This is a genomic window from Luteibacter rhizovicinus, from assembly GCF_004342265.1.
Classification (GTDB): Bacteria; Pseudomonadota; Gammaproteobacteria; order Xanthomonadales; family Rhodanobacteraceae; genus Luteibacter; species Luteibacter rhizovicinus_B.
Genome location: NZ_SMCS01000005.1, coordinates 1 through 56,856, shown reverse-complemented (window position 1 = coordinate 56,856; position 56,856 = coordinate 1). Strand labels below are relative to the sequence as shown.

The window sequence follows — 56,856 nt, the reverse complement described above, 5'->3', positions numbered from 1 at the left end:
GGGCTGCGGCGCCGTCAAGGAGCTCGACCCCATCCATGCGGAAATCAAGTCGATGCGCACCGCACCGCGACATCTTCGCAAGGGCGTCGCTGCATTTCTCATGCAACATATTCTCGACGAAGCCGCGCGTCGCAACTATCGACGACTGAGTCTGGAAACAGGCTCCGCCGAAGCGTTCGTCCCGGCCCATCGTCTGTACGCCAGTTACGGATTCGAACCCTGCGGTCCGTTCGCGGATTATGTGGAAGATCCGTATAGCGTATTCATGTCGAAAACACTCTAGCCGCCAGTCGCACCTCCTGTAGGAGCCCGCTTGCGGGCGAAGGCCAACGGAGCGGCGAAGATGTGGTTTGCATCCGCAGCCAGACCATCGGGCTCGCGGATGTGAGCATCCGTCTTCCTCGCCCTGTTGGCTTTCGCCCGCAAGCGGGCTCCTACAGGACAGAGCGGCATCGGCATTTTATTGCGAGAAAGGTACAGGAAAGGCGCCGGGCTCAACGTTGCCTCCGATCGGCGCGCCAGTGGCCCGCCTGCCATGCCAGCGGTATCCTGATCCCCCCCGGTTCTGGCCGCCCATCGCGCCACGACCTGCCCCATGGCCCGATCCCCCCGCCCTGGCGCGATACGAACTGATAACGGTGCCTGAGATGTTCGAGTTGTGGTCCCACATGATCGGCTGGCTAAGCAGCCATGGCGTGATCCCGCTGTTGACGCTGCTGCACCTGAACGGCCTGGCCGGCGACCCGAACGAGATCTCCGAGGCCGTACTGATCTCGGTACTCCAGGTATCCATCATCGCGTTCGTCTTCCGTCCGCTGGAGACGCTGATCCCTGCGGAAAAATGGACCGATCGCCGCCTCACCCGTGTCGACTACCAGTACACCTTGCTGATGCTGCTCGGCATCTTCCCGATGTTCACCTATCTGGTGCTGACGCCGTTCAACAATTATTTCGGCGGTGGCGACAGCGGCGGCGGTGACGACTCGCTGCTGAGCATCACCCGCTGGGTGCCCGCGCTGAACGACCATCCGCTCGTACTGTTCCTGGTCTATTACGTCATCTACGACCTGGTCTATTACTGGATGCACCGGCTGCAACACGCGCTGCCCTGGTGGTGGGCGCTGCACAGCATGCATCACAGCCAGCGCCAGATGAGTTGCTGGACGAACGACCGCGGCAGTCTGGTGGATGGGTTCCTGCAGTCGATGGTACTGGCCGTGGTCGGCCTGCTTATCGGCGTGGCGCCAAGCGAGTTCGCCTGGCTGATGCTGCTTGGCGAACTGGTGCAGAACTTCTCGCATGCCAACGTGCGCATCGGATTCGGCCCCGTGTTCGACCGCATCTTCGTCGCCCCGAAATTCCATCGGCTGCATCACATGCTCGTCGATCCCACCCGGCCGAACCTGCATAACTGCAACTTCGGCCAGGTCTTCTCCGTGTGGGATGTGCTCTTCCGCACCTCGCTATACGGCGAACCGCCGCGCCAGACCGGCGTCGGCGACCCCATGGTCGACATCGACAACGAGTACGGCCTGATCGGACTGCACTGGTCCGCGTTCAAGCGCTTCTGGGGTGCCGTGCGCACGCCCGCCGGCTGGAAACTGGGCGAAGTCGCCTTCGGGCCGAACTACAAGCCGATTCCCGTCGACCAGTTGGACATGCATGCGCTGGGGCATCACGTGCTGCAGCCGGGTGGTAGCCAAGCGCATCAGGCCGAGGGCGGTATCGAGAACGCTATCGGCGAGAACGCTGCAGAAGCTGCGAAGGTTCCCGCAGGGTAAGCGCCCCTCCCGTCCCGCAGCGTCTCCTTGTTCGGCGTACGGGATTCTTCCAACGCATGCGGATCAGCGCACGAACATAACGACCTTGCCGATCGCGGACCGGCTTTCGATGAACACGTGCCCCTTCGCTCCTTCGCTGAGCGGAAACCTGGCGGCAATCGTCGGCACGACCACACCGCTTCGGATCTGCGCAAAGAGTTCGTCCGCACGCGAACGGCGCACCTGTGCGTCGGTCAGCACGTTCCACAGGTCGCCGCCGGTAAGCGTGAGCGAACGGTCCATCAGAAGGCGTGGATCCACCGGATCGGGGTCGCCGGCCGCCATACCGTAGAAAACGACGGTACCGCCCGTACGGGTCGCCGCGAGGCTTTCCCCCAGCGTCCGGCCGACCGAATCGTAAGTCACGTCGACACCGGCGCCATGGGTCGCTTCGCTGACGCGATCCACGAGCCCTTCGTAACCGACCGCAACCGCCGCGCCCGCATGGCGGGCAGCGTCGCGCTTGGTCTCGGAAGACGCGATGCCGATCACACGAACGCCCTTGGCCACGAGCATCTGAACCAGCAGCAATCCGACGCCACCTGCCGCGGCGTGAACCAGCGCGACCTGCCCCGGCCTCGGATGAAAACTGTCGGTCACCAGGTATTGCGCGGTTAGCCCCTGAAGAAGCACGGCAGCGGCCGTCTCGCACGAGATATCGTCGGGAAGCGGAATGAGCTTGTCGGCATCCACGGCAACGAGTTCGGCGTTCGCGAACGGCATATCGGCAAACCCTATCCGGGTTCCGATGGGATAAGGCCCACCGCTCGACGCGACAACGCCAGCCCCTTCATAACCCAATATCCAGGGAGCCGGACCCGCGAGGTGGTACATGCCGTTACGCCGATAAACGTCGGCGAAATTGAGACCGACGGCTTCCATGCGGACCAGAACCTGTCCCGGGCCGGGCACCGGATCGGCCACGGCGTCCCATCTAAGTACGTCGGCGGTACCGAACCTGTCGAAAATAAGCGCGTGCATGGATGAGCCCGTGGAAGTCGATAGCTACATCTTATGGCACGTGTCGCCCCTAGGGTTGCGCATTCGAAGTCGACCAGATCGGCTTGAGGCTTGCGGCCAAGCTCGGCTTGCCGAAGGTCGACGCGGTCGACTGGAACGAGAACGCGCCGGGCGACGAGAAGAGCTACGACTTTTCAGCCTGGGCCGACGCACACGGGCGTGGCGACGAACTGAAGGCGTTGATAGCGAAAGGTCAGGCGGCGGCGAATGCAGAAGCGGCACGCAAACGATGCCTGCCTGTCGCCGCCTGGATGAGCGAGATCAACTCCCCGGCGTCGCTCGCCGAGTTCGCCGCCTGAAGTTATCGCCGAACGATCGCGCCTTCGTCGTTTACGGCGCGGGGCATGCGCCGCTGCTGCGCAGCTATGCGACGGAATCGGGCGCCTTCACGCTGGTGGACCCGCTGCCGGTTCTCGGGCCGGTTCCGGCGCCATCCTGCCCCGTGTAAATCGCCCGGTCCCGGCGTATAACGCAACAGACCTCGCTGCTGCGCCCAAGGTCCTCATGAACGTCAAAGCCCTGCTCCTGATTGCCCTCATAGTCACGGTTCCCGCGACGGGGATCGCTCAATCCAAGACGGAGACATCTCCCATGCACGCCACCGGCACGTTCGAAGTAAAGGTTGCACCGCAAACGGCCGACAACGCGCCGGCGAAAGCATCGGGACTCGGGCGGCTGTCGCTTGATAAACAATTCCACGGCGAACTGGAAGGCATCGGCCAGGGAGAAATGCTTGCCGCGGGCGGCGGGCAATCCGGCGCTTATGTCGCGCTGGAGAAGGTCACCGGCACGCTGAAGGGGCACAAGGGAAGTTTCATCCTCGTGCATCGTTCGCTGATGGAAAACGGGGCGCCGAAAGAGTGGACCGTCGTGGTAGTTCCGGATTCCGGCACGGAGGGTCTGGCGGGTCTTAGCGGATCGATGAAGATCACCATTACCGGCGGAAAACATTTCTACGATCTCAGTTATACGTTGCCCGAACCCAAGTGACGGTCCCGCTTCAAATATAGCGGTCAGCCGGCTGTGGACTTATTCCTGCTCGAAGCGGGCGATATCGTCGAGCATGCCCTGCACCTTGTTGATGCTGCTGCCTACGCCGCTGTTGCCGAGCGCGCGCTTGAAGCGCTCATGTCCCGGCCGGCGCGACCACCACACGAGGCCATACAGCGCGACGAGCGGGACCATGCTGCTGGCGATCATCCACCACACCACCGACGGCGCGTTCAGCCACAGATCGGCACCCAGCCCCTTGAACAGCACCAGCACGAAGGGAATCCAGACGAGGCACCCGGTGATGCCCATCAGCAGCGCTTCCTTCAGCCGCCATGCGCGCAGGTCCGCCAGACGCTTCTGAATATCGATCACCGGCGCGGCGTAGTCGATGCGGCCCAGCAGATAGAAGTTGCGCGCGGCGGAAAGCACGTACATCAATCCATAGGCATGCAGCAGAAGGCCACACAGCATCAGGTGAAAACTGTTGCGATGCGTGACCCAGAATGGCGCGAACAACAACATCATGCAGGCGCCGAAGACAATCTGGAGAACCAGCCCCCAACGTAGCGGCCGCAGACCGCGCTGTACCTTGTCCAGCCGTTCGCCGCGAAAGATCCGCAGGTTCAGTGCGTGCTGTCGATCGAGCCGGCGGTCAAGCGCCTGCCAGGCGAGTTTCATGTCATCGAGTTCCATGCTCACGCTCCCGCTGCGGTGGTCATCTGCCCGCGCAGATTCTGTTTGATGCGGCTGATCTTGGTCGCTACATTCGTCTCGCTGATGCCGAGGATGTCTGCGATTTCGGTGTAGCTTCGGTCTTCCAGGTACAGCAAGATCAACGCGCGATTGAGCGGATCGAGCTTGCCGATGAAGGCGTATAGCGCGGTGAGCCGCTCGTCGTGTTCGGCGATCGGCTCACCGCCGTCGATGGTGTCCAGGTGATGTTCGTCCAGCGGCTCGAAACGCCCAACGTGTCCTTGCTCCCGTCGTACATGAGAGATGCCGACGTTCAGCGCAATGCGGTACATCCACGTACTGAACTTCGCGCGGCGTTCGTCGTAGCTGGAAAACGAGCGCCATAGCTGCGCGCCGATCTCTTGAGCCAGATCATCGCGATCCGCCGCGTTATGCGCGTAAATGCCAGCAACCTTGAACACGATCTTCTGGTGTTCGCGCAGCTGCTGCTCAAAGCGTTGTTGAAGATTCCGGTCGGCCATCGCGATTCCCACTGTCACTCCATGATTCGCACGGCCGCGGGAAAAATCACAGCGTCTGCCAAAACACGTGGTTCCGGACTCCGTCACGGATGGCCTGATGGGTTTTAGCGGGGCGATGTCGAACTCAAAGCTCCGGCACGTCGCCTATCGACAGCAAAACGACCGGATCGCCCCATTCCCCGGCTTCCGGGTCCGCCGATTGCTCGAAGGCGATGACGCCAAGGCAGGTCTCGGCCAGGCGCTCGGCGCGGCGGCATGCCTCTTCGGCTGTCTTGTAAGCCACGGCGGGCATCGCCACGACCTTGCCGCGCTTTCCCGTTTCGAACCCCTGAACGATGTATTGCGTTTCCATAATGACTCCTTCGTCGCCCCATAGCTTGGCACATCGACGAAGGCATTCTCAGATCAGTTCGTCCTTGACACACTGCACTAATGAAGCGGGAACGTCGCATTCGGGCACATCGATAACTTCTTCCCTACCGACCAGCGTGCGCGAAATGCGATACCTGAAGGTGTCGCGAACTGGCGAGTCATCGCCCTTCGACTGTGGCCCTTTATAGGCATCGAACAGCGCCTCGATCGCTTTTTGATCGTGGGCCGCCAGATCGTTCAGCCCGATCTGTCCCCGGCTCACGATCCGCGAACCAGGTGTCCCGAAGCCCGCCAGGCCTCCGACGCGTTCGACTTTCAGCACGGTCATCAGATTTTCATCCGCTAGAGCCCGACATCCAACCAGGCCTTGTCTACCGCGTTATAGACCGTCACGTCGGCCGGGAAAAGCTTCTTGGCCTGCTCCCGGGTCCTGTTGGCGAAAACTTTCATCTTCATCCGTGGACTTGGCGCGTACGCGGTTAACACCTGGTACCAGATACGACCGGCTTTCTCCCAGCTCTTTCCGCCTATAGCCATGGCCGCCTTGTAAAAGGCGAAGTTCGGGATACCGCTGCTGTAGTGCGGGTCCATGCCAGGCTTGTATGCCGAGTAGTGAGCGGGCTGCGGCGAGAGACAGTGTTTGGCGCCGGGGTCCGACATATCGCGAAGACAAGTAATTCCTTTGGCTATGGCGCCGGGGCCCATGACTGCCTTGCCAATCAGCCAGTCGGCACGTCCCACGGTTTGCGTGCCGCTCCACTGACGGAACATCGAGCCGAACACATCGGACACGCTTTCGTTCAGCCCGCCCGCCTCGTCCGTATAGGACAAATGGGAACTGAATTGCGTCACGCCGTGAGTCAGCTCGTGACAAATAACGTCGTTGCTTTTCGTAAAGTCGAGAAAAATATTGCCGTCGCCGTCGCCATAGACCATCTGCGTGCCATTCCAGAACGCATTGGCGTACTTCACGCCAAAATGGACGGACGATTGCAAGGTCATCCCGAGGCCATCCACCGAATTGCGCCCGAAAACACTCTTGTAGAAATCGGCCACCGCCGTGGTCTGCACGAAAGCGCGCTTCGCGCTTGCATCGGCGGAAGAACCGGGGCTGAGTACCGGCGCACCCGGCAGGCTGGTTCCATTCGCACAATCGAAGACCGTGACCGATGGCGTGGCGGCGACGGTCGCGTTGGCCGACAGCGAGCGGGCCGCCAACGCATTCGCGGTGCACAGAAGAGAACGCACTTTGCGCCAATGGGGCTCGAACTCAGCCGTACTGGAGAAAGTCCGCCGTTCGACGACAGACAGGCTTCTGTCTTTCGAAAGACGTTCGAGAATGTCGCGAGGAACAATGAAGCATTGGCACGTCATAAGACCTCCAAGCTATCCACACCAGGGCATGCCGCTACGGTAACTTTTCCACGAACTTCGCGGTGACGGCGGCGAATCCCTTCTTCGTCGGATGGAGTTCGTTGGCCCACATATCCTTGTAGTCGGTATCGCTAAGCGTAGTTCGCAGATCCACGTGTTCCACATGGCCGAAAGACGTGTCCTTCGTGAGCTGGATCAACATCGTATTGAACCGGTCGATCAACTCGTTGACGAGTGGCTGCCGCTCGCTCATTTTCGCGTAACCCTTCTGACGAAAGCCCGGCTCGAGCCACGGTCCCGGTAAGAGCCAGAAGCCGCCGAGAAATCCTCGTCCATCGGGGACGGCATAACCGTAACCGTGGACGAGAATCGGAATCACCTGTCCCGTAAGTTCGCGGCAGACCTTCGACACCGACGCCAGAATAGTGGCGTAAGCGTTGAACAGGCGCTGGTCGATAATGCCGCTGACCACCGACTCGTTCAGTCCTCTGATGCTCGACGCAGCATGATTCAGGAGCATGGCGAACTCGTCGCCGGCGATATCGTTGCCGCCACCGGATAACAGAATCGCCTTAGGCACGTCGCCACGTGCGACTACCTTCTGAATCCGCCGCGTGAAATCGTCCAGCTGACCGTCGGAATACGCCATGTCTTCGACACGATCGCCGCGTCGCGCTACCGACTCGACATCGTATCCGTACGAATCTTCCAGATCGCTCAACACGTCATGCAACGGATAGTCGAACCACGAATCGCCTTCCGCGACGATGACGCCGACGCTCTGGCCCCCGGCTACCGTCGCGGATCGTTCAACTCCCGCGCTCGCATGGTGCCTTGCAATGACCTTGGCGCGGCTGGCCGCCAGCTTCTTGCGTCGCGCCAAGGTCGTATCCGCCATCGACTCGCCGACTTCGAAGGCTGCCGTGAGGACTCGTTTTGTTGCCATCGGGCTCTCCTTACTCAACGGATGGGCAAATCATAAGCCCGACGGCAATGTCGCGTGGTTAAGATTTCGCCCGGCTTACGGTTTCGGACGCGCCACCCCATACATCTCCCATGCGATCTTCTTCTGCAATGCGTTGCGATCGTCGCCTTCGACGGACAGGTCGAAATGCGTCTTCCCTTCCAGATAGCGGAAGTCGCTCTTCGCATGCAGTCCGTCCAGAACGGCCTGGAACTTGTGCGCCGCACCGTCAAGATAGAACGTATCCGCCGTACCGACGATAAGATGAATCTTGCCGTCCAGATCCTTCTTCAACGACGGCCAGTTCTTCTGCAAGCGCGCCGCTATGTCGTAGTTGTCGTGCCAGTAAGCGACCACCGCGGGATTCACGTTGCCCGTATCGCGGTCGAACATCGGTTCGGGCCGGCCATCCGCGCCACGCGGCGAGAACACCCACTCGAACGAAGCCAGCTGACCGCCATACGGACCGATCACGCGTTCCAGCTTCGCGAATGTTTCGAATGTGGCGATGACCTTGCCCTTATCGCGGATAAGCGGCACGGCGCTACCGTCGGCGCGATGGAACATGTTGGCATTCGGCGCGTACAGATCGACGCCGGTGAAATCGTGGAAGTCGCTCGGATCGGGCGATGTCGACCATGTCCCTCCGAACACGGCGGGATAGCGCGTCTGCAACCACAGCATCGCCCAGCCTCCCGACGAGTGCCCGGTGAGGAACCGCCCGCTCGCCTTGCCGTCCATGCGATAGCGTTTCTCCAGCGTCGGAATCAGCTCTTCGGTAAATGCCTTGCCCCAGGGGCCGTTGTTCACCGAATCGGCGAATTCGTTCGTGCCGGTGGGACTGGACTGATCGACGAAAACCCAGATCATCGGTGGCATCTGCTTCTTGACCATCGCCGCCCAGATCGTCGCCATGTTCACGCCGAACCGGTTGAAGTTGCCGGTATAGCCATGGGTGAAATAAACGACGGGATAGCGTGTCGCAGCCTTCGGGTCGTAGCCCGGCGGTGTGAGTACGCGGGCGCGGATCGACACGGGCCGACCCCAGAACGCACTGAGCGACGGACTGACCAGCGACTCGTCGGCGGCGTGTTTCTGGGCCTCCGGCACGGCGTCGCGGACCTCCTGTGTCGCCCACGCCGGCATCACCCACGGGCCGGTCTTGTCCGGTACCGCTTTCGTCAGTTTCAACGTGGGAATGGCCCCGCCCGGAACGACATGCACGGGCACGACTTCGCTGATGAGATCGCCAGCCTGACGGCCTGTGTAGTTGTAACTGTGATCGACGTCGAGCACCGCCTGGAACAGATAGTCGCCCGCCGGAAGCGTTGAAAACGCACCGGGAAAAGCCACGCCATCCGCATCGACGTCCACGCTCGCGCCCGGCGCAATCTGTGTGATCTCGCGTGCTGCGATGGACACCGACGAAGGCATGAACGGATTCATGTCGACTTCCGTCACGTTACCGTCCTTAGCGCCCTCCTTCGCGGTCGAGGCAAGCGTGGCGAACACCAGAAGGCGACCTGAAGTCGCATGATCCGATGCGCCATCGAGGGTGACGTGAACGATACGGTGCGCGATCGGTGCCTCGTCGGCACGCAACAATGGCGCGCACGTGAGGGTCGTGGCCAGTGCCAGCGCGGGCACGAGCGAACGTAGCTTCATGGATATCCCCTTCGTTGAAGTTTTGTGCCGCATAACGGCACCGCATCGTCCGTGCATTTCCCGTCACGAACGCCTTCCGTCAGACGTAACGTACCGTAGCGGACTCTACGACGATTTTGCTACGGCGACGTACGGCCCGCTGTAGGAGCCCGCTTGCGGGCGAAAGCCAACGGAGCGGTGATGCTGTACGTGACATCCGCAGCCCGTAGATCGGGCTTGCGGAGGAGAGCATCCGTCCTCCTCGCCCTGTTGGCTTTCGCCCGCAAGCGGGCTCCTACAAAAAGCCACGCGGCGCTCGGCGAAACAAAACGGACCTGTACGGAAGCTATCGGCTTTATGAATCGTAGCCATCGGACATCGGCTTCCCGGGTCAACACACCCCCATACGGGCCGTTTTCGGTCCTACCTCGACCGGGAGTGCCTGTTATGAAAAAGCTGATGCTCGCAGCCAGTGTCCTGATGCTTTCCGTCGTGCTCTCCGGCTGCGTGGTCGTCGCACCGCGCGGTGGGTACTACCATCACGGCTACTGGGACCATGGGTACGGCTGGCGTCGTTGATACCGTCGTTGCCCGGCAGGGCTCGCAACGGGAATATGGATGAGTCGTACATTGCTCGCGCTGCTGATACCCGAAGCGGAACCGCTCGTGGATGAGCTGCGTCAGCGTTACGATCCCGCGGCCAGACGGGGCCTCGGCGCGCATGTCACCCTCGTATATCCCTTCCTCGACAGCGAGGCCATTACGGCGGATGTGATGGCCTCGCTGCGACATGTCGTGGCGGGGTACGAAGCACTACGCTTTCGCCTCGAGCGGGTGCGCACCTTTCCTTCGACCATATGGCTCGCACCGACACCCGCCGAACCGATACAGGCGCTCGCGGCATCCATCGAAGAGGCGTTTCCCGTGCGCCCCAGCGCGAGACAATCGTTTCCCGAGTTCGTCCCGCACATCACCGCGGCACGAAATGTCTCCCGCGAGCTTTCCTCTATAACCGGAGTGCTGCAGGAACGACTCGACCGGCTAGGCCCCGTTGCCTGCCACTGCTCGGCTGTGGCATTGATGGAAAGCCGGGATCGTCGCTGGCATCAGATGACGACGCTGGCGCTAAGTTGAACAATAGGCCTTTGTAGGAGCGCGCTTGAGCGGTCTTTTATCCTCCAAGCCCGTGGCGAGCGATACTCGAAACGACGGTCAACACGAAGATCGCGAAAAGCAACGCCGCCACGAATCCTATTTTTACAAGCACGCTAAGTGTCGACGACGATCCAAGTATCGAAACGAATACCCGTAGTACGCCGGTTATCGCGAGAGCCTGCAAAAAAATCGCGCCCAACAGAAACCCACCGTCGGCAGAGTTACGCGCCTCCAACCCAAAGCTGGCGAGCAATATAAGAGAAACGACGAACACACCCAGCCATACCAGCCAGGACCCACTGCGCGCGACGCCGGTGCCGAGGGTGTCGTGGCTAGCTGGAAGCGGTGGCGGCACCTGACCCGTCTCGCCATGCATAGAAGAATCCGCATCGGCCATCGCTTCGGCTCGTTTTCTTGCATCGAGCTCAGGTGCAGGCTCGAGGGTAAGTTCGGCATGAGCCGACAATCCTGGACTGTCGCCTTCGTCCGGCAAAGGGATGCCCCGGCGGCTAAGTTCCGCGCGCGCCAGCGTGACGGCATCGGTATTCAGCTTTCCCGAAGCAAGTCTTGCCAGAATGATTTCACTGGAAGTGTCGCGGAAATACTTGAACAGCGCTTCGTCGATCGGTAATTCCGTGTCCATGCCAGCCCCCTCGCTCGCAATCGATCCGCAGGTCACCCTCATCCCGCGGCGATCATAGTGAACAGGTTCCCGGCCAAAATCCACTGCGCTGAGTTACGACGCGAAGCCTCCTTCCTGTAGGAGCGCGCTCTTACACGAACGATGGCGGACGGTCCGACAGGGCTTTGCCGAAGGCCTCGTTGGGCTTGTCGCCCATCATGAAGGAGAGCGCGTCTCCCCTTGTACGGAATCCAGCTTTTCGTCCACGGCTGCCCGTTCCACGTGACCGACTGGATGTACGGGCGGTCTTCGCCGTTTTCCAACACTGGGGGGCAGAGTATGGCGACTCCCTATGCTGCACTGCCGTTCTTGAGTACTAATCAACATTGGGGAGAACTGAGGCATACCTCTCGAGACGGTACAGAGCGCATATCCCATACCCGCCTGGGCTGACTACTACGCCTTTGCAGGGATAGTGCGTATCGTTGCGCTCAGGGACCGCGAAGCCGCCGTCAACGAATATCCGTTCGACTTGGAGCAACTGATGAAGGGAATACTTAAAGGCTTATAGTTTCAATTGCGCTGTTCTCTCTTTGGGGTATAGCTAACGCCCAATCGGAGAAGGTCACCTACTACACGGATCCGCAAGGTACAGTCCTTGCGAAGACCGACGGCGCTGGCAATATCACTGCTAACGCCGACTATCGGCCATTAATTCATCGCAACAGTGGCAAGAGCAAGGACCAACAAGCACAAGCCAATCGGATCACAGCGGCACCGGCGACGCCGCGCCGGCACTCCCGACTGGACTAGTTGGCGATGCGCCTCGTGCTACGGGTAAGAACGGTGGCGCAGCAGTAGGCACCTCGCTACCCGCGGGCAAGTTCGCCGATACAGTCAAAGATCTTACTGGCGGCTCACTAGGGCAACCTGATAGTCGGGGACGAAGTACAGCACCAAATGGTGTATCCGTGCGTACTGGTGGCACTAGTGGTCCAAGAATCGACGTTCCGGCGGTCGGAACCAAGCCTCCCGAAGTCATTCACTTCCCCCAGGACACCCCCATCCCGGACAATCTGAAGCCCATACCATGAGAAACTGGAAAACATTCATTCCTCAGCGCCAAGACCTCGAAACTTTGGCGAAGCTTCCTCCTGGAAAATTGTTCATCAGCTCCCAAAACAAACCGGCATGGAACAAAGTTTATATTCAAGTTACGGAAGGCAAATGGCTGTCCCTGTCCTGGGATTACGTCGATGTGGAGTTCAAGTTTGAGATCTACTGCCTTTCAATCGCACAACACGCCACGCCTTCTGCCGACGACTTTATTCAGGCTGGCGAAATACCCGATTTTTCGTCTATCAGGTTTCTACTGAAATCAGAGTGGGTACGCCCCGCCAGCTCGAACGAAGTGCCCGATAATTTTGAACAGGTCATAGAAGAGAGCGGCTTGGCAGCGGATGTACCAAGATCGGCATCTGCAGTTGGGACATCACTCCACGGCATTGTCTTCATCAGGCATGACGGCAAGCCGTGTCTCTTGGTCGAAATCGACGAAAGTCAGAGCTATAGCATCCGCACCGTCGAAAACTGCGAAGCTATTGCTGCACTGACAAGTAAGTACGATTCGCTATCCTTTTCAGAAGTACTGGCATGGCACCCACAAAGCGGCGAAGCGTCATGATCTCTGCGTACCGAACTATCGCAGTTACGCACTGCTCGATGAGCAGGCCGTAAAAAAATGATTGCCGCCGCCTGTGGCGCATTGGCCGCTCGACTTTTACAACAGACATACCTTCCCTCAATAGCGACCCGCCCTACAGGAGTGCGCTCAAGCGCGCTCACACGAACGACGGCGGGCGGTCCGACGGAGCTTTGCCGAAGGCCTCGTTGGGCTTGTCGCCCATCACGAAGGAGAGCGTGCCTCCTGCCGTTAGCTCCTTGTGCGGAATCCAGCTCTTCGTCCACGGCTTGCCGTTCCACGTGACCGACTGGATGTACGGGCGGCCTTCGCCGTTTTCCGTCGTTTCGATGACCAGCGTGCGGCCACCACCGACCTGGACCTCGGCGCGATCGAGCAGCGGGCTGCCGAATACGTAGTTGGTGCTGACCGGGTCGACCGCGTAGAGGCCCATCGCGCTCATCACGTACCACGCGCTCATCTGGCCGCAATCCTCGTTGCCGGGCAGACCATCGGGCTCGGGCAGATACATCGTTTCCAGCAGCATGCGCACGCGGGCCTGCGTCTTGTGATGCGCGCCGGCGTACGCGTAGAGATAAGGCATATGGTGCCCCGGTTCATTGCCGAAAGCGTACTGGCCGACCATGCCGGCGATGTCGGGTGGCGCATTTTTCGGCAGGCGCGGGTCGGCGTTGAACAGTCCGTCGAGCTTTTCCTCGAATGCCTGCTCGCCGCCGAACAGTGTCATGTAATTATAAACGTCGTGCTGATTGAGGAAGGTCGCCTGCCACGCGTTCGATTCGGTGAAATCGCGCCAGCGGTCCGAATGGCCGATGGCCACGGGATCGAACGGTTCCAGCCAGGTACCGTCTTCCGCGCGAGGGCGGACGAAGTTCGTCTTGTTATCGAATACGTTGCGGTAGTTCTGCGAACGTTTGCGCAGCAACGCGGCATCGTCGCCATGGCCGAGGGCTTCGGCCATATGCGCCACGGCCCAGTCGTCATAGGCGTATTCAAGCGTCTTGCTTGCCGCCTCGCCTTCCTTGTCGCTGGGGATGAAGCCGAGCTTGCGGTAGTACGGCAGACCGAAATAATCGTCCTGCGTGGCACGGCGACGGAATACCGGCCATGCCTTCGCATAGTCGATGCCGGTGAAGCCCTTTGCCTGCGCTTCGGCTACGACAACGGCGGAGTGGTAACCGATCATGCAGACCGTCTCGACGCCCTGCAACGGCCACACGGGCGCGCCGCTCGGGCTTTCCACCGCCAGGCGGACGAGGCCGTCGACCAGATCCGGCACGCGCTCTGACTGGTAGAGCGTGAACAACGGATGCTCCGCGCGGTAGGTATCCCACAGCGAATAGGTGCTGTAGTTATGCCGCCCTTCGGGCAACGTGTGTACCGCCCTGTCCATGCCACGGTAACGGCCGTCGATATCGCTGAAGACGGTCGGTGCGAGCATCGTGTGGTAGAGCGAACTGTAGAACGTGCGCTTGATCTTGTCCGACGACGAGGCAATCTGGATGCGCGAGAGTTCCCTCTCCCACTCGGCCTCGGCATCCGCGCGAACACCGTCGAAATCCCAGCCGGGAATCTCGCCGTCGAGATTGCGCATCGCACCTTCGATGTCGACGCCGGAGATTCCCACCTTGACCAGCAACGGCTCGCTCGACGCCTTGTCGAAATGCAGCGCGGCCTTGAGATGATCGCCCTTGGCCGAGCGCGTGCCCTTCGCCAGCGCCTTGTCGTTCTCGTACAGCGTCGCGCTGGCAATGGGCCGCGAGACCTTCATCGCGAAATAGATGACGCGCCCGCTCGCCCACTGGTAAACGCGACGGCCACCAACCAGCGTGTCGTTGCCGACCAGCTTCAGTTCGACATCGCTGACCTTGGTCGGCGTCTCCATGTCGTCCTGAAAGCCGTGCGTCATGTCGATCAATAAATGCGCGTCGCCGTCTTTCGCGAAGGTGTAACGGTGAATGCCCGCGCGCAGCGTTGCCGTCAGCTCGGCCAGGATGTCGTGCGCCGTGAGCTGGGCGCGGTAGTAACCCGGCTGCGCATGCTCGCCCGTGTAATGCGAACGGTAGCCCTTGATCCCCGTCTTGAAGCCCTTCGGCTGCTCGCCAGCCCCAGGCCGTGCGCCATCGAAACGAGACACGTAATTCACGCCGTCGAAGTCGCGATCGCCCGGTTGCAGACGCACCGGACCCATCGACGGCATCACCAGCACGTCAAGCATGTCGCTCGCGCCGGTACCGGACAGATGCGTATGCGAGAAGCCCATGATCGAGCCGTCGCCCTGGTGGTAACCCGACGAACCATCCCATTGCGCGTTGTACGTATCGGGGCTCAGCTGGACCATGCCGAAGGGCCGCGTCGCACCCGGATAGGTATGGCCGTGGCCACCGGTGCCGACGAAGACGTTCACGTAACGGGCAAGGCCATCGGCCGTCGTGTCCAGTCCCGAGGCGGGCGCGGTCAGGCCGCGCTGCACGCCGGCGGCCAGCGCGGTGAGGGAGCCGAGCTGACCGACCGCCGTGAAGGCGGCCATCCCTTGCAGAAAACGTCGACGGGTAACCATGATTCGCTCCAGACAGGCGACGCGTCAGACGCGCCGCAGGGTATCGGGGTGTTTGTCGGCGAGGTGCACGACGAGTTCGCCAAACAGCGTATTGGCCCACGCGAACCACACGCGGGTGAATTGTTTCGGGTCGTCCTGGTCGAACGCCTCGTGCATGAAGCCTGTGTCGGCGTGCGTCGTTTTCAGCCAGTGCAGGCACTGGCGCTGCTCGGCCGCGTCGTCGGTAGTGAAGGCTTTCATCATGATCGACATCGGCCAGATCATGCGCAGGCCTTCGTGCGGACCGCCGATGCCTTCGCCGGCGGAGCCCTTGAAGAAGTACGGGTTCCGCGCGCTCCAGACCCGCTCGCGCGTGCGCTTGTAGCGTGCGTCGTAGGCGCTGCTTTCCAGATACGGCAGTGCGAGCAGGCTCGGCACATTCGCATCGTCCATGAACAACTGGTTGCCGTAGCCGTCGACCTCGTACGCCCAATAGTCGCCCTGCCCGTCTTTCACCACGCCGTACTGTTCGGCGGCGGCGGCGATCTCATCGGCCAGTGTCTGGCATTCATGCGCGAAGGACATGTCGCCAAAGAACGTGCCGTGCATCTGGGCCAGCCGACGCAGCGTAACCACGGCGAACAGGTTGCCCGGGATATTGAACGGATACAGCGTCGCGTCGTCCGAGGGGCGGAACATCGCATGGATCAAACCAACCGGGCGGGTCGGGTTGCCGTAGCCGTGCAGGAACTGGCTCTCGGTAGGATTCGGCGACTGGCGCTGGAAATGATACGGGCCGGGACCATCCTTGCGCTGCTGTTCGCGAAAGGTCCGCACGATCAGTCGCGTCGCCGAGCGCCAGTCGTCGTCGAACGGCTCGCGATCGCCGGTCCGCTGCCAGTATCCATGGGCAAGCCGCACGGGATAGCACAGCGAGTCGATCTCCCATTTGCGCTCGGCCACGCCGGGACGCATATCGGTCACGTCGTTCTGTGCCCATTCGAGTTTCGACTTGCCATGCGGATCGGGCAGGAAGGCATTCGCATACGGGTCGATGGCGATGCAACGCGCCTGACGTCGAATCAGGCCGCGGAACATGTGCCGCAGTGCCTCGTCCTTCGCTGCCAGCTGCACGTACGGCCACACCTGTGCCGAGGAATCGCGCAGCCACATCGCGTCGATGTCGCCGGTGATCACGAACGTATCGGCGCGACCGTCGAGCGTGCCTACCTCTACCGTCGTGTCCAGCGTGTTCGGAAAACAGTTCTCGAACAGCCAGGAGAGTTCCGGATCGCCGATTTTCGCCTTCGTGCGGGCGATCAGCTGCTCCACGGCGGGACTCGTGAACTTACGCCTGGCCAGCGGTGGCCGGCGGCTGACGAAGCCACCCGTCCGTGCGGCCAGCCCGGCAGGCGCGGCCATCGTGAGTCCCCCAAGCATCGTCGCCGCTGGCGCCATGGCCAACCATTTGATGATGTCGCGACGACTGCTGTTCATGGGGTGTCTTTCCTTGTTGTTTCCACAGTGATGGGCTGCGTGGCATCGACAAGCGAACGCACGGTCAGCGCGCGGCGCAGGCTGCCGAGGTCGGCGTTGCCTTCGACTTTCAGTTCCACACGCTCGCCCGGAAGCAGGTCGAACGCGTTATCGGACAAGCGACCATCCAGTTTGCCGAAGTCGATCCATACCGCGCGCGCCAGATGTTTCGCATATACGCTGACCACGATACCGTGACCGTTGTAGCTTACTTGCGCATCGAGTTCCGGCTGGGGAAGCGCCAGCGTGCGCGCCGCGCCGAAGTACAACAGGTGACGACTCACCGGCGCGCCGTTTTCCAGCAGCTCGAAGACGACGACCGTATGTTTCGGGTCGGCGCCCTTCAGAAGCTGCGCGTCGGTAAACGTCGCCGCCGACGTGCTGGCAAGCGCAGCGGCGTTAAGCGCGCGACTCTCTTCGTGCAGCACCTTGCCCTGCATGTCCAGCACGCGGGTACGCAACTGCGCCTTGAACGGCACGGTGCGATCCGAAACCGCGAAGACTTCCGTGCGCCCGTCGCGACGGATCGGCACCACGTCCACCGGCGCGTAGAAACGCTTCGCGTGATACTGCAATGCCTTCCAGCGGCCGTAATAGTCGACGCTGGACCACGACGGGCCAGGCCACACATCGTTGAGCTGCCAGTACAGCGAGCCCATGCTTTGCGGCCGTGCGCTGCGCAGGTGTTCCGCCGCCAGCTCGATGCCTTCGGCCTGCATCACCTGGCTGAGATAGACGAACGAGGGAAAGTCCTTCGGCTCGCCGTATTCCTGGCGGATATAGAGCAGCAGCCGCTGGTTGCCGTCGCCGTTGGCAAACTTCTGGTGCGCACGCATCACCTTCGATTCGGCGGACATGTCCTCGGGTTTCGTCACCGTTTCCAGCGTCGCGATGGATGGGAACGATTGCAGGCCGTATTCGGACTGGAAGCGTGGCGTCGTGTCCAGATAGTGCGAGATAGGCTCCGAGCCCGACCAGACTTTCCAGTAGTGGAAGTCGCCATCGTTCTCGACGTTGGCCGGACCGTCGAAGTCGGTACTCGGCGAACTGGCCCAGTACGGCACTTCGGGCGAGAGATCGTTGGCGATCTTGCGCAGCGTATGGCCGAACAACTCGCGCATGCCGTCCTCGATGCGCTTGACCTCGGCGGCATCGATGGACTGACGGAAGGTTTCGCGGTCGGGCCAGGACTCCCAGCCGGTCTGCACTTCATTGTTACCCGACCACAGCACGATGCTCGGATGGTCGCGCAGACGCAGCACCTGCTCGGTCGCCTCGATGCGGACGTTCTCGCGGAAAGCATCGTCATAGGGCGTGATCGCACCGCCAAACATGAAGTCCTGCCAGATCATCAGGCCCATGCGGTCGGCTATCGCATAGAACGCGTCGTCCTGATATGTACCGCCGCCCCACATGCGCAGCATGTTCATATTGGCGTCGCGTGCGGAACGCAGGATCGACTCCATCCGCTGCGGCGTGGCGCGCTCGGGGAAACTGTCGAACGGGATCAGGTTCGCGCCTTTGGCGAACACCGGCACGCCGTTGACCACGAAGGCGAAACCGCGGCCCCAGCGATCCTTGTCGCGGCGCAGTTCGACACTGCGCAGGCCGATGTCGCGCTCGGCGCTGGCCAGCGCGTCGCCGCCGGCCTGCACGCTTGCGCGCACGTGGTAGAGATTCGGATCGCCGTAGCCGGCCGGCCACCAGCGCTGTGGATGCTCGATGCGCACGGGAACGACGACGTGGTTCTCGCCCGCCGTCAGTTCGGCATGCTGCGTCTGGCTACCCTTCGTACCGTCCGGAGCGGTCCAGTCCACCTGCACGTCGACCGCTTGCGCACGGTCGACGCGAAGATCGAGCTGCGCCTGCAACTGCGCGACGTCGGCATCGACCTTCGGCTGCGCGACGTGGAAGTCCGCCAGCCGCAGGTTGTCCCAGCTTTCCAGCCGTACCGGCTGCCAGATGCCCAGGGTCACGTAACGCGGACCCCAGTCCCAGCCGTACTGATAGTTGGCCTTGCGGACGTAATTGGATGTCTGCTTGCCCTTGGGCTCGTCGCCGAAGGCGGAGTCGAACTCGCCCGGTAACGCATAAGGCTGCTTCAGCAACCATGGCTGCAGGCGCGCGATCGGCGAATGCAGGTGCACCAGCAGCGTATTGCTGCCCGGATGAAGCTGCTCTTTCACCGGAATGCGCCAGCGGCGGAACATGTTGTCGGCCGAGAGCAGGTGCTTGCCGTTGAGCGACACATCGGCAAACGTGTCCAGCCCGTCGAAGACCAGCTCGACATGGCCGCGTTTCAGGCTGGCCGCATCGACATCGAACGATAACTGGTAGTCCCAATCGGCGAGGCCAACCCATTGCAGGCTGGCCTCGTTATCGCGATAGAACGGATCGGCGATGGTGCCGGCCGCGAGCAGGTCTGTCTGCGCGCTACCGGGCACCCGCGCCGCTTGCCAGCGTGCCGCCGCGGGATGCGCGGCGGCAGCGGACGACGATGGCGCGAGGCGAAACTGCCACCCCTGCAGGAGCGGCCGCTCCGCCAGTGCCTGCGCACTGGCGGAACTTGCGACGAAACATGCCGACAGCGCGAGCAGCGCACGCCAGCGTGCGATCACAGCTTGAAGCCCAGGTTCAGCGTGTAGGTGCGGCCATTCTTGTACGCATTGAGCGGCTGGCTCGGGGTGTTGTTGTAAACGAAATAGGTCTCGTCCAGCAGGTTCGTGGCATCCAGCGAAACGCGGATGTGGTCGTTGATCTGGTAACCGACCGACGCGTCCAGCTCGCGGAAGATGCCCGTGATCTGCGCCGACTGCAGCTGCGCGATCTGCGTGAAGTACGCCGAACGCCAGCTATAGGTGATGCGGGCGTTCCACGGACCCTGCTCGTAGTACGGGCTCAGGTTGAACGAGTTCTTCGAGTTGTACGGCAGCGGGAAGCTGTTGCTGGTATCCGCATGCGAGTACGTGTAGTTCGCCAACATGCCGAAACCATAACCGAAGTTACCCTGGTAGGTCAGCGACAGGCCCTTCACCTTGGCGACGCCTGCATTGATCGGCTTCTCCATGGAGTAGACCGCGTCCTGAAGCGTCGTCAGGTTGAAGTGCGTTTCCTCGACATTGGTGTTGAGGATGTAACCCGAGATGCGGCGGTAGAAGGCCTCGGCGGACAACACGCTGTTTTCCGAGAAGTACCATTCCAGCGATGCGTCGTAGTTGGTCGACTTATACGGCTTCAGGTCGGTATTGCCTTCCGAGCCCGTGAGCGTGCGGTCGTCCAGCGCGACGTACGGCGTCATCTGCTGATAACGCGGACGTGCGATGGCCTTCGCCGCGGCGAAGCGCAGCACCAGATCGTCGCGCAGGTCATAGGCGATATTGAACGACGGCAACCAGTCGTGATAGCTGCTGCGCTTGTTCACCGGCGCGTACTGATTGGTGCCGATGCTGTTGTAACCGTCGACCGTGTCGCGGGTACGGTAGTAGCGCATGCCGAGGTTGCCGCGATAGCTGTCGCCGGCGAAGTCGCCCTGGATGTAGAACGCGCGGTTCTGTTCCTGAATGGAATAGGTCGCCTTCGGATCCAGCGGCACGCTGGTCACCAGGCTCTGCACGTAGTCTTTCAGGCCACCACGGCTGATCGTCGTCCAGTTGGCCATGCTGCCGGTGCCATTCAGACCGCCGAGATAGCCGTCCGGGGTCATGCCGCCCTGAAGATCGGCGAGCGAGACGCCACTGCCATCCGGCGACGGAATCTGCGCGGCGTAACCGTCCTGACCGTTGTAGTGATTGGTGGCCTTGATACCGACCTCGATCTGATTCAGCGGACCCCAAGAGACATCGTGCGCGAAGTCGGCCTGGAAGTAACGCTCGCGGTCGTAGCTGGGCGCGTAGCTGTAGCCGGCACCGTGCGCGAGCATCTGCGACGGGTTGTCCGGGCTGTTGTAGTTGATCTGCGGATGCTGGCCCGCCAGGTTCCAGTTGTAACCGCCGTAGCCCTGGAACTGCGCGCTGTAGATGCCGTTCGACCCACCGGTGGAACCGGTGTAACCGACCTGGCTCGACGCGGTCCAGCCATCGCCGTACCAGTCGGCGCGCAACTGCGCGGTACCGGTGTTGACCTTCGAGAAACGCTCGTAGCCATCCAGATAGCTCGGTGCACCCGCGCCGTACGAGCCGTTCGTGGCGACGCCATTGTTGAAGCCCAGCGAATTCGCGGAGGCCGCGCTACCCGACCAGTCGCCATAACGGCTCTGGTTGAAGTTGTTGAACTTCTCGGTCACGTACAGGCCCGTGAAGTTCAGTTCGAAACCGTCGTTCGGCTTCCACTGCAGACCGGTGGACACGCCGTCGCGCTTGCGTTCCTGCTGGAACCACGCCGTGTTGATCGCGGTCGGATAAACGCCCTGCGCGTTCGGCGCCACGACGCCCGGGGCGAACTGGTGGCTGGGGTTCGTATCGGTGGGATCGTTGACGCGCTGGTAACCGAAAATCTCGGTGCCCTGGCGATCGATGACGCGATCCGAATGCATGACGGAACCGAGCACGCCGAAGGTATTGGCGTCGTTCTTCCAGCTATAGAACAGCGAAGCATTCGGCTTGCCCTTGTCCGCGCGGTCGTTATAACCGTAGCTGACATTGCCGGTCAGCGTATTCGCCTTCAGGTCCAGCGGACGACGCGTGTTGACCACCACCGTACCGCCGATGCTGCCTTCGTCGATCTTCGCCTGCGGGGTCTTGTAGACCTGGGCGTTGCCGATGATTTCGGACGTGAGCAGGCTGTAATCGAACGAGCGGCTGTCCGGGTTGTTCGGATCGGACGTCCAGTTGGTCGACGCAAGCGTCTGGCCGTTGAGCAGCAGACGGTTCAGCGCCGGGTCGGTGCCCAGGATGCTGACCTTGTCGCCTTCGCCGAAGTTACGGTCGACGCTGATGCCCGGCAGGTGCGAGAGCGATTCGGCGACATTGGTGTCCGGAAACTTGCCCACGTCCTCGGCCGAAATCGCATCGACGATCGAGTCGGCATTGCGCTTCAGATCGAGAGACTTCTGCAAGCTCGCGCGGATACCCGTGACGGTCACGCCTTCGAGGTTCGAAGCAGCCTGCGGATTCGCGGCATCGGGAGTGGCAGGGGTGTTCTTCTTCGCCGTCTTGGCGGGCGGCGTGGGGGTCGTCGCGCCCGAGTCCTGCGCCATGGCGCTGCCCGTTGCGAACAGCCCAGCCAGAATGGCCATCGAAAGTGCGCTGATCCGGTGGTTCACATCGATTTCCTTGGAAGATGGCGCGAGACCCGGACAGACGTGCCTTCGCATCGTCCCTTCCCTTCCCGCGTAATTTTTAGGCCGAACGCGCCCGCGCGAGCATTCGCCCACGTTGTTCGCGTTCGTCCTTGTGGATTCGTTCTTGCCCTGCGCCCATGCGCGGTGGCGATGGTCCGCCCGTACGTTCGATACCGCGTCGTCGTCACTGTTGCAGCGGTGTTACGGATCGAATTTTTAGGGGTAGCTGACAACGTTGTCAACCGATTTTTTAACTCGATCTAAAGTCCGCAGCAATCAATCAACTCGCTGTTTTTAATTGATTTATTCGAACGCATGAAATACTGCATTGCGGAATTTCTCATTCAGAATTTGGATCGATCCATGTCCCGGTCAACCGTTGGCTCTATGCCGCTAGGTCACTATTTCCAAAGCAGTTTTTTCAGCCGGGCACGGCTTTGGGGGAAAACGGTCCCGATGGGGTGCATCCATGCTGCGGCGCAACCAAAAATAGCCGACCGAAAGCATCGTTCCATCCAAAAAACTGACAACCCAAACAACAAAGCGAACTGCAGGAGCGCGCTCAAGCGCGATAGCCAACGAAGCGAAGAAACAGAAACCATCCACCGCACTCAAGCGCGCCACATCCACTTAGGCAGCTAACTCACGCTCCCCGCGCAACCCACTAGCCACCCGATACAACCCAGCGATCTCATCGATGAGATGACGCAACGTATAGGCCACCTGCGCAACTGTCCCCGGCTCGATATCGATCGACGGGACATCGATCAACAAATCGGTGACTCCACGCAGCCCCGCCAATCGATCGAACAGCAACGCATCAACGTCACGCAACGACAACGACAACGACAACGACGTGTGAGCTTTGCATGTGGGACAGGGAATGGTCGTGTCTTCGCCAGAGGCGGCGATGGCGATACCGGACGCGTCTACTACTACGTCATTCTTCTTGGTCATGCAGCATCCTCTTCCATGGATGTCCGCCACCCGCGGAAATGCGGGTGGCGGGCGTGCCAGGTTCGAAGCCGTGATTTGGTACGGTCGGGACAAGCCCGCCCGGCACGCCCGCCGTAAACGTCGGGACGTGAGCATATTCAACGCTGAAAGGAGTCGCTTGAGACGACGCCTTCCCGCGCCAAATCTCGGGCTTCGAGACCCGATCGCCGAAGTGCGGCGACGCGATGAGGATCGCGGCGATGACGCGAAGCGTCAACCCGTTTGGATAAAAGAGACCGAATTTTCAGATTAGTCTGAGTGGAACCAGCCGCATGAAAATCACGCTGACCTGGACTACCTGTCCTTGTCCCCTACCGAATCATTTCGCGCACATGTATTGCGCGCTCTACTGGTACATGCGCGGTCCACGTCCCTGGCCCTGGACGAAGAGATTCGGAGATCAAACGCGTTCTCCCGATCTTCACGCGAGCCGTTCGGCTTAGCCGTCTCCGTCCCCAATTGGGACACCAAAACGACCAAGCATGAAATCGATAACGCTACGTAGCTTTGCCGTCGGGCGGCGATCCTGCGCGTAAATCAGATACATGGGAGAAGGCATGAGTGCCCAGGCCGGTAATACGGGTAGCAAACAGCCGGTGGCAAAATCGTCGGCGAGCAGTGCTTCCGGCAGCAACACAATGCCTGCGCCATGTGTGGCAGCCATGCGCAACGCATCACCCTGGTTCGCGGTAAACCGGCCTTGAACGGCGACATCGCAAATGCCGCCGCCGGGTCCCAGCAGACGCCACGCTCACATCGGAATGATGGGCCACGTAGTCGGTCAGCGCCGGCACCAGGCAATGGCTACCGAAACTGACGGGCGCAATCATCCTCAGCTCACCGCGCGGACTGGCGGCAACTCGATGAGCGCTGACTGATCCGCACCAGCCAGCGCTAGGGATTAACCACCCCTACCCCGATTCCAGACGCTCAGCGCGCCCCCGACGTCACTCGCCAGACGGTGTCGCCGACATCGTCCGCGATCAATAGCGATCCGTCCTTGTCCTGCGCCAGGCCGACCGGTGCGCCGTACAACTGCGACTCGTCGGCCGAGTAAAAACCGGTGACGACGGGCTCGGGAATGCCAACCGGCTGGCCCTGCTTGAAAGCGACAAACGTGACGCGGTAGCCGCTGAGTGGCGTGCGGTCCCAACTCCCGTGCTCGCTGATAAACGCACCGCCGTGGTACTTATCCGGCAGCGCGTTGCTGTCGGAGAACAACAGTCCCAGTGGGGCGACATGCGATCCCAGGGCGTAATCCGGCTTAATCGCTTTTTTGACCAGGTCCGGCCGCTGCGGCATAACGCGACTGTCCACGTGCTCGCCGAAATAACTGTAAGGCCATCCGTAGAAACCGCCTTCCTGTACGGAGGTCAGGTAGTCCGGCACCAGGTCCGCGCCGATCTCGTCGCGTTCGTTGACGATGGCCCAGAGCTTGCCCGTCTGCGGTTCCCATTGAAGCCCTGTCGGATTGCGCAGGCCCGATGCGTAGATACGGCTAGCGCCGGTGGCGACATCAACTTCAAGCACGTCCGCACGCCGGTATTCCACGGCCAGCCCGTTCTCGGTGATGTTGCTGTTGGACCCGACACCGACATACAACTTGCTGCCGTCCGGACTCGCCAGCAGTGCCTTCGTCCAATGGTGGTTGATGGTGCCCGGCAGGTCCGCGAACGCCACGCCGGGCGCCGTGATCTGCGTTTCCCCCGCGGTGTAGGGAAACTTCACGATGCCATCGGTATTGGCAACATAAAGGGAATCGCCGATCAGCTGCACGCCGAAGGGCGAATGCAGGTTCTCGATGAACACATGCTTTTCCCATCCGCCGTTGGCGTCGCTCGTTTTGCGCAGCAGCGTGATCCGGTTGCCGCCCTTGCCACCTTTGCCCGATTTGTTCTTGACCATGCCAGCGATCAACTGCTTGGGCGTCGTCACCGGTTCCGTGCCGGGGCCATTGGATTCCACCACCAGGATGTCGTCGTTGGGAAGAACGTAAAGCTGGCGAGGATGCATCAGGCCACTGGCGATCGCTTCGATCTTCAGTCCCTCCGCTACCTTGGGTGTTTGACCTTGCTTCCAGCCGGCCTTGTCCGGTACCTGCATGGGCGGCACCAGGAAGTTCTGGGCCTTGGGCAGTGTCGGGTTGTTGCCCGACTGCTGAGCGGGTTCAAACGACGCTTTTTCGCTGCAAGCACCCAGGATGGCCGCGCATGCCAGCGCCAGCGCGCTTCGGTAGAGGATCTTATTCATGGATAAAGTCTCCCGATGCGGAGCGCTTCACCGCAACAACAATGTGGCCAATGGACAGAAGGACGACCGTGCAGGCCGAAAGCCAGACGCCCGCAGGAACTATCGAATAGGCATCGCGACTGTGCACGAACGCATTGACGATCGCCGCGACGACGGCGAACAGATTCAGCCAGAAGTCGAGCTTGTCGGCTCCCGTGACGGTTCGTCGGAAGGTGATCCAGACCTGCACCAGGTTGATCAGACGCGGGATCACCGCAACCAGCAGGCCGATGGCGATGAGCCAGGCGGCGCCTTTCACCCACAGTATCTCCGCGCTGCGGGCATAGACGATGTCGAAGATCAGCGCGGCGACAAAGAAGCCGAACGGGATGGGGTTTAGAAGTCCGTAGATGGCTCTGGCCAGTACGGAACTACGCGGTGCGGTGCGGTAGCTCATGGGGTGCTGTCTCGATGAGGGTGGCGGGATATGGCGGACCTGGGCGTTCTTGCGTGCGCCTCCCAAGGTTGCCGGCTTGAGGGCTGACGGAGGCTAGCCTGCCCGGTGTCTAGGGTATGTCTGGATGTCGGGAGTGTCTTGGATTTACCTGCGCTCGCGGAAAGCGAAACGGAGGCAATCGTGAGCTCAATCCCTCTGGAGTCGGACCGTCAGGCTAGTATCATCCGTTCACAGGGGCGGGTTCCTCCCCCAACGGGCCCACCGATGTATCGGGCCGCCACGGCAAATGTTCCAAAGCATATTGAGCAACGCATGACGTCATCGACCGATTATTCTTTCCGCAAATTCCAGGAAGAGCTACGTGCTCTCGATGGCAATGCACCGACACGCGTTGAACCAACACGCATTGAACCAACACCTGTTGAAACAAAAAAACTCAGCAAGAAAGAGCTGGAAGCGCAGCGATTAGCAAAAGAAAAAGCGGAATTTTCGGCACTACGTGAAAAATACCAATGGAGCGTCGCAGACGTGGTGTCATTCTTTCCCGAAGAGGAAGGCATCGGTTATTTGCAAGCATTACTGCAAGCCCCGCCTCAGAAGAAGCGGGGACGGAAACCTAAAGCCGATATGTAGCCATGCAAACAGCGGAAGGATAATGTCCGTTGTCCTGCCGGAATCCGCTATCGGGTGGTGCAAAACCATGATAGGTTCGAAAATGCCGCCATCTCGCGGCATTTTTACTCAATGGAGTGCATTCATGGAACAGCTAAACGTTGTTTTGCACGAAGATAGGGTGAACGGGTTTAATCCTTTCGGAATTCAGGTCGAAGGGCCGTTACAGAATCAGGCGACAGTGGGGAAGCGCGAGCCCAAATACCAGGGCAGCACTGATGTCAGCGGTTTCGGTTCCCGTACCGGCGGCGGCGACTTCGGCTAACCGAAGTTAAGCGCCATAGCTTCAGAATTATTCGCAGATGATATGAAGCCGTCTCTTTATCAAGAGGCGGCTTTTTTATGGATGGAGGTTAATCATGTTCGCGGGTATTGTTGAAGGCACGGAGATAATAAGCGGGCTTAACCGCATCCGTGCCAGCATCCCGTCATTGGCCCACCGGTTTTGCGAGAGTTGCCAACAAGGCTTTGTCCAGGCTTGCAGCCACACCTAACATGTGCCGCACCGGCACGTTGTAGTTGGCCAGGGCCGGGGTGGAATTCAGGGGTGAAGCCAGACCTTTTTCCAGGTCCAGCTTCCAGCGGACGGGTTTGCCGAGATCCTGTGCCTTACCCGCCAGGGGCTGGCCCAGCGCGCGGCCAACGACACCGTCGAGGCTACGCCCGCGAAAGCAGCCACGGGAAGATATAGAGCGAGCAAGGCGATACGAAGGAACAAGGCGGCTCGTCGAGCAGGGCGGTTGCTCAGCGCAACGGCGAGAAAGCTGTCACCACATGTGGCTGAAGGCCCAGAAGTCCGGATAAAGAACAAAGCGGAAACCGGAGCGTCAACTAATCCATCCCGGTTTCCACACGCAGAGAAAACGGCAACAGCGCGCCCTACCCGTCCGCGTTGCCAGCTCGCGCAATCAAGCGCACTACATGAGTCTACCCAGCCAACTCATGCCCACGCATACCTCCACTCATCGCCCGATACAACTCAGTGATTTCATCGATGAGATGTCGAAGCGTATATGCCACCTGTGCAACCGTGCCCGGTTCGATATCGATCGACGGAACATCGATCAGCAAGTCAGTCACACCGCGAAGCCCCGCCAGCCGATCGGACAGCAACGCATCGACGTCACGCAATGACAACGATGCGTGGGCTTTGCATGTGGGACAGGGAACGGTTGGGTTGTCGCCAGAAGTGGCGATTGCGATATCGGACGCGTCTACTACATCGTTCTTCTTGGTCATGCGGCATCCTCTTCCATGGATGTCCGCCACCCGCGGGAATGCGGGTGGCGGGCGTGCCAGGTTCGAAGCCGTGTATTGAACGGTCGGGACAAGCCCGCCCAGCACGCCCGCCGTAAACGTCAGGGGCGCAAGCATAAGCAACGCTGAAAGGGGTCGCTTGAGACGACACCTTTCCGCGCAACACACGGGCTTCGACACCCGGTCGCCGATGTGCGGCGACGCGGTGAGGATCGCGGCGATGGTGCGTAGCGTCAACCCGTTTGGATAAAAGAGACCGAATTTTCAGATTAGTCTGAGTGGGCGACGCTATCCGGCTAGACCGCTCTACCTGAAACCCCCCGACTATTTATCGCGCGTTTTCCAACCGGGAGGCCACAGAAGCTTGTTGATCTCAACATCAAGGCTCGCAACCGAACTGTCGCCGCCACGAGATATCGCCGCTCCCGGAGGAAACATCCGGGCGACTCCTCCGTCGACAAGAAGTCCACATGATCCGTCGGCTACTTGCACGGGCACCGACAGATTGCCGTGCATTGCATGCTTCACCAAGGCATCGAGCTTTGCGCGTTGACTTGCAGACACAATCGACTGTCTGGCCAGCGATTCGTCGTCGAAGGCGATCATGCGTTTCCCATCCTTGCCGGTACCGATGACGACAACCGAACTCGATTGAGCCCCGTAACCTGCCGTCCACAGCACGGTGAATGGTTGTTCGTAGTCGATTGCAATGCGCGACAGGCTTTGACGAGCGTCGTTGATCGAGTCGGTAAAGCTTGCCTTGCATCGAGCCGACACATCACTTCCAGCGACGGGCTCTACTCCCAAAGCACCGGCATCGATCTATTTCTTAAGCACCGCGCTGTCAGGCACCGAAACTGATGCCGACTGCACAGTAGTAACAGTCATGGTCAGAGCCACACCCAATAAGCGGTAAAAAAGCGCTCTGGCCTTTTTGTTGAACCTGCAAGCGATGCTCAATCCTTGGCACCAGCCACCGTGAGTGCCTCGATCAAATCCTGATTGTCGGTATCCCGGGCGATCGAAAGCGCGGTTTCGCCATCATTGTCTCTAGCGTTGGGATTGGCGCCCATCGTGAGAAGGGCAACGACAACATCAATTCCATCCTCTTGATTGTTTGTCTGCTCGATAAGAGGTGTGCGGCCGCTCGCATCCCGCGCCTCGATATCGGCTCCCCTGTTCACGATCACTGCAACCGCTTCCGGATCGGTGACGATATGGAGGAGCGTGATCCCGTCGTCGTTTCTGGCATTGATATCGGCGCCGTTCGCCAGGAGGAGGTTCAAGATTTCCTCTTCGAAATACATGTCGAGGAGGTGGATCGGTTGAAACTCGTATTCGTCGACGGACGTAGCGAGCGTTGCGTCTTTGGCGAGCATCGTTCTGACCGTTTCGATATCGCCGACATGTACCGCATTGTGGAACGTCTTGATTGACTCGATATCCATTGGCGATGTCTTTCCCCTGTAAAGGCGCAGGATAGTCAAAAGCTGCGCCAGCAGTCGAGATATGGAGTGGCCTACAGCTTCAGCGAAAACCGAGATAGCGGCCAAAGGAGGCACCTCAGAGTATGCTGCCCCTGGTTCGACGAACATCATTAAAAGGGGGAGCCAATGTGAAAACGGCCGCTGCTTCACCAGTCTGCATGGTGACCTCGGTGATTCTTCGGGGCTTCATTCTTTTTTTTGCCTTAGTAGGACAGTCTGCCTTTGCTGCTGAGACCGTCACCTACTACTACACCAGTCCGCAAGGCACAGTTCTCGCCACCACAAATGCTGCGGGAAGTGCTGTATCGACCTCCGATTATCGGCCCTATGGAAGCCAGGCGCTTGGTGTGTCCGAAGCAGGTCCAGGTTACACAGGGCATGTAAACGACCCCGATTCGGGGCTGACCTACATGCAGGCGCGGTACTACGACCCGGTAACGGGTTTTTAAGTATCGACCCGATCGGGAGCCGACCAGCAGATCTTTTTACCTTTGGGCGCTATACGTACGTGGCTAACAATCCCGCCACCAATACGGACCCAGATGGAAAGCAGTTGGCACCTGGCGATGACGGCCCTATTGCCATGTCCATCCGTATGCAAGATTCAGCAGTCATAGCCGGCGAATTGCAGGCATCGAGGCAGGCGCTGGATATGGCCCCTGGGTTCATTCCCATCGTCGGCAGCATCGAAGGCATCGTCGATGCGGCTCACGAGCCGACCCCGTTTAACATCACGATGGCGGTGATTGGTGCATTGCCGGAAGGTGGTAGTGCAGCAGCCAAGGTTATCAAGGGAGTGGAGAACTCAGCGAAAGAGGTCTCGGCCACATCGAAAACGTTCAGCAGCGAGAAAAAGGCACTCGTTGATATGGCCAAAGCAGACAAGAGGACTGGAATAACAAGCGCAGACATGCAGGCTTACAAGGATCTCAATCGAGACCTTCCAGATCCGTTCCCCTCGAATAAAGTTCGAGGCCCGGAGGCCCACAGCAGCGGTGCCCCAACTTCCCAGCAGCCGCACGGACATGTCGGTCCGGTGGATCACATTCCAATACAGGACCCGTAGAAGTGACCAGAATGATCTATTGGCTCGTCGAGGCATGCCGTGAGCTGGAGCTACACATTGACACTGATCCCATCATCGACCTGCCAAGTGGGCTGAAAATAAATCCTGCAGCACGGATCCGTGACCTAGGCGGTGTTGAGGGCATGCTGATTGTCGACAATTACGACCAAGTCGAACCGCATACAGATGAAATTGTCCGCGCCGGATACGGATTCAGTGTTCTGGATGAGCCCCATCAAGGAGAGACATTCGATCTTTCTAACTATATGGACATGTTCCGGGATTGGGGATGGACAGGGTCGGCAGCCAGCCAACCGAAGTGGATTGATATCCATAACTGATTGCCAAACCCGGACGCTTTGTTGCTATGAAGTTGATGCAGCCCACCATCGCAATATTCCTCGTCTGTCTTGGTTTCTGCTGGAGTGTTGATCTCGATGCCAACTCAACATCGGGGCCCACACCAACAACTGTGTGTCAGCTGTTTGCCGCGCCGGGCACCACAGCCATTCGCGTGCGAGTTAGCGCCGTAGCGATCCGTGGGCCGCGGCACGGTTCCTATCTGGTCGATTCAAACTGCCGCGGTGAGAGGATTGGATTTCGGTTCTCGGACAAGCTGCCACCTTCATCCGTCGCCCAGAAATTCATGAACGCTTTGATGGCTGACCCCAGGAATCTTGCGATGCGGATTTTTACGGTGCAGGTGTCTGGCACCTTCGATCCGAAGGCAGGTGACGATCAGCACGGGCTCATCCTGATCGATCACGTGACAAGCTTTGAGAAGCAAGCTAAATGGCCAAGAGCTTGGGTCCCGAAGATGGGATACCGCTCGATCCTTGATCAACCGGTCATTGGATCAAAGAGATCCGGAAACCCAGACGGAGACAATAAATGGGTTTAACGACCTCCGCCCCGGTTTTCGGTTCCGGTTTTCGATTCCACGGGAACAAGCCTGGCCGCAGTTGACATGCAATAGAATCATTGCATATCGTGCGATATGGATATTGCGCCGCATGAATGATGAGCAGCTTGACCAAATTTTCAAGGCACTCGCCGACCCCACCCGTCGCAGGATCATAGATCGGCTGCGCAAGCAGCCCAACCAGTCGCTTTTTCAAATTTGTGCCCTGTCAGTCGCGGAGGGCGAAAAAGCCGTCTCCCGGCAGGCGATCACCCAACATCTCGACATGCTGGAGAAAGCCGGACTGGTTCACGTTTCCTGGTCAGGCCGAACCAAAATCCACGCTCTCGATCTCAAGCCGTTGCGAAAGGCGGCGGACATCTGGCTTCACAGACATCTTCAAGAGGGGAAAGACCGATGAGAATCTATGTCACAAGCGTCTTCGTCGATGACCAGTCCACGGCGTTGGAGTTCTACACCAAAGTCCTTGGCTTCATCGTGAAAAATGACGTGCCTTTGGGCGAAAATCGCTGGCTCACGGTCGTATCGAGTGAAGAACCTGCTGGAACGGAGCTACTGTTGGAGCCCAGCGGGCATCCTGCGGTAAAGCCCTATAAGGATGCTCTAGTCGAGGATGGCATACCCGCAGCCTCGTTTCAGGTTGATGACCTGAGCAGTGAATATGAGAGGCTGCGCGCGCTTGAAGTCAAGTTCACTGTAGAACCGATGGACGCGGGTACGGTTCGCATGGCTGTCTTCGACGATACCTGCGGAAATCTGATTCAGCTTATCGAGATGAAAGACAAGTAACGCGCCTGCTTCTTTGACCTTCGCGCTTTTCCGGCATGCTTGGCTTTTCTTTCTTCCAGGGGAGGATTACCGGTGACGATTGGCTCAGCGTCCACGCTGCATCGCCCAACAGCCACGCGTTACTGCGTGGATTGACGTGCGGCCAGCGCGGCACGATCAAGGGCATCCGACACGTCACGCTGTGCCTTTGCGTCGAACTGGGAGAGGAAAAGCTCAGTCACGGTGGCCTCGTAGATCTTCCACATACGTGCGCGCAACGCTCGCCCCGCATCCGTGATCGTGACATAGGCCGCGCGCCCATCGTCGGGAGACCGCGCACGCGTGACGAAGCCTTCCTGCTCCAGGCGATCCACCAGGCGAGTGAGGCTGTAACGTTCGATCACGAGCGCGTCGGCCAGCTCGTGCATGCGCCGCGTGCCGTCCTTGCCGCTTTCCACGCCCCACAGTGCGTCATACCAGGCATAAGCAGGCAACCCAGCGTTGGACAGTCGACGCTCAATCTCCCGAATCAGTGCGCGATGCGAGCGCACAAAAGAGAACCAGAGATCCGGCTCCTTGTTCACCATATGCAGCGCCTCCCGTACCCGATGAGTTGCAATCGCAATTATATCGCGGCATGATCGGCTGGTATCAATTGCAATTGCAATCGTATGTTGACGCCTCCCGGGGCGTCTCCTTTCCAGTCCATGCCGTCGCTCCGTGCGATCAGCTCTATCCCATCTAATCGGAGGTCCCCATGAATCATCCTTTCGTGCAGCCCGACATCGATCCTGCGGAAACTCGCGAATGGGTCGAAGCATTCGAGGCGGTGACGAAAGCAGATGGGCGCGCTCGCGCGCATTACTTGATGGACCAGTTAAGCGACTTTGATGTCAGCCGCCATGGCGATCTTCATGGCAGGGTAACGACGGCATACGTGAATACGATTGCGCGGGAGCGGCAACCGGACTATCCAGGTGACCTCGCCATCGAGCGCCGACTGAATGCCTACATCCGCTGGAATGCGATGGTGATGGTGCTTCGGGCAGGCAAGCATTCCAACGTCGGCGGCCACATCGCCACCTATCAATCGGCCGCCGTGCTTTACGACGTGGGATTCGATCATTTCTTCCGCGGACGCACCGATACGTTTGACGGCGACATGGTGTACATCCAGGGCCACTCGGCACCTGGCATCTATGGCCGAGCGTTTGTCGAGGGCCGCATTAGCGACGCGCTGATGGACAACTTTCGACGCGAATCGGCGGTCGCGGGATTGTCCTCCTATCCGCACCCCCGCCTGATGCCCGACTTCTGGCAATTCCCCACCGTGTCCATGGGGCTGGGACCGCTGACCGCCGCTTACCAGGCCCGCTACATGCGCTACCTGGAGTATCGCGGCCTGAAGGAGCACCAGGGGCGCAAGGTCTGGGCCTTCCTCGGCGATGGCGAAATGGATCAGCCCGAATCCCTTGCGGCAATCTCCGTGGCCGGCCGCGAACGACTCGACAACCTGATCTTCGTCGTTAATTGCAATTTGCAGCGCCTTGACGGCCCGGTGCGCGGCAACGGCAAGGTGATCCAGGAGTTGGAGGGAACCTTCCATGCCGCCGGCTGGAACGTCATCAAGGTCATCTGGGGCGACGGATGGGATGCCCTCCTGGCGAAGGACACGAGCGGCCTTCTTCGCCAACGCATGATGGAATGTGTCGACGGCGACTATCAGACGTTCAAGTCGCAGAATGGCGCCTATGTCCGCGAGCATTTTTTCGGCAAGCACCCTGAATTGCTGACGTTGGTCGCCGACATGTCCGACGATGACATCTGGAAGCTCACGCGCGGCGGCCACGACCCCGAGAAGGTTTATGCCGCCTACTCGCAAGCAGCCAGCACCAGCGGGCGCCCCACGGTCATCCTGGCCAAGACCGTCAAGGGCTTTGGCATGGGTGAGGCGGGCGAAGGCCAGAACATCAATCACCAGCTGAAGAAGATGAGTGTGGACGCGGTACGCGCGTTCCGTGACCGCTTTGCCCTTCCCGTCAGCGATGCGCAACTGGAAGAGATGCCATATCTACGGCCTGCGCCGGACAGCGAAGAAGCGCGCTACTTCGCTGAGCGTCGCAGCGCCCTTGGTGGCCAGCTGCCCGCACGCCTCCATCAGACGCCGCCGCTGCCCATTCCGGCGCTATCGACCTTCGCCAGCCTCTTACAGGGAAGCGGCGAGCGCGGGCAGTCCACCACCATGGCGTTCGTGCGCATCCTGAGTACGCTGCTGAAAGACCCTAATCTCGGCAAGCTCGTTATCCCTATCGTTCCGGATGAATCACGCACGTTCGGCATGGAAGGATTGTTCCGCCAGATCGGCATCCACTCCTATCTTGGGCAGCTTTACACCCCGCAGGACGCAGGACAGCTGAGCTATTACAAGGAAGCCAAGGACGGGCAGATTCTGCAGGAAGGCATCAACGAATCGGGCGCCATTTCGTCGTGGATCGCAGCAGGCACGTCCTACAGCAACCATGCGTTGACCACGATCCCGTTCTACATCTTCTATTCGATGTTTGGATTGCAACGCGTGGGCGATCTGGCATGGGCGGCGGCCGATGCAAGGACACGCGGCTTCCTGCTGGGTGCGACGTCTGGGCGAACCACTCTGATGGGTGAGGGCTTGCAGCATGACGACGGCCATAGCCACGTGCTGTCGTCCGTCATTCCCAGCTGCATCTCGTACGACCCGACATTTGCCTACGAGCTTGCCGTCATCGTGCAGGATGGCATGCGCCGCATGTTCGTGGAACAGGAAGACATCTACTACTACATCACGATTCTCAACGAGAACTACCCTCATCCCGCCATGCCGGATGGTGCGGAAGAAGGCATTCTCAAGGGACTCTATCTGCTGCGCGAAGGCAGCAAGGCATCGAAGAAAACCCCGCGAGTGCAGCTGATGGGTAGCGGCGCCATCCTCAACGAGGTGTTGGCGGCAGCCGATCTCCTTGAGAAGAACTACGGGGTTCTCAGTGATATCTGGAGTGCGACCAGCCTCACCGAGGTCCGTCGCAATGGCTTGGCCGCAGAGCGCTGGAACATGCTCCACCCGGAAGCCGAGCCACGCGCTCCCTACGTGCAAACGTGCCTTGCCGGCCGCCATGGGCCCGTGGTTGTCGCTACCGACTACATGAAGATTGTGAGTGACCAGATCCGCCCTTTCATCCATGGCCGTCGCTTCGTCGCGCTGGGTACGGATGGCTTCGGCCGCTCTGATACGCGGGCGTCGCTGCGAACCTTCTTTGAAGTAGATCGGCACTTCGTAGCCTTGGCAGCGCTAAAGGCTCTCGCGGATGATGGACAGGTGCCACGCTCCCTCGTTGTCCATGCGATCCAGGCTTTCGGCATCGATCCCGAAAAGGCCGATCCAGCGGCGGTGTGACGCGAGTTGCCGTAGCGATCCGACACAGGCGCCAATGCATGGCGCGCGATCCCAGAGACACGTATGGACAACCTCAAAGAAGTGCGCGTGCCGGACCTTGGCGGCGCCCACGACGTCCCCGTCATCGAGTGGCTCGTCAAAGTCGGCGATCGCGTCGCGGTTAATCAGGGCATCATCACACTCGAGTCGGACAAGGCCACCATGGAGGTACCCTCGTCCATGGCCGGTATCGTCAGGGAATTGAAGGCGCACCTCGGCGACATTCTTTCCGAAGGTAACGTGATCGCGCTGATCGAAGTGAGCGACGCCACTGTGGACATCGCAACATCGGTCGCTGATGCAAGGCCTCCCCACGAAGCCGATGCGGCACCCTTGGTGAGGCGGGTTGCAATCGCCGCTACCGAGCCAGCCGAAAAGCCGCGCATCGAGAATAGTCAGGCAAGCGCGAGATGGGATGCATCTTTCGTCGTGCCCGGCGACGCTCCATATGCAAGTCCCACCGTGCGCCAGTTGGCCCGCGAACTGGGCGTGGAGTTGGCCCAAGTCACAGGCACCGGGCGCAACGGTCGCATGCTGCGCGGCGACGTGGAGACCTACGTACGAACCGCGTTGTCCGTTGATAGCAGACGCATCGAGACTACGGCTTCACAAGCACTTGGCGGAGGGCTGAATCTCCAGCCTTGGCCAAACATCGACTTCGCCAAATTCGGCGCTATCGAAACGCAGTCACTCAGCCGTATCCAGAAAGTATCTGGGGCTAATCTTTCCCGAAGCTGGGTGGTCGTGCCGCATGTCACCCAGCACGACCATGCTGACGTCACGGACCTCGAAGCATTCCGCGTACAACTCAATCGGGAGACGGAGAAGGATGGCACCAAAGTCACCATGCTGGCCTTCCTGATCAAGGCATCCGTCGTCCTTCTCAAGCGCTTTCCACACGTCAATGCCTCCCTCGACGAGAGCGGCGACACATTGATCCTGAAGAAGTACTACCACGTTGGCTTTGCGGCCGACACGCCACGGGGCTTGGTCATGCCGGTGCTACGTGATGCTGATAAAAAGGGTATCCGCGAGATTGCGCGGGAAACGGCGTCGCTCGCTACCAACGCGCGCGATAGCAAGCTCGGTCCCGCCGACATGCAGGGTGGCTGCTTCTCGATCAGCTCGCTGGGTGGCATCGGCGGCACCGCCTTCACACCCATCGTGAATGCTCCGGAGGTAGCCATCCTCGGCGTTTCCAAGTCGTCCATCCAGCCGGTGTGGGACGGCACCGCGTTTCGCCCGCGCCTTCTGCTTCCTCTCTCACTGTCCTACGACCATCGCGTCATCGATGGCGCAGCTGCGGCACGCTTCACCGCTGAACTTGCCCAGCTACTCGGCGACTTTCGCCGCGCGTTGCTGTGAATGACGCCCGGCTCGCGTCATTCCCGACGGAAAGGTATTTCCCCAAACCCCGCAGAAAGGACCAGCCCAGTGACCATCCAGCTCTATGGCTTCTGGCGTTCGAATGCAGCCTATCTCCTCTTTATACAGAGATAGGATCCATCGTTTTTATCGGTACATCCAGCCACGCTTCACGAGGAGTTGCCCATGATCATCGCCGTGTTCCTTGATACCTCCAATAACGTCAGAACCGAGCACGTTGCGGAGGCTCCCGAGTTACTCCAGCGCGATGGGCACTGGTATTCGTTGCGCGGTGGCCCGCGCCAACCGCAGCCGACAGACCGTGCCTGGGACCCAGTGGCTGTTTATGCCTCCGACGAACTGACAGAAGAGGAGTTCCAGGACCTCTTCGAGCTCAATAGAAAGCGCATACCGGAATTGAATTTGAAGTACTGACTTCACCTACGCAAAAGAAGTCCATTTCAAAGCCTGAAGATCGACAATGGCTTCTGCTGTTGGAGTGGCTAGTCGATAAGCTGGCGATGTCAGCTTTCACCCAAGGTGGACACTCCTGTCGCGACCGCGCTGATCATCGGTTAGACCTTTTCTCCACGACAGGCATCGATAGTTCAACGAACAAAGGGGTCGAACAAAGCGGTCAGAGTCATTTATCGAGAGCTCGTTGCACCGCTAGACTCAAAAAATCACTCTGCCCCCTTTGATCCTTTTTGTTCCGCCGTCTTTCCGCCCACTCAACCGAGGTGGTCTCTCCAGTCCAGTAGCATCTTGACTATTTCCGAATCGCGAGATTTATTGGGGCTCAACCCCATATGCTCAGTGCTTAGCCAGTGGAGATAGGCGATCGAGATGAACTGCCTCTTGTCGTCATCTGAGCCAGTCAGTCTTATCTCGCGACCGTCCAAGTCGACGAAACGCATTGGGTTGTCATTGGCATACGCCATGCGATTAAAGTTAAACATGTCGCCGGCTTTTGCGGATTTCGGGTCGGTGCTCAAAAACCGACCTATCGAAGGATCAAAGTAGCGCGCCTGCATGTAGACGAAATCGGTGTCAGGATCGGCCACGTGACCTGTGTATCCGACACCTTCCGATCGATCAAGTACTGACCGCCCAAACGGACTGTGATCCAGTCGACCAGTAATGTTTCCAGCGATATCCGTTATCGCCAGAGGCGTTCCTTGCGGGTCCGTTAAATAATAGGTGACTTCCTCGGCACAGCAAATTGCAGTTGCGTTGAGCGCGAGAACTGCGAGAAAAATACTTGCTGGCTTCATTGGAATTGTCCTTAGTTAAAATGTTTCGTTGGTTCTGGAACCAAATGGTGTTCCCGAGTAAAAGGGGAAGAGTACGGCGATCCATCATTGCTAGTCACTCAAGAAAATGTTCCCGCTGCGCATACCACCACCGCCCCCAAACAAACAGAACAACCACACTAAAAAAACCCATAATCGCCACCGGCGTCCACTCGCCACCGAAGCCACCCATCGTCAACAGAAAGAACGGCTGAAACGCTGCAGCACTCGCAAACACCACGAACCCCATGCGCCAGGCGAACAAACTACGTCGATAGACGCCGAACGCCATCGCAAGCAAGAAGACCCCGTAAACACCTGCCATAAAACGTAACCGCACGTCCGTATAGTGCGTGATGATTTCGCCGCGTGTGCCTCCCTGATACGACAGGATGCCCGTGATGGCGGAAGCGCAGACCAGCAACCCTGTGAAGCTAAGTCCTGCGGTTGCTAGCCGAATGAATCTGGAAGCGCCGTCTGCGGATGCTTTCGCGGCTAAGACCTGCCCCGACGTCGTTGTGACGCTGGATTTCTCCGCGCCTAAAGCCTTGCCTATGAGGTCACCAAGCCACACCGGATCGTTGCGTGAGAGCCATGCACCGAACCACATCAATGCTATGCCGAATGCGAGCATTCCGAGGCCCGAAAGCGACAGGACGCCACCGTTCAACGTCGACGTAGAACTGGACAGACTCGCTGCTGTGCCAAACGCGCAAATACCCATCCATATGGCCAGAAAAATCTTTACTGACCAGTGCATCCCGAACCGTCCGACAAGTACGACGCCCGATGCGTCGTGCTCGAACCGTCCGACAAATATAGGCTTGAATGAGTTGTTGACCATCGGGATAACGCGGTAAAGCGATACGCGCGATTCGGTGACGGTTCCTACCGCTCGCTCTTTCGAAACGGAGAACAAACCCGTTCCCCATCGACTTGTGGCGGCTTTCAGGCGTTCGACGGATTCGTTCATGCCGAAGGCGCTTTCGAACTTGATGGGGGGCGATCCTAGCCAGGCCTCTTTGAGCAGTTGGAACATTCGTTAGTCCTGCTTGGATGAGTTGAGGTGTCGCGATCGTTCGCTGATCGCACGCAGGGATCGCGGTCAAGCCCGTTCCTACGCAGAGCCTTTAGCTTTTGCGGTGTTTGGTGGGCTTTAGGAGCATGACAGCGCCCAGACCTACGATTACCCAGGCAATTGATTTGCACAAACCGATGGCGGCCGTGTCCTGATGGATATAGCAATGCATGGCGTCCTCCCCCTGTCCCCAATCCTTCGGTTCGCATCCACGCGATGAGAACAACGTGGATGCTCGCGACTACGCACTTCGTCTTGCTGCAAAGACTTGCTGCAAAGAAAAGGGCCGCGACATGCCTTGTCGCGACCCTTCTTTTGTACATGGCGGAGAGAGTGGGATTCGAACCCACGGTAGGCTCACACCTACGGCAGTTTTCAAGACTGCTGCCTTAAACCGCTCGGCCATCTCTCCAAATTTTCCGGGCGCCCCTGGCCACCCTGCCCGACGATTGTACCCGCTCAGGCGATAACTTCGAGTCCACCCATGTACTGGCGCAGTGCCTCGGGCACGGTGATGCTGCCGTCGGCTTGCTGGTAGTTCTCCATGACCGCGACCAGCGTGCGGCCGATAGCCAGACCCGAACCGTTGAGGGTGTGGACCAGTTCGGGCTTGCCGGTGGCGGGGTTGCGCCAGCGGGCCTGCATGCGGCGGGCCTGGAAGTCTTCGCAGTTGGAGCACGACGAGATTTCGCGATAGGTGTTCTGGCTGGGTAGCCAGACTTCCAGGTCGTAGGTTTTGGAAGCGGCGAAGCCCATGTCGCCGGTACATAGCTGGACTTTGCGGTACGGCAGCTTCAGCGCTTTCAGCACGGCTTCGGCGTGGCCGACCATTTCTTCCAGATGCGCGTAGCTGTTTTCCGGCGCGACGATCTGGACCATTTCGACTTTCTCGAACTGGTGCTGGCGGATCATGCCGCGGGTGTCGCGGCCGTAGCTGCCGGCTTCGGCGCGGAAGCACATCGACTGCGCCGTGAGGCGCATGGGCAGTTCGTCGGCTTCGACGATGCTGTCGCGCACCAGGTTGGTAAGTGCGACTTCGGCAGTCGGGATGAGGTAACGCTTGGCGTCGCCGACCTGCGTCGAGAACAGGTCTTCCTCGAACTTCGGCAACTGGCCGGTGCCCTGCATGCTGTCCGCGTTGACGATCAGCGGGACATTGCATTCCAGGTAACCGTGCTCGCGCGTGTGCAGGTCGATCATGAACTGACCGAGTGCGCGGTGCAGATGCGCGAGCTGGCCGCGCATGACGGTGAAGCGCGTGCCGCTGAGCTTGGCGCCGGCGTCGGCGTCGAGCCAGCCGTGGCGTTCGCCCAGTTCGACGTGATCCTTAACGTGGAAGTCGAACGCGCGAGGGTGTTCCCAGCGCAGAATTTCGACGTTGTCGTTTTCGTCCTTGCCCTTGGGCACGGACTCGTGCGGGATGTTGGGCAGGCCCAGCGAGATGTCGGCGAGCTTCGCCTGCACGTCGGCCAGCGCGTGTTCGTTGGCTTTGAGCTTGTCGCCGATGCCGGCGACTTCGGCCATCAGCGCGGCGACGTCCTCACCCTTGCCCTTGGCCATGCCGATGGCCTTGGACCGCGTGTTGCGCAGGTTCTGCAGTTCCTGCGTTTCGGTCGACAGCGTTTTGCGCTCGGATTCCAGGCGCTCGATCGTGGCGACGTCGAGTTCGAAATTCCGGGTGGCGCGAAGGCGTTCGGCCGTTTCGGCCAGTCGGCCGCGCAGGAGGGCGGGATCCAGCATGGGTCGGTTCCATCGGGGTAAGGCGTAGCCACGGATTATCGCTGTCGGACGCCCTTTGCCGCAACGAACGGGGCGATCAGTAGCGTAACTCGCGGTCCAGCGCCTTCAGAATCTTGAGCCAGCCCTCGATGCTGCGCTCTTTGTCCTCGGGCATGACGTCGTGGCCCAGCATCAGGAGGCAGCCTCCTGGGGTGGGTTCGATTTCGATGCTGACGTGGACGGAGCGCTCGTCCTGTTGCGGTACGGCGAAGGTAAAGCCCAGGATGATGGGGCGTTCGATGCGCGTGTATTCGCCGGTGTGCAGGATGTCTTCGCCGCGGCGCCGTTCGACGATGCGCCATTTACCGCCTTTTACGGGGTCGATGCTGACTTCGAGCATTTCGCCTTTCGGCGTGGCGAAGAGCCATTCGCCGGCCGTTTTCGGGTCGAGCCACGCGTCGAATACGCGTTCGGGTGTGGCTCTGAATTGGTATTCGACTTCGAGCATGTCCATGGTGTTGTGCGCTTCCCGCTGCATATGAAGGGTGCCGACGTTGGCGCAACGGGCTTACGAAGGCAAGCGGTCGCCGCGTCCCAGCCACCATGCCATGGCCGCACCGGCCAGCAGCCAGCCGAAACCCTGCTCCAGCAGCGAGCCGAAGGTGAAGGCCAGCGGGAAGCGGTACCAGTTCCAGTAAGGGACGCTGATGCTCAGCCAGGAGAAGACGCCGAAGGCCACCGCCAGCAAGACGCGGCGGCGGCGCACCGGGGTGCACCAGAGCATGCCGGCGGCGACAAGGATGGCGGCCAGCGTGTCGGATATCCACTGCGTGGGCAGCTCGCGGACCATGTTGGTCGAGTCCCTGCCCTGCGGCTGGTAGACGATGAAGGCATAGGGGTTGGCGGCGGAGCGCTCGGCGTATGCCTTCACGGAGGCGTCGTCGTGGCGCTTCATGTCGAACCAGGGGAGGACGTAGATGCCTTCCTGCTGCGGGAGACCGGCTCTCAGGGCATCGATTACCTGGCCTTCGGATGCCGGGGCGCGCATGGACAGTTCGCCGATGGGCAGGGCCATATGCGCGAAGGCGCCCCAGATGAACATCACGACGCCGCCTATCAGACCTGCGATGAGGATACGCATGGGACCGGCCTCCAGGTTGGGTTTCAGGCTCAGAGTACGCCGAGATTCGGGGGTTAGGTATGGGTCGTTTGGGCTAGGTGGGGAGCCGCTTCGCCGCTTCGTTGGCTTTCGCGCGCAGGCGCGCTCCCACAAAAATCCGGCTTCTGCGAGAGCGCCCGAGGCGGCGCTTTGGCAGGAGCTCGCTTGCGGGCTCCTACAGGGATAGCGAAACCTTGTTGCCTTTTGTGGGAGCGCGCCTGCGCGCTTGTGCCAAGCAAAAAATCAATGACGGTGCGATTCCTGCGAAGCGAAACGCTCAGTCCTTGCCCGAGCGGGCGGCCTTACGCGCGGCGCGCAGCGCCGCCAGCTTCTCGCGCAGCTTCGCTTCCAGCCCGCGCTCGACGGGCTCGTAAAACGTCATGTCGACCAGCTCGTCGGGCAGGCATTGCTGATCGAGCGCAACGCCGCCTTCCACATCGTGGTCGTACTGATAGCCCGTGCCGTAGCCAAGCCCTTTCATCAACTTGGTCGGCGCGTTGCGCAAATGCATGGGCACATCCAGCGTGCCCATCTGACGCACCGTGGCCTTGGCCTTGTTGTACGCCATGTAGGCCGCGTTGCTCTTCGGCGCAATCGCCAGCCAGATCGCCAGCTGCGCAAGACCCAGTTCACCTTCCGGACTGCCGAGACGCTCGTAGGTATCCCACGCATCCAGCGCCATGCGCCACGCGCGGGGTTCGGCCAGACCGACGTCTTCCACCGCCATGCGCGTCATGCGGCGCGCGAGGTAAAGCGGGTCGCATCCACCGTCGAGCATGCGCGTCAGCCAGTACACGGCGGCATCGGGATCGGACGAGCGCACGGATTTATGCAGCGCCGAAATCTGGTCGTAGAACTGCTCGCCGCTTTTGTCGAAGCGACGCGTGCGATCGGCCAGTACCTGCGTGAGCGTGACCTCGTCGATGCGATTGTCGATGGCGAGTTCGGAGGCGATCTCCAGCAACGTCAGCGCACGGCGCACGTCGCCATCGGCGGCCGAAGCGATCAGTTCGAGCGACGCATCGTCGACGTCCAGTGCCAGTTCGCCAAGGCCGTGTTCTTTATCGGCCAGCGCACGGCGCAGCGTACTGACTATGGCATCGCGACCGACCGCATCCAGCACATGCACGCGGCAACGCGACAGCAACGCGGAGTTGAGTTCGAACGAAGGGTTTTCGGTGGTGGCACCGATGAAGATGATGACGCCGCGTTCGATATGCGGCAGGAATGCATCCTGCTGCGTTTTATTGAAACGATGCACCTCGTCGACGAACAACACCGTCCGTCGACCCTGCGCGAAATTGCCTTCAGCTTCGGCCAGCGCCTTGCGCACATCCGGCAGACCGGACATCACGGCGGAGATAGCGCGGAAGTCGGCGTCCGCATAACGCGCCACCAGCAGGGCCAGCGTGGTTTTGCCGCAACCCGGCGGACCCCACAGGATCATCGAATGCACCCTGCCCGCTTCCAGCGCGCGGCGCAGCGGCTTGCCTTCGTCCAGCAGCCGCGACTGGCCCACGATCTCGTCGAGGACGCGCGGACGCATGCGCTCAGCCAGTGGCTTCAGCGCTTCGGGTTCGGCAAAAAGGCCGGGTTCGCGGAACTGGGACGACATGGCGGGCACGGGTGGCGTAACGAGCGGGCATTATCGCCGTTTCGTCGTGCACGTGGTCTCAACAGGCCAAAAACCTTGTAGGAGCCCGCTTGCGGGCGAAAGCCAACAGGGCGAGGAAGCCCGGCGCTCACATCCGCGAGCCCGGTCTATGGGCTGCGGATGTCGCGCACATCTTCACCGCTACGTTGGCTTTCGCCCGCAGGCGGGCTCCTACACATAACGTAACGTGGCGGGCGTTTCAGGGCGTCGTATCGCGGGGTTTACGCAGCAGACTGACCGCCATGCCGGCCACCAGGGCCGCACCGCCTATCAATACTACCCATAGCAGTGGCTTGGTCCAGTCATAGGGGACTTTCGGCGCCTCCAGCGCCGACGGGCCCGCCGCGTCCTGGCGTGGCCCGATCGTCGCGACGGCGGGCTTCCAGTCTTCCCCATTGGCCGTGCGCAGGCTGGTGATAGCGTCGGTTACCGGGTAATCCGGGCGACGGGCCATATAGCTGCCCGCCAGCAAACGGTAAGGCGCCTTGCCTTCGGGCAGGAAAACGAAGCGGTCGGGCACCCAACCGGCGGCCAGCTTCGGCGGCTTACGCAGCGCAACGGAACTGTGCAGGCGAATCACCAGCCGGCGTTTCGGCTCGAACGTCACGACGGGCTTGGCGTCGGCGCCGCCCTTGGTGACGGAGAGTTCTCCCAGCGCCTCGGCGAGTCCGTCCTCGGCGATCGAATGCACGTCGAAACGGGCAACGCTGTCGTCACTGTCCAGCGTTACGCGCACGGAATCGACCGGCAGCGCTGCTGGAAGGCGATAGTCGTAATCGACACCGCCCGTCTTGCTCGCCACGGGCACCGGTGTGGTGACCACGCCGTCCGCCCACTGACGCCGCTCGTCTTCGGTGCCGCCGGTATCGAGCACTTCTCCCGTGATCTTCACCGTCGACGCGGCGGCATCGCCGTCCGTCCAGGGCGCTTCGCCCTGCGTGATGCGAATGCGGAAATAACGCGCGGGCTCGCCGCCGATGCGCAGCGATCGCTCGTCGACCGTATCGTCGCCACGTTTCAGCGTAACGACCGGCATGTCGGTCGCGAGGCGGTCCCAGTGCTGCAGATCGTCGCTGCCTTCGACGTTCATCGAAATGCTGGCGTCCACACTCTGCGGCGCGAACAGCAAGGTATCGAGCGTGATGGAACGCTTCGCGTCGATCAGCCATTCGCTCGGCTTCGCGGACGCGGCGGCCTTGCCCGGATCGATGACGATATCGCCGTTGGCGTTGCGCTGGATGCGCGCACCCTCGGCTCCTTCCGCGGTCACGGGCACCGGCAACAGGCGTGCCGAAAATTCCACCGGCTTCGGCGAAGGCGGCGCGTCCGTATAACGTCCGAACGGAACGCCGCGACCATCCGCATCCGCCACGACGATGTCGGCAAGACCGGCATTCAGACGTGCCCACGCATACGCATCGGCAGGCAGATCGACAATATAGGCCGAGGCGCCGGGCGCGATGGTAAGCGGGTAGCCGTAGGCATAGTCGCCGACCGGGGCGGCATAGACACCCGTGGCAGCGGTCAGCAGGCCGATGCAGCAAACACGAAGGTCACGACGCATGGGACGACTCCGGAGGAAGGTTGGCGCTCTGGCGCGGCGGCGCCGGCGCGAAATAGCCGATGACGGTGCAAAGAAGACCGTAAGCGATAAACGAGGCGATGCCGAACAGGTTGCCCAGCTGCGCGCGGTCCACGATCAATAGTTTGGCGAGCACGATGCCCATCGTCGCGGCGCCGGCCAGCCAAAGCATACGCAGGCCGCGCTTCGATCCCCATACCCAGGCGACCACGCCGATCACGCTCCATACAACGGTCAGCGATAGCTGCGCCAGATGCGAAGAGAAAATCTCGCCGCCCCACGTTACGCCACCCAGTTGCGACACGGCACGCAGCGTGAAGCTGGTGGCGATGGCGAACGCCGCCGCACCCAGCGCGACCGGCCGGGCGCCACGCAAGGCAGCCGGCGTATCGGCATCCACGAACCAGCGGGCCAGCAGGAACAGCACGGCAAGCAGCAGGAGGTCGACCGGATTCACCACCGGAATAAACGGCAGCGGACCGGTATCGCCGCTGGCGAACAGCGCGCGCAATCCGATGCAGCCGGTAACGACCATGGAAGAAAATACCAGCGCGTTGCGCGTCGACGCTTCGAGCTGCGCCAACGGGAACGCCAGGTGTCGCGGCCATGCCAGCGACAGCGCGAGCAAGGCCAGCACCGGTACCAGGGGCACGACCAGCTGCCAGCCTTCGAGCAGCCAGTACGACGTGTCGATGGCCAGCGCGATGCCGATAACCAGCATGGCGACCCAGCGCCACCACCAGATGACATGTGCCGCGGCGGAAGCCAGCGTCTGCACGGCCAGCACGCGTAGCGTGCGCCATCCCGTCAGCGCGCCGATAACGACAGCGGCAAGCCAATAACCTGCGAAGGGCTGGATGCGCGCGCCAAAGGTCCAGAGGACGACGAGTACGCTGCCTGCGAGCAACAGCGGAACCATGTACGTGACCACGCCTCGCAACGCTGTTTGCACGACATGACGCGAGCCTTCGGCCACCAGCCACGCGGTGACCGCGAGAAGCACGAAGACCTGCGGTATCGCAAGCAACGGAGAATGCGTGAACCGGACCATCTCGGCGAACACGCCGCCAAGCCACCAGAGCATGGCCCAGAAGAAGAGTGCGACGGACGCGAATCGTGCGCCGCCCGACGTTCCCTTGCGGTCGAATTGCGACACGCTGAGGACAGCGGCCGCGACGAGCAGCAGTACGCCGATGAACGCCGCATTGAGTATCGGCGTCGCTGCGTAGTGATTGTCGAACAGACTCGACCACAACCAGCTCAGCGCGGCGAACATCTGCAAACCCACACCGCTGAAGCGCGGCAGTCGACGTCCCTGACGGAAGCCCAGCCAGACCAGTCCCGCTCCCTCCAGCGCGAACACGCTGGAAGTCACGCTGGCGCTGAGCGCCAGGGGCACGGCGATGGTCGCGAATGCGACGGCGAGTACGGCCCATGTTTCGCGCAGCACGACCATGTCGTCGCGACGGCGGACGGCCCATGCGATAGCGATGTAAATCACGGCGACGACCAGTGCCGACAACGCCAGCGGTTCGCCGCGCCACTCGAGCAGCGCGCCTTGCAGCAGCAGGCTGGCAAGTGGATTGCCGAACATCAGGCAGCCATCCAGAACGGCACGTTCGCGACGTGGCGAACGCAGCACGTGCAGCCACGGGATGACCAGATAGAACAGGAAGTTCAGGACCAGGAACGGCTCGGTACTGGCGAACAGTTCCGATCGATAACTCAATACGCCCCAGACCGTACCGACACCGAACGTCGCGATGAAGCCCAGTACATTGAGTACACGCCACGCACGCTTCCACGCGATGCCGAGGATAGCGACGTTGAGTACGGCGTAATAACTGAAAAGCGCGACGTGATTGCCGCTGCCCGTGGAGATGAGGATCGGTGTAGCGAAGCCGGCAATCAGACCGAGCACGGCCAGCGCGAGTGCATCCTGCAACACCGCAAGCACACCGATAGCCGCCACCAGCACGACCAACAGACCGAACGCGGCCATCGCCGGTACCAGGTCATACAGGCGATACGCGGCGAAGATGGTCATCACCAGCACGCCAATGGCGCCACCCTGCAACGACAGGGCGAAGCTGCGCCGCGATTCGCGGTGCTTCCAGCCGAAGGCGACACCCGCGATGGCGGCGATAGCGATCAGCGCAAGGCGCACGGGGATCGGCACGCTCAGGAAGCCCTGATCGGTGGCGTACTTCAGCGACGCCGCGACACCGGCGAAGAGGACGAGCATGCCGATCTTGACCGGCACGTTGCCTTCGGTGAACCAGCGCTTGATACGGTCCGCCAGCCAGTCGGCACCGGAAGGTCCGGCCGGCGGTACCGGCGCGGCGGGCGCGACGACCGCAGGCGGAGGCGAGACGCGCGCAGCCACGGGCACCGGCGCAGGAGGCGCAACAGGGCGAGGCACGGGCGGCGGTATCGACGCGGGCGGCGGCACGGCGGACACGGGAGGCGGAACGGCAGTCGCCGTCGGCCAGGCGCCCACGCCTTCGTCACGCACGGGTGGCGCCACGGGCGGACGCACTACTTCGACGGGAGTTACGGCATTCAGTTGATCGAACCGTCGACGGGTTTCGTCGAGGTCCTTGCGCAGGCCGCCGATGCGAGCCCACAACAGGCCTATCGCGAAACCGGCAACCGCCCCTTCGTAACCCTGCCCCACGAGGCCGCCGATAACGGCGCCCACGATCGCCCAGACGATATACATGCGTTAAACACTCCCTGTACGGCTCCCCGCCGCCCGGCGCAGTCTTGCACGGGCGCCGTTAAAGGGGGAAGCGGAATCAGTTCTTGATCGGTTGAGTCATCAGAACCGGCGCATCGCCGATCACGTCCGCGCCTTCCGGCGGGGTGAAGCTGAAGGTCCCGGCGGGAAGCGCCGCGTTGCGCACCCATCCGGCAAAACGAATTTCGGTCGTATTGCCCAGCTGATCGCGGAACATCATGCGTGCGAGGCCGTTGGCGTCGAACCCCAGGTCGGCGAAAGCGAACTGCGGGTCCTTGCCTGTCGAGGTAAGACGCAGCCAGGTCAGACCGTCGCGCTCGCCCTGCTCGGTGACCTTGAAATCGCGGTCGAGCTGGCTGATGTCGGTGAGGACGGTGAGCGGGCTCTGCGATTCCTCGGTGCTCTGCTTTCGCACCGTGACCTGTTCCAGATCGGGATCGAACAGCCATACGCGGCTGCCGTCGGCGACGATGGTCTGCTTGTACGGCGCCGTCGTTTCCCAGCGGAACTGCCGCGGCGCTTCCAGCGCCATGGTGCCCGAGCTGGTCTTGCCTGGATCGCCGTTGGCCGACGACATTGTCTGACTGAACCGGCCCGAGAGCGAATGCAGCCCCTTGGCGAAGGTATCCAGCCGCTCGCGCGCGGCACCCGCCGCCACGGCGGAAAGGCTGCACAGGGACAGGACGAGCATCAATGCCAGGCGTTTCATGGAATGGGTTCTCTGGGATGTCGGCGAGATCATGCGCGGTCGCTTTCGAACAATGCCTTAAGCATATCGATGGCCTCGGCCGGCGAGATCTTGCCGGCCTGCATCTGGGCGTTGATGTCGGCAATGGCCTTGCCGTCGCGGTGCCAGAACGGCGCATCGTGCGTGGCCACGTGGGCCGGCCGGGCTTCGTTGCCGTACAGGTGAACCTCGGCGATTTCCGGCTGCTCGGCGAAGATCACCTGCAGCGCGTCGTCGATACCGTTGGTATGACCGCTGGGATAGTCGCGCACGATCGTGCACCACTTGCCCTCGCCACGCAGTTCCACGCCCGGGATCGACGGGTTCAGTTCGAAAATGGTGGCGACTTCGTCGAGCACCTCGGCCGACGGCTCGAGGTCGCCCGAAACGAGCAGGGTCCAGGGACGTTTACGAAACGCGCCCGCTTGATTCGCATGCATGATGCATCAGTCCTTCGGAGGCGGTGGCGCGAGTACTTCGCGGTTGCCGTTGTGCTGGGGTGCCGACACGATGCCTTCCTGTTCCATCTGCTCGACCAGCCGCGCGGCGCGGTTGTAACCGATGCGCAGATGACGCTGCACGCCGGAGATCGATGCACGACGGGTTTCGGTGACGATGCGAACGGCACGGTCGTAGAGCGCGTTGTCGCTGTCGCTATCGCCGTCGCTTTCCTGCGGCAGGCCCGAGTCGTTGATGAACTTGCCGTCGGATGTGGACTGGACTTCTTCCAGCACACCTTCGACATAATTCGGCGCACCCTGCGCACGCAGCCATTCGACGACGTTATGCACTTCGTGATCGTCGACGAACGCCCCATGGACGCGCTCGGGCGTGGCGGTGCCCGGCGGCAGATAAAGCATATCGCCGTGACCCAGCAGCGCTTCGGCGCCGGACTGGTCGAGGATGGTGCGCGAGTCGATCTTGGACGACACCTGAAACGCGATACGCGTCGGGATGTTCGCCTTGATCAGACCCGTGATCACGTCCACCGACGGACGCTGCGTGGCCAGGATCAGATGCACGCCAGCCGCACGCGCCTTCTGCGCGAGACGGGCGATGAGTTCTTCGACCTTCTTGCCGACGATCATCATCATGTCGGCGAATTCGTCGATGATGATGACGATATGCGGCAGCGGCTCCAGCGGTTCGGCGGCCACGCCCGGCATGTCGGGATTGGCGCGGAACAGCGGATCGAGCAGCGGCTGGCCCGACGATTCGGCGTCGCGCACTTTCTTGTTGAAGCCGCCGAGATTACGTACGCCCACGGCAGCCATCAGCTTGTAGCGGCGCTCCATTTCGGCCACGCACCAGCGCAGGGCGTTGGCGGCTTCCTTCATATCGGTGACGACCGGCGCGAGCAGATGCGGAATACCTTCGTAGACCGAAAGCTCCAGCATCTTCGGATCGATCATGATCATCCGCACGTCTTTCGCGCTGGCCTTGTACAGCAGGCTGAGCACCATCGCGTTCACCGCGACGGATTTACCCGAGCCCGTGGTACCGGCCACCAGCAGATGCGGCATCTTCGCCAGATCGGTGACGACCGCCTTGCCGCCGATGTCCTTGCCGAGCGCAAGCGCGAGCGGCGATTTCATCTGATCGTATTTTTCCGAACGAAGGATCTCGGACAGATAGACGATCTGCTTCCGGGTATTCGGGATTTCCAGGCCGATGACATTCTTGCCCGGAATGACGTCGACCACGCGCACGCTGACCACGGAAAGGCCGCGCGCGATGTCCTTGTCGAGGCTGGACACCTGGCTGCCGCGCACGCCGGCGGCCGGTTCCAGTTCGAAACGGGTGATGACCGGGCCCGGATAGACGCCGACCACCTTCGCTTCGATGCGGAAGTCCTTGAGCTTCAGCTCCACCTGACGCGACAGGACTTCGAGGGTTTCCTCGGAATAGCCCGGCCCCTGCGGCGGCGCTTCGTCCAGCAGCGACAGCGGCGGAATCTCACCCTGTACCGACGGACCGGTGAACAGCGGAATCTGGGTTTCGCGCGTGGCGCGTTCGCTTTTGACCACCATGGGCGCGGGCGTTTCGATACGCACGGGCTCGCGTCTGGCCTGTTTGACGGCTTCGGCTTTCTTGACGACTTCGCGTTCGGCACGCGCGGTGCGCGCGGCCATGACATCCGGTGCCTTGCGCATCTTGCCGCCGAACCAGCCGCCGAAACGCACGACGCCCTGCCCGGTCGTATCCATCAGACGGAACCAGGACAGACCGGTGGCCAGCGTCACGGCGACGAGGAAGATGGCGAGCAGCAGCAGCGGTGCGCCGGTGTCGCCGAATGCCCTGAGTACGCCGCTACCGACCCACTTGCCCACGATGCCGCCGGGACCTTCCGGCAGCACGGGAAAATGCAGGTTCAGATACACCAACGCGGGGCCGGTGATAAAAAAGAAGACAAATCCGATGAGACGCAGCGACGGCTCCCAGGGAGCCACGTCGCGCTCGCCGCGATGCCGCAGCACCTGCACGCCAAGGGCGAGCAGGAGCAGCGGGAAGCAGTACGAGACCAGTCCGAAAATGTAGCGCAGCAGGTTGGCGATGTTCGCGCCGACCGCACCACCGAAGTTGGTGGCGCGCTCGGCTTGCCCCATGTGACCCCAGCTGGGGTCCTGATCGTTGTAGCTGATCAGGCAGACAAGGAGGTACAGGGCAAGCGGCAACAGCAGCAGCGCCCCGGCTTCGCGCAGGCGCCGCTTCAGCTCGTCGCTGAGACCGGCACCCTTGCTCTCTTTCTTTACGACCTTCGCGCTGCGCGCCACGTATCAGCCAGCCTCGTTCTGCGGACGGGGCATCATGCCATGCCCTTGAGGGCCGGGTGCACGATATGACCGCCTTCGATGTTGATACCGGCCGCGAGCGGCGCGTAGTCGCGCCATTCCTTGCCGGCGGCCAGACGCTGCACGTACGGCAGGATAGCGGCCGAAATGGCCTGCGACGAGGTCTGCGGCACGGCGCCCGGCATGTTGGTGACGCAGAAATGCGTCACGCCGTGCACGTCGTACGTCGGCGCCTTCCAGGTGGTCGGACGCGAGGTTTCGAAGCAACCGCCCTGGTCGATGGAGATATCGATCAGCACGCTGCCCTTTTCCATGGTCTTGACCATGTCTTCGGTCACGACGCGCGGGGCCTTGGCGCTGGGGATCAGCACGGCGCCTACCACGATGTCGGCCGTGGCGACTTCTTCGGCGACCGACGACTCATAGGCATACAGCGCGGTGACGTTGGGGCCAAGGGCCATCATTTCGGCCATGCGGTCCGGACGCTTGTCGAACACGACGACGTTGGCACCGGCCGAGGCGGCCAGCGCGGCGGCGTTGCCACCGGCGGCGCCGGCACCCAGCACGACGACCTTGCCGCGCGGCGTGGAGGCCATGCCGCCCAGCAGCTTGCCCTTGCCGCCGTTGGGCTGGTGCAGGAGCGTGGTGCCGATCTGGGTGGCGATGCGGCCGGCGATGACCGACATCGGCAGCAGCAGCGGCAGGGCGCCGTTCTCGTCGACGGACTCGAAGGCGACGCCGGTCAGGCCGATGTCGAGCAGCGACTTGGTCAGCGCCGGCTCGGCGGCCAGATGCAGGTAGCAGAACAGCAGGTGGTTCTTCTTCAGGAGCTTCAGGTCGCCCTCGATGGGCTCCTTCACCTTCACGATGAGTTCGCCGGCGTCGTACAGCGCGGCGGCATCGGCGACGACCTTCACGCCGACGTTGGAGTAATCAGCGTCGCTGAAGCCGCTCTTGGAGCCGGCGCCAGCCTGGATGAACACCTCATGGCCACGGCGCACGAGATCGGCGGCGGCGGCGGGAACGAGGGCAACGCGGCCTTCGAGGGTTTTGGTTTCGGAGGGGATACCGATACGCATCGTGACGATCCTGAAAAGACAGAGTTAGCCACCATGTGTGGTCATGGAGGCACCTTATGGAGCGAACGTCTTGAATCGCACGCCAGTCTTCCCCATTCTTCCGGGTCGACACTTTCTCACCACACCTCGATACGGCCTGAACTTAACGCCGCAAGAGGCGAGCGGTACGACTGAAACACGCCGCCAGCAAACCTGAAGGATTATACATGAGCACCCCCAAGCACAGCCGTTTGCTGATCCTCGGCTCCGGTCCGGCCGGTTATACCGCTGCCGTGTACGCGGCGCGCGCCAACCTGAAGCCGACGATGATCACCGGCCTGGCCCAGGGCGGACAGCTGATGACCACGACGGAAGTCGACAACTGGCCGGGCGACGAAAAGGGTGTTCAGGGTCCGGAACTGATGCGCCGCATGGCCGAACATGCCGAGCGCTTCGAAACCGAGATGGTTTTCGACCATATCCATAGCGTCGACCTGGCCAAGCGCCCGTTTGCCCTGAAGGGCGATGCGGGCGAGTACACCGCCGACGCGCTGATTATCACCACCGGCGCCACGGCCAAGTACCTGGGCATCGCTTCGGAAGAGAAGTTCAAGGGCCGCGGCGTCTCCGCCTGCGCTACCTGCGATGGTTTCTTCTTCCGCGATCAGGACGTCGTCGTGGTCGGCGGCGGTAATACGGCCGTCGAAGAGGCGCTGTATCTGTCCAATATCTGCCGCAAGGTTTATCTCGTGCATCGCCGCGACAAGCTGCGCGCCGAAAAAATCATGCAGGACAAGCTCTTCCAGAAGGAAGCCGCCGGCAAGATCGAACTGCTCTGGAACCATGCGGTCGACGAAGTACTTGGCGACGCCTCCGGCGTCAACGGCGTGCGCGTGAAGGACGTGAACACCGGCACGAAGCGCGACCTCGAGGTCACCGGTTTCTTCGTGGCCATCGGCCATACGCCGGCCACGGGCATTTTCGAAGGCCAGCTCGACATGCGCGACGGCTATATCAAGATCAAATCGGGCATCGACGGCATGGCCACCTCCACTTCGGTCCCGGGCGTGTTCGCCGCGGGCGATGTCGCCGACCATGTCTACCGCCAGGCCGTGACCTCGGCCGGCTTCGGCTGCATGGCCGCGCTGGACGCCGAACGCTGGCTCGACCAGCAGAACCTGATCTGACCCGTTCCGGGCCCCGCCACCGCGCGGGGCCCGGTAACCGGCACGTCATGACGGACGTACGCTTCCTCGACGGTCTCTCCTCCATCGTCGCCGACGACTGGAACCTCCTCGTGCCGGACGGCAATCCCTTTGTCTCGCACGCATTCCTGCATGGCATGGAATCGAAGGGCTGCCTGCGCGAGGACTACGGCTGGAAGCCATACCATCTGGCGATCTACGAAGGCTCGCGTCTCGCCGCTGCCGCGCCCATGTACCTCAAGGGCAATTCGCACGGCGAATTCGTATTCGACTGGAGCTGGGCGTCCGCATGGGAGCGTGCCGGCGGGGACTACTACCCGAAGTTGCTGGTCGCATCGCCCTACTCGCCCGTTCCGGGACCGCGCCTGCTCGTCGCCGACACGCCCGTCGCCGAAGTGCTGCGCAATCAGCTCACGGCCGCGATGACCGACGAAGCCGACCGGCTGGGACTGTCCTCGATTCACGCCAACTTTCTCGCCGAGGCGGATCTCGACGCCTTCGACGATCGCTGGCTCGCCCGTTCGGACTGGCAGTTCCATTGGCACAATCGCGGCTATGCCGACTTCGCCGACTTCCTCGGCGCGCTGACGTCGAAGAAGCGCAAGAACATTCGCCAGGAGCGCAGCCATGCGCATGCGTCCGGGCTGACGATCGAAATGCGCGGTGGCGACGAACTCGACGACGCCGCATGGCGGCAGATTCATCAGTTGTACGAATCGACGTTCGATATGAAGGGCAACCATGCCGCGCTGACGCTGCGTTTTTTCCAGTACATGGGTCGCAGCATGGGCAAAGGCGTGCAGATCGCGCTGGCCCGGCATGAGGATCGCATCGTCGCGATGGCACTTTTCCTGCGCGGTGGCGACGCGTTGTACGGACGCTACTGGGGAGCCAGCGTCGAGGTCTCCGGACTGCATTTCGAACTCTGTTACTACCAGGGCATCGAATACTGCATTCGCGAAGGCATTGCGCGATTCGAACCCGGCGCACAAGGCGAACACAAACTCGCGCGCGGTTTCCTGCCGACGCAGACGCACTCGCGGCACTACATCGCGCACGAAGGTTTTCGCCGCGCGGTCGGCGATGCGCTGGCGCATGAAGCCGAGGCACGCGAGGCCTATCGCGACGAACTGATGCAGCACTCGCCGTACGCCGACCGATGATCCGCCTGCCGCGATTGCATCCCGCGCTTCCGGACGTCTTTCCCGATCCGGAGGACTCGCTCGACGAGCCGAATGGCTTGCTTGCCTTTGGCGGCGATCTTTCGCCCGAGCGGCTGGTAGCGGCGTATTCGCAGGGCATTTTTCCCTGGTTCAACGAAGACGAACCGATCCTCTGGTGGTCGCCCGATCCGCGTTGCGTGTTTCGTACCGATGGATTGCATGTGAGTCGCAGTCTTCGGCGACAGCTGCGTCGCGATGGCTGGACGGTCACCGCCGATCGCGCGTTCGCCGAGGTCATGCGTGCGTGTGCCGCACCGCGTGCGGGGCAACCGGGTACGTGGATCGGCGAGGACATGTTCATTGCTTACAGCGAGCTGCATGCGCGTGGTTATGCGCATAGCGTCGAAGTGTGGGATGGCGATGCGTTGGTCGGCGGGCTGTATGGCGTCGCTATCGGTCGGCTGTTTTGCGGCGAGTCGATGTTCAGTGCGCGCACCGGCGGTTCCAAGGCGGCGCTGGTGGGACTTTGCGATTTGCTACGCGAATGGGAGTTTCCGCTGCTCGATGCGCAGGTGACGAACGATCATCTGTTGAGCATGGGAGCGATCGAGATTCCGCGATTGGAGTTCGTCGCGGCAGCGCGGCGATTGAGCGCGCTGCCGGGAAAACCCGGCACCTGGCGAGACGTGATTTTGTAGGAGCCCGCTTGCGAGCGAAAGCCCACGAAGCGGCGATGCCATGCGTGACATCCGCAGTCCGTAGATCGGGCTTGCGGCGGGGAGCCTCCGTCGTCCTCGCTCCGTCGGCTATCGCGCGCAGGCGCGCTCCCACAGAGAGCAGAGTGCGCGCGGTTGATCTCTGGGGGAGCGCGCCTGCGCGCGATGCCGACGAAGCGCGGCTTACGGCCGCGCCGGCAGCGTCTGCACGGGCGTCGTCTGCACCCCGGCACGCGGCACCGCCGCCGGCAACAGCGGCCGCAGCGATTCGAACTTGCGCTGGTACTCGTCCGTCACCTGCTTGGCTTCCTCCCCGTTGCTCACCACCCGCGGCGTGATCAGCACAATCAGCTCCGTGCGGTTGCGGCTGCGCGTGGTCGTGCCGAACAACCGGCCCACGATCGGCAACTTGTTCAACCCCGGAATCCCCGTGTCGCTCTGGTTCTCGTCCTGCTTGATCAACCCGCCCAGCAACACCGTCTGCCCGCTCTGCACCGCCACCTGCGTGGCCACCTCGCGCTGCTGGATCGGGAAGTTCCCGGTCGTGGTGTCCTTCACCCCCGGCGCACTGACCACCTGACTGATGTTCATGTAAACCAACCCGCCCGGGTTCACTCGCGGGCGCACGTTCAGGATCACCCCGGTGTCCAGGTACTGGACCTGGCCGATCTGGTTGTTCGTGCTGCCCGTGGTGTTGATATAGGTCTGGTTGACCGGGATCTGGTCGCCCACCTGGATGTGCGCCTTCTGGTTGTTCAGCACCACCAGCGAGGGCGCCGACAGGATCTTCGCGTTGCCGCTGGTCTCCATCGCCCGCACCGCCACCGACAGGTCGTTGTTGGTGAACGAGTAGAAGAAACTGTTCGCCGGGTTGTACACGTTGCCGCCGTTGCCCAGCGCCCCCTGCCGCTTGTTCCCCGGCTGGCCGACCGAGCCGTTGGTCCCCCCGGCCAGCCCTTCCAGATACCACTGCACGCCGAAGGTGAACTCCCCGGTCAGGGTCACTTCCAGAATCCGCGTCTCGATCTGCACCTGCAAGGGCACCGCATC

General features: G+C 61.2%; 54 protein-coding genes, 1 tRNA gene and 1 pseudogene (1 of these 56 only partly in view). 21 read left to right on the top strand and 35 right to left on the bottom strand.

The genetic code is table 11. The features are described 5' to 3' along the window. Positions 1-283: the 3' portion of a GNAT family N-acetyltransferase gene (locus EC912_RS13190; protein WP_132144810.1), read on the top strand. Its footprint begins 173 nt before the window's first position; the window shows 283 of its 456 coding nt (coding positions 174-456); the start codon falls outside the window, past its left edge; the stop codon is at positions 281-283. A 364-nt stretch (positions 284-647) separates the two neighbouring features. Then, on the top strand, positions 648-1,781 hold the full coding sequence (locus EC912_RS13180) for a sterol desaturase family protein (RefSeq protein WP_207906841.1): 1,134 nt from the start codon (positions 648-650) through the stop codon (positions 1,779-1,781). Positions 1,782-1,844: 63 nt separating this feature from the next. On the opposite strand, the gene EC912_RS13175 is transcribed toward EC912_RS13180, so the two are convergent. Next, the gene (locus EC912_RS13175) at positions 1,845-2,801 is read right to left on the bottom strand and encodes a quinone oxidoreductase family protein (protein ID WP_132144804.1); all 957 of its coding nucleotides are present in this window, start codon (positions 2,799-2,801) and stop codon (positions 1,845-1,847) included. Positions 2,802-2,884: 83 nt separating this feature from the next. Between EC912_RS13175 and EC912_RS19865 the strand changes: the two are divergent. Both EC912_RS19865 and EC912_RS13165 read left to right on the top strand, forming a co-directional pair. After that, positions 2,885-3,288, top strand: a pseudogene (locus tag EC912_RS19865) (DUF5694 domain-containing protein). Between the two features lie 143 nt (positions 3,289-3,431). Continuing rightward, complete coding sequence (locus EC912_RS13165; protein WP_132145241.1) at positions 3,432-3,830, top strand: DUF3224 domain-containing protein; 399 nt, start codon at positions 3,432-3,434, stop codon at positions 3,828-3,830. 39 nt (positions 3,831-3,869) lie between these two features. Here the strand turns inward: EC912_RS13165 and EC912_RS13160 are convergent, their stop codons facing one another. From EC912_RS13160 to EC912_RS13130, 7 genes are all read right to left on the bottom strand, one after another. Further along, positions 3,870-4,526, bottom strand: coding sequence for a hypothetical protein (locus tag EC912_RS13160; RefSeq protein WP_132144800.1), 657 nt, complete (start codon positions 4,524-4,526; stop codon positions 3,870-3,872). Positions 4,527-4,528: 2 nt separating this feature from the next. After that, positions 4,529-5,047, bottom strand: a complete 519-nt coding sequence (locus EC912_RS13155) for an RNA polymerase sigma factor (RefSeq protein ID WP_132145239.1) — start codon at positions 5,045-5,047, stop codon at positions 4,529-4,531. A gap of 124 nt (positions 5,048-5,171) precedes the next feature. Then, a complete protein-coding gene (locus EC912_RS13150) occupies positions 5,172-5,399 on the bottom strand; it encodes a hypothetical protein (RefSeq protein WP_132144798.1) in 228 nt (75 codons plus the stop codon). Between the two features lie 48 nt (positions 5,400-5,447). After that, complete coding sequence (locus EC912_RS13145) at positions 5,448-5,747, bottom strand: protealysin inhibitor emfourin (RefSeq protein ID WP_132144796.1); 300 nt, start codon at positions 5,745-5,747, stop codon at positions 5,448-5,450. A gap of 14 nt (positions 5,748-5,761) precedes the next feature. After that, positions 5,762-6,637, bottom strand: coding sequence for a M4 family metallopeptidase (locus tag EC912_RS13140; RefSeq protein WP_207906840.1), 876 nt, complete (start codon positions 6,635-6,637; stop codon positions 5,762-5,764). Positions 6,638-6,827: 190 nt separating this feature from the next. Next, positions 6,828-7,739, bottom strand: a complete 912-nt coding sequence (locus EC912_RS13135; protein WP_132144792.1) for an SGNH/GDSL hydrolase family protein — start codon at positions 7,737-7,739, stop codon at positions 6,828-6,830. Between the two features lie 75 nt (positions 7,740-7,814). After that, positions 7,815-9,422 (bottom strand): alpha/beta hydrolase, encoded by a 1,608-nt coding sequence (locus EC912_RS13130; protein ID WP_132144790.1) that lies wholly within the window; start codon positions 9,420-9,422, stop codon positions 7,815-7,817. Positions 9,423-9,848: 426 nt separating this feature from the next. Between EC912_RS13130 and EC912_RS19755 the strand changes: the two genes are divergently transcribed. Together EC912_RS19755 and EC912_RS13125 are read left to right on the top strand one after the other, a co-directional pair. Further along, positions 9,849-9,980, top strand: coding sequence for a hypothetical protein (locus tag EC912_RS19755; RefSeq protein WP_279389033.1), 132 nt, complete (start codon positions 9,849-9,851; stop codon positions 9,978-9,980). 39 nt (positions 9,981-10,019) lie between these two features. Beyond that, positions 10,020-10,535: a 2'-5' RNA ligase family protein gene (locus tag EC912_RS13125; RefSeq protein WP_132144788.1), complete on the top strand. Its 516-nt coding sequence runs from the start codon at positions 10,020-10,022 to the stop codon at positions 10,533-10,535. A 37-nt stretch (positions 10,536-10,572) separates the two neighbouring features. On the opposite strand, the gene EC912_RS13120 is transcribed toward EC912_RS13125, so the two are convergent. Further along, positions 10,573-11,199 (bottom strand): hypothetical protein, encoded by a 627-nt coding sequence (locus EC912_RS13120; protein WP_132144786.1) that lies wholly within the window; start codon positions 11,197-11,199, stop codon positions 10,573-10,575. A gap of 1,069 nt (positions 11,200-12,268) precedes the next feature. On the opposite strand from EC912_RS13120, the gene EC912_RS13115 reads away from it, so the two are divergent. Then, positions 12,269-12,862: a hypothetical protein gene (locus EC912_RS13115; RefSeq protein WP_132144784.1), complete on the top strand. Its 594-nt coding sequence runs from the start codon at positions 12,269-12,271 to the stop codon at positions 12,860-12,862. Between the two features lie 157 nt (positions 12,863-13,019). Here EC912_RS13115 and EC912_RS13110 read toward each other — a convergent pair whose 3' ends face one another. The 8 genes from EC912_RS13110 to EC912_RS13075 all read right to left on the bottom strand — a co-directional run bounded on the left by EC912_RS13110 (position 13,020) and on the right by EC912_RS13075 (position 25,915). Next, positions 13,020-15,440, bottom strand: coding sequence for a GH92 family glycosyl hydrolase (locus tag EC912_RS13110; RefSeq protein ID WP_132144782.1), 2,421 nt, complete (start codon positions 15,438-15,440; stop codon positions 13,020-13,022). Between the two features lie 24 nt (positions 15,441-15,464). Next, a complete protein-coding gene (locus EC912_RS13105; RefSeq protein ID WP_132144781.1) occupies positions 15,465-16,916 on the bottom strand; it encodes a glycoside hydrolase family 125 protein in 1,452 nt (483 codons plus the stop codon). Continuing rightward, positions 16,913-19,573, bottom strand: coding sequence for a beta-mannosidase (locus EC912_RS13100; RefSeq protein ID WP_132144778.1), 2,661 nt, complete (start codon positions 19,571-19,573; stop codon positions 16,913-16,915). Before EC912_RS13100 ends, EC912_RS13105 begins: the two co-directional genes overlap by 4 nt. Continuing rightward, a complete protein-coding gene (locus tag EC912_RS13095) occupies positions 19,570-22,266 on the bottom strand; it encodes a TonB-dependent receptor (RefSeq protein ID WP_207906839.1) in 2,697 nt (898 codons plus the stop codon). Before EC912_RS13095 ends, EC912_RS13100 begins: the two co-directional genes overlap by 4 nt. A 597-nt stretch (positions 22,267-22,863) precedes the next feature. Next, positions 22,864-23,190, bottom strand: a complete 327-nt coding sequence (locus EC912_RS13090; protein ID WP_132144774.1) for a hypothetical protein — start codon at positions 23,188-23,190, stop codon at positions 22,864-22,866. Positions 23,191-23,668: 478 nt separating this feature from the next. Continuing rightward, a complete protein-coding gene (locus EC912_RS13085) occupies positions 23,669-23,893 on the bottom strand; it encodes a LysR substrate-binding domain-containing protein (protein WP_243649267.1) in 225 nt (74 codons plus the stop codon). A gap of 266 nt (positions 23,894-24,159) precedes the next feature. Continuing rightward, on the bottom strand, positions 24,160-25,479 hold the full coding sequence (locus EC912_RS13080; protein ID WP_132144772.1) for a PQQ-dependent sugar dehydrogenase: 1,320 nt from the start codon (positions 25,477-25,479) through the stop codon (positions 24,160-24,162). Then, the gene (locus EC912_RS13075; RefSeq protein WP_132144770.1) at positions 25,472-25,915 is read right to left on the bottom strand and encodes a DUF2231 domain-containing protein; all 444 of its coding nucleotides are present in this window, start codon (positions 25,913-25,915) and stop codon (positions 25,472-25,474) included. The genes EC912_RS13080 and EC912_RS13075 overlap by 8 nt, the downstream gene beginning before the upstream one ends. 312 nt (positions 25,916-26,227) lie before the next feature. Here EC912_RS13075 and EC912_RS13070 point away from each other — a divergent pair, with 312 nt between their 5' ends. Both EC912_RS13070 and EC912_RS13065 read left to right on the top strand, forming a co-directional pair. Continuing rightward, the gene (locus EC912_RS13070) at positions 26,228-26,548 is read left to right on the top strand and encodes a 2-hydroxyacyl-CoA dehydratase (RefSeq protein ID WP_132144768.1); all 321 of its coding nucleotides are present in this window, start codon (positions 26,228-26,230) and stop codon (positions 26,546-26,548) included. Between the two features lie 22 nt (positions 26,549-26,570). Further along, positions 26,571-26,852, top strand: coding sequence for a hypothetical protein (locus EC912_RS13065; protein ID WP_132144766.1), 282 nt, complete (start codon positions 26,571-26,573; stop codon positions 26,850-26,852). 662 nt (positions 26,853-27,514) lie between these two features. Here EC912_RS13065 and EC912_RS13060 read toward each other — a convergent pair. The 3 genes from EC912_RS13060 to EC912_RS13050 all read right to left on the bottom strand — a co-directional run bounded on the left by EC912_RS13060 (position 27,515) and on the right by EC912_RS13050 (position 29,292). Continuing rightward, positions 27,515-27,826: a hypothetical protein gene (locus EC912_RS13060; protein ID WP_132144764.1), complete on the bottom strand. Its 312-nt coding sequence runs from the start codon at positions 27,824-27,826 to the stop codon at positions 27,515-27,517. A 342-nt stretch (positions 27,827-28,168) separates the two neighbouring features. Continuing rightward, a complete protein-coding gene (locus EC912_RS13055; RefSeq protein WP_132144762.1) occupies positions 28,169-28,621 on the bottom strand; it encodes a hypothetical protein in 453 nt (150 codons plus the stop codon). 179 nt (positions 28,622-28,800) lie between these two features. Next, positions 28,801-29,292: an ankyrin repeat domain-containing protein gene (locus EC912_RS13050; RefSeq protein ID WP_132144760.1), complete on the bottom strand. Its 492-nt coding sequence runs from the start codon at positions 29,290-29,292 to the stop codon at positions 28,801-28,803. Between the two features lie 122 nt (positions 29,293-29,414). Between EC912_RS13050 and EC912_RS13045 the strand changes: the two genes are divergently transcribed. The 6 genes from EC912_RS13045 (at position 29,415) to EC912_RS13020 (ending at position 32,108) form a co-directional block, all read left to right on the top strand. Further along, complete coding sequence (locus EC912_RS13045; protein WP_132144758.1) at positions 29,415-29,780, top strand: hypothetical protein; 366 nt, start codon at positions 29,415-29,417, stop codon at positions 29,778-29,780. Positions 29,781-29,839: 59 nt separating this feature from the next. Continuing rightward, on the top strand, positions 29,840-30,397 hold the full coding sequence (locus EC912_RS13040) for a hypothetical protein (protein ID WP_132144756.1): 558 nt from the start codon (positions 29,840-29,842) through the stop codon (positions 30,395-30,397). Positions 30,398-30,408: 11 nt separating this feature from the next. Next, positions 30,409-30,738 (top strand): hypothetical protein, encoded by a 330-nt coding sequence (locus tag EC912_RS13035; protein WP_165973593.1) that lies wholly within the window; start codon positions 30,409-30,411, stop codon positions 30,736-30,738. A 26-nt stretch (positions 30,739-30,764) separates the two neighbouring features. Next, positions 30,765-31,298: a hypothetical protein gene (locus EC912_RS13030; protein WP_132144752.1), complete on the top strand. Its 534-nt coding sequence runs from the start codon at positions 30,765-30,767 to the stop codon at positions 31,296-31,298. A 112-nt stretch (positions 31,299-31,410) separates the two neighbouring features. After that, positions 31,411-31,719, top strand: a complete 309-nt coding sequence (locus tag EC912_RS13025; protein ID WP_132144750.1) for an ArsR/SmtB family transcription factor — start codon at positions 31,411-31,413, stop codon at positions 31,717-31,719. Next, positions 31,716-32,108: a VOC family protein gene (locus EC912_RS13020; protein WP_132144748.1), complete on the top strand. Its 393-nt coding sequence runs from the start codon at positions 31,716-31,718 to the stop codon at positions 32,106-32,108. Before EC912_RS13025 ends, EC912_RS13020 begins: the two co-directional genes overlap by 4 nt. Before the next feature lie 119 nt (positions 32,109-32,227). Here the strand turns inward: EC912_RS13020 and EC912_RS13015 are convergent, their stop codons facing one another. Further along, the gene (locus EC912_RS13015) at positions 32,228-32,674 is read right to left on the bottom strand and encodes a MarR family winged helix-turn-helix transcriptional regulator (RefSeq protein WP_132144746.1); all 447 of its coding nucleotides are present in this window, start codon (positions 32,672-32,674) and stop codon (positions 32,228-32,230) included. Between the two features lie 170 nt (positions 32,675-32,844). On the opposite strand from EC912_RS13015, the gene aceE reads away from it, so the two are divergent. The 3 genes from aceE (at position 32,845) to EC912_RS13000 (ending at position 37,356) form a co-directional block, all read left to right on the top strand. Continuing rightward, entirely contained in the window at positions 32,845-35,517 is a 2,673-nt protein-coding gene (aceE, locus tag EC912_RS13010; RefSeq protein ID WP_132144744.1) for a pyruvate dehydrogenase (acetyl-transferring), homodimeric type, read from the top strand. 48 nt (positions 35,518-35,565) lie between these two features. Further along, entirely contained in the window at positions 35,566-36,921 is a 1,356-nt protein-coding gene (gene aceF, locus EC912_RS13005; protein WP_279389035.1) for a dihydrolipoyllysine-residue acetyltransferase, read from the top strand. A 186-nt stretch (positions 36,922-37,107) separates the two neighbouring features. After that, on the top strand, positions 37,108-37,356 hold the full coding sequence (locus tag EC912_RS13000; protein WP_132144740.1) for a hypothetical protein: 249 nt from the start codon (positions 37,108-37,110) through the stop codon (positions 37,354-37,356). 296 nt (positions 37,357-37,652) lie between these two features. Here the strand turns inward: EC912_RS13000 and EC912_RS12995 are convergent, their stop codons facing one another. From EC912_RS12995 to ald, 13 genes are all read right to left on the bottom strand, one after another. Then, entirely contained in the window at positions 37,653-38,195 is a 543-nt protein-coding gene (locus tag EC912_RS12995) for an RHS repeat domain-containing protein (protein WP_132144738.1), read from the bottom strand. A gap of 94 nt (positions 38,196-38,289) precedes the next feature. Next, complete coding sequence (locus tag EC912_RS12990) at positions 38,290-39,252, bottom strand: hypothetical protein (protein WP_132144736.1); 963 nt, start codon at positions 39,250-39,252, stop codon at positions 38,290-38,292. 361 nt (positions 39,253-39,613) lie between these two features. Then, positions 39,614-39,703 (bottom strand) — tRNA-Ser (locus EC912_RS12985). Between the two features lie 47 nt (positions 39,704-39,750). Further along, entirely contained in the window at positions 39,751-41,031 is a 1,281-nt protein-coding gene (gene serS, locus EC912_RS12980; RefSeq protein ID WP_132144734.1) for a serine--tRNA ligase, read from the bottom strand. Positions 41,032-41,107: 76 nt separating this feature from the next. Continuing rightward, positions 41,108-41,548, bottom strand: coding sequence for an SRPBCC family protein (locus EC912_RS12975; RefSeq protein ID WP_132144732.1), 441 nt, complete (start codon positions 41,546-41,548; stop codon positions 41,108-41,110). A gap of 30 nt (positions 41,549-41,578) precedes the next feature. After that, positions 41,579-42,151, bottom strand: coding sequence for a hypothetical protein (locus EC912_RS12970; protein ID WP_132144730.1), 573 nt, complete (start codon positions 42,149-42,151; stop codon positions 41,579-41,581). 295 nt (positions 42,152-42,446) lie between these two features. Next, a complete protein-coding gene (locus EC912_RS12965; protein WP_132144728.1) occupies positions 42,447-43,784 on the bottom strand; it encodes a replication-associated recombination protein A in 1,338 nt (445 codons plus the stop codon). Between the two features lie 238 nt (positions 43,785-44,022). Then, on the bottom strand, positions 44,023-45,387 hold the full coding sequence (locus tag EC912_RS12960) for a DUF3999 family protein (RefSeq protein ID WP_132144726.1): 1,365 nt from the start codon (positions 45,385-45,387) through the stop codon (positions 44,023-44,025). Further along, positions 45,377-48,127, bottom strand: coding sequence for a DUF2339 domain-containing protein (locus tag EC912_RS12955; protein WP_132144724.1), 2,751 nt, complete (start codon positions 48,125-48,127; stop codon positions 45,377-45,379). Before EC912_RS12955 ends, EC912_RS12960 begins: the two co-directional genes overlap by 11 nt. Before the next feature lie 76 nt (positions 48,128-48,203). Beyond that, positions 48,204-48,854: an outer membrane lipoprotein chaperone LolA gene (gene lolA / locus EC912_RS12950; RefSeq protein WP_132144722.1), complete on the bottom strand. Its 651-nt coding sequence runs from the start codon at positions 48,852-48,854 to the stop codon at positions 48,204-48,206. Positions 48,855-48,883: 29 nt separating this feature from the next. Next, the gene (locus EC912_RS12945) at positions 48,884-49,312 is read right to left on the bottom strand and encodes a hypothetical protein (RefSeq protein ID WP_132144720.1); all 429 of its coding nucleotides are present in this window, start codon (positions 49,310-49,312) and stop codon (positions 48,884-48,886) included. A 6-nt stretch (positions 49,313-49,318) separates the two neighbouring features. Beyond that, positions 49,319-51,646 (bottom strand): DNA translocase FtsK, encoded by a 2,328-nt coding sequence (locus EC912_RS12940; RefSeq protein ID WP_132144718.1) that lies wholly within the window; start codon positions 51,644-51,646, stop codon positions 49,319-49,321. 32 nt (positions 51,647-51,678) lie between these two features. Further along, positions 51,679-52,743, bottom strand: coding sequence for an alanine dehydrogenase (gene ald, locus EC912_RS12935; RefSeq protein ID WP_132144716.1), 1,065 nt, complete (start codon positions 52,741-52,743; stop codon positions 51,679-51,681). Positions 52,744-52,949: 206 nt separating this feature from the next. Between ald and trxB the strand changes: the two genes are divergently transcribed. The 3 genes from trxB to aat are packed head-to-tail and all read left to right on the top strand — an operon-like array spanning position 52,950 to position 55,788. After that, positions 52,950-53,909: a thioredoxin-disulfide reductase gene (gene trxB / locus EC912_RS12930; RefSeq protein ID WP_132144714.1), complete on the top strand. Its 960-nt coding sequence runs from the start codon at positions 52,950-52,952 to the stop codon at positions 53,907-53,909. A 47-nt stretch (positions 53,910-53,956) separates the two neighbouring features. Continuing rightward, on the top strand, positions 53,957-55,090 hold the full coding sequence (locus EC912_RS12925) for a GNAT family N-acetyltransferase (RefSeq protein WP_132144712.1): 1,134 nt from the start codon (positions 53,957-53,959) through the stop codon (positions 55,088-55,090). Next, complete coding sequence (gene aat, locus EC912_RS12920) at positions 55,087-55,788, top strand: leucyl/phenylalanyl-tRNA--protein transferase (protein WP_132144710.1); 702 nt, start codon at positions 55,087-55,089, stop codon at positions 55,786-55,788. The genes EC912_RS12925 and aat overlap by 4 nt, the downstream gene beginning before the upstream one ends. Before the next feature lie 201 nt (positions 55,789-55,989). On the opposite strand, the gene EC912_RS12915 is transcribed toward aat, so the two are convergent. Then, on the bottom strand, positions 55,990-56,856 hold an 867-nt coding region (locus EC912_RS12915), incomplete at its 5' end, for a type II secretion system protein GspD (protein ID WP_132144708.1).

What these genes read in the sequence shown, in the direction of transcription:
- EC912_RS13180 (WP_207906841.1), top strand. Translation starts at nt 648, where the DNA reads ATGTTCGAGTTGTGGTCCCACATGATCGGCTGGCTAAGCAGCCATGGC.
- EC912_RS13175 (WP_132144804.1), bottom strand. Translation starts at nt 2,801, where the DNA reads ATGCACGCGCTTATTTTCGACAGGTTCGGTACCGCCGACGTACTTAGA.
- EC912_RS13165 (WP_132145241.1), top strand. Translation starts at nt 3,432, where the DNA reads ATGCACGCCACCGGCACGTTCGAAGTAAAGGTTGCACCGCAAACGGCC.
- EC912_RS13160 (WP_132144800.1), bottom strand. Translation starts at nt 4,526, where the DNA reads ATGGAACTCGATGACATGAAACTCGCCTGGCAGGCGCTTGACCGCCGG.
- EC912_RS13155 (WP_132145239.1), bottom strand. Translation starts at nt 5,047, where the DNA reads ATGGCCGACCGGAATCTTCAACAACGCTTTGAGCAGCAGCTGCGCGAA.
- EC912_RS13150 (WP_132144798.1), bottom strand. Translation starts at nt 5,399, where the DNA reads ATGGAAACGCAATACATCGTTCAGGGGTTCGAAACGGGAAAGCGCGGC.
- EC912_RS13145 (WP_132144796.1), bottom strand. Translation starts at nt 5,747, where the DNA reads ATGACCGTGCTGAAAGTCGAACGCGTCGGAGGCCTGGCGGGCTTCGGG.
- EC912_RS13135 (WP_132144792.1), bottom strand. Translation starts at nt 7,739, where the DNA reads ATGGCAACAAAACGAGTCCTCACGGCAGCCTTCGAAGTCGGCGAGTCG.
- EC912_RS13130 (WP_132144790.1), bottom strand. Translation starts at nt 9,422, where the DNA reads ATGAAGCTACGTTCGCTCGTGCCCGCGCTGGCACTGGCCACGACCCTC.
- EC912_RS19755 (WP_279389033.1), top strand. Translation starts at nt 9,849, where the DNA reads ATGAAAAAGCTGATGCTCGCAGCCAGTGTCCTGATGCTTTCCGTCGTG.
- EC912_RS13125 (WP_132144788.1), top strand. Translation starts at nt 10,020, where the DNA reads ATGAGTCGTACATTGCTCGCGCTGCTGATACCCGAAGCGGAACCGCTC.
- EC912_RS13120 (WP_132144786.1), bottom strand. Translation starts at nt 11,199, where the DNA reads ATGGACACGGAATTACCGATCGACGAAGCGCTGTTCAAGTATTTCCGC.
- EC912_RS13115 (WP_132144784.1), top strand. Translation starts at nt 12,269, where the DNA reads ATGAGAAACTGGAAAACATTCATTCCTCAGCGCCAAGACCTCGAAACT.
- EC912_RS13110 (WP_132144782.1), bottom strand. Translation starts at nt 15,440, where the DNA reads ATGGTTACCCGTCGACGTTTTCTGCAAGGGATGGCCGCCTTCACGGCG.
- EC912_RS13105 (WP_132144781.1), bottom strand. Translation starts at nt 16,916, where the DNA reads ATGAACAGCAGTCGTCGCGACATCATCAAATGGTTGGCCATGGCGCCA.
- EC912_RS13095 (WP_207906839.1), bottom strand. Translation starts at nt 22,266, where the DNA reads ATGCGAAGGCACGTCTGTCCGGGTCTCGCGCCATCTTCCAAGGAAATC.
- EC912_RS13090 (WP_132144774.1), bottom strand. Translation starts at nt 23,190, where the DNA reads ATGACCAAGAAGAATGACGTAGTAGTAGACGCGTCCGGTATCGCCATC.
- EC912_RS13085 (WP_243649267.1), bottom strand. Translation starts at nt 23,893, where the DNA reads ATGGCTGCCACACATGGCGCAGGCATTGTGTTGCTGCCGGAAGCACTG.
- EC912_RS13080 (WP_132144772.1), bottom strand. Translation starts at nt 25,479, where the DNA reads ATGAATAAGATCCTCTACCGAAGCGCGCTGGCGCTGGCATGCGCGGCC.
- EC912_RS13075 (WP_132144770.1), bottom strand. Translation starts at nt 25,915, where the DNA reads ATGAGCTACCGCACCGCACCGCGTAGTTCCGTACTGGCCAGAGCCATC.
- EC912_RS13070 (WP_132144768.1), top strand. Translation starts at nt 26,228, where the DNA reads ATGACGTCATCGACCGATTATTCTTTCCGCAAATTCCAGGAAGAGCTA.
- EC912_RS13065 (WP_132144766.1), top strand. Translation starts at nt 26,571, where the DNA reads ATGTCCGTTGTCCTGCCGGAATCCGCTATCGGGTGGTGCAAAACCATG.
- EC912_RS13060 (WP_132144764.1), bottom strand. Translation starts at nt 27,826, where the DNA reads ATGACCAAGAAGAACGATGTAGTAGACGCGTCCGATATCGCAATCGCC.
- EC912_RS13050 (WP_132144760.1), bottom strand. Translation starts at nt 29,292, where the DNA reads ATGGATATCGAGTCAATCAAGACGTTCCACAATGCGGTACATGTCGGC.
- EC912_RS13045 (WP_132144758.1), top strand. Translation starts at nt 29,415, where the DNA reads ATGCTGCCCCTGGTTCGACGAACATCATTAAAAGGGGGAGCCAATGTG.
- EC912_RS13035 (WP_165973593.1), top strand. Translation starts at nt 30,409, where the DNA reads ATGATCTATTGGCTCGTCGAGGCATGCCGTGAGCTGGAGCTACACATT.
- EC912_RS13030 (WP_132144752.1), top strand. Translation starts at nt 30,765, where the DNA reads ATGAAGTTGATGCAGCCCACCATCGCAATATTCCTCGTCTGTCTTGGT.
- EC912_RS13025 (WP_132144750.1), top strand. Translation starts at nt 31,411, where the DNA reads ATGAATGATGAGCAGCTTGACCAAATTTTCAAGGCACTCGCCGACCCC.
- EC912_RS13020 (WP_132144748.1), top strand. Translation starts at nt 31,716, where the DNA reads ATGAGAATCTATGTCACAAGCGTCTTCGTCGATGACCAGTCCACGGCG.
- EC912_RS13015 (WP_132144746.1), bottom strand. Translation starts at nt 32,674, where the DNA reads ATGGTGAACAAGGAGCCGGATCTCTGGTTCTCTTTTGTGCGCTCGCAT.
- aceE (WP_132144744.1), top strand. Translation starts at nt 32,845, where the DNA reads ATGAATCATCCTTTCGTGCAGCCCGACATCGATCCTGCGGAAACTCGC.
- EC912_RS13000 (WP_132144740.1), top strand. Translation starts at nt 37,108, where the DNA reads ATGATCATCGCCGTGTTCCTTGATACCTCCAATAACGTCAGAACCGAG.
- EC912_RS12995 (WP_132144738.1), bottom strand. Translation starts at nt 38,195, where the DNA reads ATGAAGCCAGCAAGTATTTTTCTCGCAGTTCTCGCGCTCAACGCAACT.
- EC912_RS12990 (WP_132144736.1), bottom strand. Translation starts at nt 39,252, where the DNA reads ATGTTCCAACTGCTCAAAGAGGCCTGGCTAGGATCGCCCCCCATCAAG.
- serS (WP_132144734.1), bottom strand. Translation starts at nt 41,031, where the DNA reads ATGCTGGATCCCGCCCTCCTGCGCGGCCGACTGGCCGAAACGGCCGAA.
- EC912_RS12975 (WP_132144732.1), bottom strand. Translation starts at nt 41,548, where the DNA reads ATGCAGCGGGAAGCGCACAACACCATGGACATGCTCGAAGTCGAATAC.
- EC912_RS12970 (WP_132144730.1), bottom strand. Translation starts at nt 42,151, where the DNA reads ATGCGTATCCTCATCGCAGGTCTGATAGGCGGCGTCGTGATGTTCATC.
- EC912_RS12965 (WP_132144728.1), bottom strand. Translation starts at nt 43,784, where the DNA reads ATGTCGTCCCAGTTCCGCGAACCCGGCCTTTTTGCCGAACCCGAAGCG.
- EC912_RS12960 (WP_132144726.1), bottom strand. Translation starts at nt 45,387, where the DNA reads ATGCGTCGTGACCTTCGTGTTTGCTGCATCGGCCTGCTGACCGCTGCC.
- EC912_RS12955 (WP_132144724.1), bottom strand. Translation starts at nt 48,127, where the DNA reads ATGTATATCGTCTGGGCGATCGTGGGCGCCGTTATCGGCGGCCTCGTG.
- lolA (WP_132144722.1), bottom strand. Translation starts at nt 48,854, where the DNA reads ATGAAACGCCTGGCATTGATGCTCGTCCTGTCCCTGTGCAGCCTTTCC.
- EC912_RS12945 (WP_132144720.1), bottom strand. Translation starts at nt 49,312, where the DNA reads ATGCATGCGAATCAAGCGGGCGCGTTTCGTAAACGTCCCTGGACCCTG.
- ald (WP_132144716.1), bottom strand. Translation starts at nt 52,743, where the DNA reads ATGCGTATCGGTATCCCCTCCGAAACCAAAACCCTCGAAGGCCGCGTT.
- trxB (WP_132144714.1), top strand. Translation starts at nt 52,950, where the DNA reads ATGAGCACCCCCAAGCACAGCCGTTTGCTGATCCTCGGCTCCGGTCCG.
- EC912_RS12925 (WP_132144712.1), top strand. Translation starts at nt 53,957, where the DNA reads ATGACGGACGTACGCTTCCTCGACGGTCTCTCCTCCATCGTCGCCGAC.
- aat (WP_132144710.1), top strand. Translation starts at nt 55,087, where the DNA reads ATGATCCGCCTGCCGCGATTGCATCCCGCGCTTCCGGACGTCTTTCCC.